Source organism: Ochrobactrum sp. C6C9 (genome assembly GCF_022627935.1).
Taxonomy (GTDB): domain Bacteria; phylum Pseudomonadota; class Alphaproteobacteria; order Rhizobiales; family Rhizobiaceae; genus Brucella; species Brucella teleogrylli.
In genome coordinates, this window is record NZ_JABXGB010000020.1 from 1 (window position 1) to 57,671 (window position 57,671).

Below are 57,671 nucleotides of genomic sequence, written 5' to 3' on the forward strand. Positions count from 1 at the left end.
CCGGGCATCTTCTCGACGAGCATCGCTTATAAAACACGCCCGGATATGCAGATGCAGGTGGGTTATTTTCTGGTCAACGCGCAATAATGCGCGTCGCGAAAAAGGCCCGGGAGCATATCCCGGGCCTTTTGCTTAAAACCTTATTCAACCGTTTCCTGAACGGCATTTGCAGTGCCTTTTACATCGCGTCCGACGCCGCGAACCGTATTGGCGCAAGAAGCCAGTGTGAAGGCACAGAGAACAATAGCAACCGGGACAAGGCGGGTCAGTTTCATAGCGGTCTCTCCGAATAAGGATGTCGTTACAGCCCAAACCAATGGGCACACATGCTTGTATCGTGCCAGCATTCCATCGGCCCACCCCGGACCCCGCCTCTGTCAGCTGGCGATGAAGCCGTTTCATCCGGCTGTCATAGAGGAAATCTAGCGCAACATTTCGGCCTGACAAGAGACGGGATTACTTAGACCCACAAGTTCTTGTGAGATGTATCAGCAAGAACGAAAAGTCTCGAAGCGGCCCGTCCGACGATAAGCTTCGAACACATTGCGCAAGTTCTCCGCCACTGCATGGATATGTGGTCCGGCTTCCGGCTTTATGATCATGCCAAGCTGATAGCGCCCCAGTTCCGGCAGGCCATGTTCCGAACCCAGCGCGACAATGCCTTCGCCAAGCAAGGTCTTCGCGAAAGGCGCGATGGCGAGATCGGCCATGATGGCGGCGCGCTGCCCGGTAGAATGCGAACTCATATAAGCGATGCGATAGGGACGCCCCGAGCTTTCAAGCGCTTCCAGAGCATTGCCGCGCCAGGCGCAGCCCTCTTCCCAGATGGAAAGCGGCAGCGGATCGCGACGATAAGCCGTTCCACATTTCGCCCCGGCCCAGACGAGTTCCTCATCGAGCAGAACTTCCGTGTCCCCCTTGCCGGGCACCGTATGCGACATGTTCACCAGCGTTACATCGAGACGCCGTTCATCCAGGCGCTTGCGCAGATTGCTGCTCTGATCGATCACCACATCGACGGTCACACCGGGATGGGTTTCGGCAAAACGCTTCAAGACGAGCGGCAAAACACATTCGCCGATATCGTCGGGCGAGCCCAGCCGCACCACGCCGGTGACAGTCGGCGCGACAAATTTCGAAACCGCTTCACGGTTGAGCGCCAGAAGGCGACGCGCAAAACCGAGCAGAACTTCGCCATCGCTGGTGAGTGTCACCGAACGGGCATCGCGGTCAAACACGGCGACGCCGATCTGCTCTTCAAGTTTCTTGATCTGCATCGATACGGCCGATGGCGTGCGAAACACCGCATTGGCTGCGGATGAAAAACTGCCGGTGTCCGCAATCGCCACAAAGGTGCGAAGGACATCGATATCGAGCATTGGCAAAGGATGCTGGACGGGCGCTGTCATGACGGAACTCCGGTGATGATAAATCAAATTTTCTGATCTTAAGCCTTTTTATATTTCGTTTGATTGAACGTCAAGCACACCGCACATTAAGCACATCGAAAACACCCATCCCGCTGCAGCAGGCATTCAAACCAATCCATTCTCGCCCCGAGGAGACCGAAAATGACCGCACAATGCCAAACTATGGGCCAAGCCCTAAGCCAGACAGCAGCCCGCGACCGTCGTTCAGCGACGTCGGAATCGCCTTCGATCTTTACATGGCTGCGTCAGGCCCACTCTGAAATAAGAAGCCAGATCGAACAGTGGATGCTCGACCGCAAAATTGCACGCACGCGCCTCTCGATCCAGAATTTGCCGGAACATATTCGGCAGGACATCGGCTGGCCCGCAATCGATGACCGCCTTCCGATGACCCGACCGAGCCAACCCACGCGTGCCAACACGCTCCACAACGGTTGATTTGCGACAAACATCTCTTTTCCAATGAGGGCGAGCCTGTCTCGCCCTCATTTTCACGACATGAAAATACCTTCTCGCGGCAGGCATTTAGCCGCACTTTGCAACCTAACCGTTCTGTGTCTCAATAAAGCACTGTCCCGTTTGCGTCATTGCTCTCCCCTAGTGTTTGCGGGCAATGATGCCGGGATCGCCGGTCTGATAGCGACCGGCAAAAAGCGGGGCAAAAACAGGCCCCGCAGTCGTGACGGAGACGGAAGCATCGCCGCGTCGGGAACCGCAGCGCGTGCTTCATAAAGTGGGAACGGTCCGGTTATGAACCAGGCTTCATCGGTTAAGCGGTCTATTGTCTTTTTTCTGGTGCCGAACTTCTCGATGATCGCGTTTGCGACCGCCATCGAGCCGTTACGCATCGCCAATCGCATGCTCGGTTACGAAGCCTATCGCTGGCGTCTGACGTCGGCGGATGGCCAGCCAGTAACGGCATCGAACGGCGTGGTTTGCGCCGCCAATGCCTCGCTGGAAGACGAACGACGCTATCTGCAACGCGAGCAGCGCCCGTCCATGGTGTTCGTCTGTTCCGGCGTCTATGTCGAGGAATTCCGCAACAAGTCGGTCTTCGCCTGGCTGCGCGAAGAATATAACCGCGGCGTCGCGGTCGGCGGCCTGTGCACCGGCGCGCATATCCTTGCGGCAGCCGGCCTCCTTTCCGGCAAGCGTTGCGCCATTCATTGGGAAAACCTGCCGGGCTTTGCCGAGGCGTTTCCGAAGGCGGAAGTCTATGCCGACCTGTTCGAGTTCGACAGCAATATCTACACCTGCGCAGGCGGAACAGCCTCGCTCGACATGATGCTGAAGCTCATCGGCGATGATTTCGACGCCAATCTGGTCAACAAAATCTGCGAGCAGGCGCTGACCGACCGCGTCCGCAGCCCGCAAGACCGGCAGCGTCTGCCGCTGCGCGCGCGCCTTGGCATCCAGAACTCGAAAGTTCTAACGATCATCGAGATGATGGAGGCCAACCTCTCCGAGCCGCAGGCGCTGATCAATGTCGCCCATACCATCGGCCTGTCGCGCCGTCAGGTCGAGCGTCTGTTCCGGCAGGAAATGGGGCGCTCTCCCGCCCGCTATTATCTGGAAATCCGCCTCGACCGAGCACGGCACCTGCTTTTGCAATCGTCCATGCCGGTGGTGGAAGTGGCGGTGGCCTGTGGCTTCGTTTCCGCGTCGCATTTTTCCAAATGCTATCGCGAACTCTATGGACGCTCGCCGCAGCAGGAACGCGCAGATCGCAAAATGCTCATCGCAGCATAGGCTGGATCATTGCGACAGATCGAATGCCCGCTGGATGAAGCAGTCCGATCCTCGTGTAAAAGACTAAGAAAATCAGTATCGTAAAGCGTCTTTCGGAATCAGTTTCGCAAGATCGGGTGACGCTCGTACCGGCATGTCGCTTGCAGAACAGGCTTGTTGCGAATAACCCCGGCTTTGCCCGGTGGCAGACGCAGTCGTGTCAGGCAGCGAATATGTCGTATAAAGGCAAATATCCTGCCCCGTCAGCGATTATGGTTCTGTCAAATACCAACCAGGGTCACATAAAATGGCAGAGTTTCCTAAGAAGGCGAAGGTCGTAATCGTCGGGCTCGGCGGCATCGTCGGGGCATCCGTCGTGCACCACCTGATCGAACGGGGCTGGGACGACATCGTCGGCATCGACAAGTCGGGCATTCCGACCGATATCGGCTCGACAGCCCACGCGTCGGATTTCTGCTATGCAACCAGCCACGATTTCCTCTCCTGCTGGACCACGCTTTATTCCATCGATTTCTACGAGAAGATGGGGCACTACGCCCGCGTCGGCGGAATTGAAGTTGCGCGTGTGGGCGACGATGGCCGCATGGATGAAATCAAGCGCAAGGTCGCATCGGGCAAGGCGTTTGGCACCCGCGCCCGCCTGATGGAACCGGCAGAGATCAAGGAAAAATTTCCGCTGATCGAAGAAAGCATGGTTCAGGGCGGCCTGTGGGACCCGGATGCCGGTCTGGTCATCCCACGTTCGCAGACGGTTGCTGGCAAACTGATCGATCAGGCGGAAGCCGCTGGCAAGTTGAAGAGCTTTGCCAATACACCCGCCCAGTCGCTGCTGGTCGAAAACGGTCGCATCAAGGGTGTTGTCACCCATCGCGGCACGATTGAAGCCGATTATGTGGTGATCTGCGCTGGCCTCTGGGGACGTTTGATTGCCGAAATGGTCGGTGAAGATCTGCCTGTCATGCCGATTGACCATCCGCTGACATTCTTTGGTCCTTATAATGAATTCGAAGGCACCGGCAAGGAAATCGGCTGGCCGTTGATGCGCGATCAGGGCAATTCGGCCTATATGCGCGACACCGGCGATCCGAAGACCGCCGAAGGTGGCCAGATCGAATGGGGCTATTACGAAGAGACCAATCCGCGCCTCTGCCACCCGCGTGATCTTCTGGAAAAGCACGAAGCGCGCCTTTCGCCATCGCAGCGCGACCTCGATATGGAACAGGTTCTGGAACCGCTCGAACGCGCCATCGAGTTGACCCCGATCCTCGGCGAGCTTGGCTATAATGAAAGCCATTCCTTCAACGGTTTCCTGCAAGTCACCACCGATGGCGGCCCATCCATGGGTGAAAGCCAGAAGGTGCGCGGCCTCTGGTATGCGGTGGCCATCTGGGTCAAGGACGGCCCCGGCATGGGCAAGCTTATTGCCGACTGGATGACCGATGGCCGCACATCCATCGACCATCACGCCATCGACTATTCCCGTTTCTATCCGCACCAGATGACCGAACAGTTCATCTGGGATCGCTGCACCGAAACGGCAATGAAGGTTTATAACCCGGCGGTGCATCCCCGTGAGCCTTTCTCCAAGGGCCGCAATATCCGCCGTTCACCCTTCTATGAACGCGAAGTGGAGCTTGGCGGCTATTTCATGGAACTCGGCGGCTGGGAGCGTGCGCATGGCTATGCCGCCAATGAACACCTGCTGGAAAAATACGGCGACCGCGTACCCGTGCGTGAAAATGAATGGGACAACCGCCATTTCTGGCGCGTTTCCAATGCCGAGCATCTCGAACTGACCGAAAATTGCGGCATCATCAATCTTTCACATTTCGCGATTGTTGACATTGAAGGCCCGGACCATGTCGAGCTGATGGAATGGCTTTGTGCGGCCAAGATCGGCGGCGACGCCAATATCGGCAAGGGCATCTATACGCATTTCCTCGACGATGAAGGCATGGTGCGCGCCGATTTCACGGCAATACGCATGGCGGACCGCATCCGCATGATCAACGGTGCCGATGCTGGCCCCCGCGATTTCCATTACATGCGCCGCGTGGCCGAGGATAAGGGCTTTGACGTCACCATCACCGATGTGACGGAGAAATATGTCACCATCGGCATCTGGGGCCCGAATGCCCGCGAAAATCTCAAGAAAGTCGTTGAGAATCCTGACGGTCTCAATGCCGAAAACTTCCCGTTTGCGGCGATCAAGCCGATCAGGATTGCGGGCAAGGACGTGACCGCCTTCCGCATTTCCTATGTTGGTGAACAGGGCTGGGAATTGCATATGCGCTATGAAGATGGCCTCGCCGTCTGGGATGCGCTGCGCTCCACCGGCACGATTGCCGTGGGTGTCGAAACCTATGCCAATACCCGCCGCATGGAGAAAAGCCTGCGCCTTCAGAACGCCGACCTGCTGACCGAGTATAATCTCCTTGAAGCAGATCTGGCGCGCCCGAAGGTCAAGGAGGCCGATTTCCGGGGCAAGGCCAAACATGTCGAATATCGCGCCCGGGAACATCAGCCCGCTATGCTCTGCACGCTGGTCATGACCGACAATATCGATTCGAAGGGCGTCGCCCGTTTCCCGGTCGGCATCATGCCGGTCATGGAGCCGGAAACCGGCGAAACGCTGGTCGATGAACTGGGCCGCCGCTCGTTCACCTCGTCGGTCGCTTTCGGCCCGACCATCGGCAAGAATATCGCGCTTGCTTATCTGCCATGGAGCCATTGTCAGGAAGGCCGCAAGCTGACCGTCGAATATTTCGGCGAAACCTATCCGGTCGAGGTAGCGTCTGTTGGCTATAAGCCGCTTTACGACCCGGAAAACCTCAAGCCGCGCAGTTGAGCCAGCGGTGAGGCCAACAAAAAGCCGGGCACAACGCCCGGCTTTTTCAATTCAATAATGCGGCAGACTTATTTCAGCGTCGCCTTGCCGCCGGTGATGGTGATCGTCTCATCACCGGTCAGCGCTTCGCGGTCGCCGTTCGGAAAAGTGACGAAGCAGCCTGCGGCGCAGAAATCGACAGTGTCGCCCGGCGCCACAACCATCTCGCGCTTTGAAGCACCTTCGGTGACCACGATTGTCTGCGCGGCGCTGTCCTTGTTGGAAATCTTGGCGGCGTAAGAACCGCCCATGGAAGCGGCAAGCATGACGACTGCGCCAAGACCGATCGTAGCAAACTTGTTGATCTGAATTACGTTCATATCGTTTCGGTGTTTCCACCGCTCCCGCTTCTACAACCCTGATGGAAGCAAGCCTTGCTTCCATCCTCGATGAACGACCCGCCGTTCGTAGCTCTTTTATAAAAGGACAAAACTGAACTGCAACTGAACGAGGCGTGATCACGCTTTATCGTCGTTGTCGTCCGTTGCCTTTGCCTTCTCTTCGCGCACCTTCTTCTTTGGCGACGCTGTCGGCGCCTTTTGCATGATCTCGGAAAGTTTTTCGATTTCCGGCAGCCCCAGCACGAGATCGGTCGAAGACGACGACAGATGCAGCCCCTCTTCGTGGAAGCGCTCCACGATCTGGAACCGCAACTCGTTCTTGATGCCGCCGGTCGCAGTGATGTCTGCGACATGCGCATAGATGTCGAACACCATCAGTGAATCGGTCATGCTCTGGAAAGCGACGAACGGTTCTGGATTCTTGAGAATGGACGGATGGCCGCGCACGATATCCAGCAACAGCGTGTGCACACGGCGCGGGTCTTCCGTATAGGAAGCCTGAACATTGATATCGATGCGGCCAAGCTTGTTGCGATGCGTCCAGTTGCCGACATTGCCGTTGATGAGCGTCGAATTCGGCACAATGATCGATTGCTTTTGGAAGGTTTCCACTTCCGTTGCGCGCACACTGATCTTCTTGACGATGCCGCTGACCGTGCCTGCTTCCACCCAGTCACCGACCTTGAACGGGCGTTCCGCCAGAAGAATGAGACCGGAAACGAAATTCTGGACGATGTTCTGGAGACCAAAACCGATACCAAGTGAAAGACCACCGGCGATCAGCGCCAGATTGGACATATTGAACCCGGCCGCCGAGACGCCCATCAGGGCGGCGAGACAGAGACCGACATAACCGATCACCGTGCGGATGGAATTGCGCACGCCGGAATCGACGCGGCCCCTCGCCATGACGCTGTTGTCGAGCCAGTTCTGGAACCAGCGCGTCAGCAGATAGCCGATGACGAACAGCAAAATGCCGGTGAGCAGCCCCATCAGCGAAACCGACATATTGCCGATTTCAAAGCCGGTCATCAGTTTGAAGAATGCATTTTTCAGCTCGGCCCACTGGAAGCCGAGCTGCATCAGCACCAGCGGAATGCCGATCAGTGCTACGACTAGATTGATGAGAATGCCTGCGACAAGCCCCAGCTGGTCGAGCGTCGCATCGTCAAAGTGGAAACGCTCGCGCAAGCTCGCGCCGACCTTGCTTGACGCAAATGCCTGTTCTTCGGAAATGGCGCGCCCCGTCAGGAAGCCCAGATACATCGTCACCAGAAAAGCGCCGGTCACGACGATCTGCTGTGACAGAAAGCGCGCCATGCCGATATAGCCGAAGAGGGCGGCCAGAATGGGCAGCAATCCCAATATGATCAGAAATATCTTGAAGAGACGCGGCCATGACCGCACGCGCTCGTCATCCCGCCGCACTACGGGTTTCAGGAAGGCGATTGCCAGAATGAGAATGCCCACCATGACAGTCGCCAGCAGGCTTTGGGCCATGGTGAGCGACAAGGGCGACGACAGTAGCTTGTTGACGGTACCGATAAAAGAATCGACGCCCGTCGTCAGCGCTGTCGCGGTTATCAGCAAGCCCAGAATCCGCCCCGGACGCGGCGCGACCGGTACGAGGCGCCATTGCGGCATGTCGGGACTGATACAGGCAGCGGCCAGACGATGAATGAAGAAGACGAGACCGAGGACGATGAACAGCGATTCCAATATCGACGCAACGTCCGTTCTTAGAACATTGAAATAGTTCAGGAAAAAATAGGTCGTCGCCAGAAAGACGCCGAGTGCTGCAGACGGAATGACCGTGGACCAGAAGGCGACCAGAAGGCGGCTAAGGTAGGACGGCGACTCGATGGTCGGGTCTCGTTGATATAGCGTACCAAGCAAACGCCGCGCACCGAGCTGGATCACCAGCGCACCGACGAATGCGAAAAATGCTGCTGCCAGGAACGAGTTTAGCTTGAAGGTGACGACGAAGCGCCACCAGGACTGGATGATGCGCCACAGCGATATGACCTGATTATTCGCCGCTGAAGCGACCTCCGTGCCGAGCGCGGTATCGAGATTGACGCGTTGCGACAGCGTCTTCGCAAAAAGGTCGCGACGCAGATCGCCGATCTTCGCCGACATCTGGTTGACGCTGAGCGAGGTATCTTCCGTGTCGCCGATCATCGCGTTAATCAGCGCCTTTTCGGCGGTGAGGCGCTTGCGCTCATCCGTCACGATACCCGGCTCTGTCGCATCGCCCGATGGCGCGGGGCCAAGCTGCTCCAGACGCGTATTGATCTCGGTCAGTCGTGGACGAAAGGCGACACCCGCATCAAGAAGCTTTTTGGACAGTGCGTCGAACTGAAGCTTCAGGTTTGCCAGCGCTTCGTCGCTGTTTTCAGCTTTCTGCAGCTGTTCTTTGAGCTTGTCGGCCTGCTGCTTCAGATCGTCAATGATCGGCTTTTGCTGCTGCACGATGGCCGATACCGGCGGCTGAGATTGGTCGCCATCTTCCGGCGCTGCCTGAGCACCATCGTTCGACTGGCTGGCAGGCGCTTGACTGGCAGGAGCCTGCTGCGCTTGCGGCTTGTTATCCTGTGCGCTGGCGGGCGCTATGCTGCCCAACGAAAGCGCGCCGATCAAAAGAGAAAATGCAACGAACCGAAACGTCGATAAATGGGCCAATTTCAAATCTGCCGTTATGAAGATCACTGTTTCAACATAAAGCGCCGTAGAACGGAAGCAAGGCAGGTTGCAAGAGAGAATCCCACGTGCTCCCCAATGGCATGAACGGTGCTTTTCGCCCGCCACTTGTTGCGAGGCGACAATGAAACCACGGCAAAACGCCAGTATTTCCTTGTTCGCACCGGCACAAATGGCTAATGAGGATTCGTGAACAGTGCAGAAACTGGCTCGAATCCTGAGCGAGACTCTAACGAAAGTCTGGGCAGTTTTATGATAGGCATGAACAGCACAGGGCAGCATAGACAGCATGGTTTCATGCTGTTGATGGCATGCGTGCTGTCTTTTGCAGCACTATTGTTCGCCGTGGACTTCTCTGCACTGAACGACAAGACTGGCGACGATACATCTCGCAGCCTTCATAAAATGCTTGCCGCCAGACAGGCTGAAAGCACGCCGACAGCTCCTGTCCGGCAGCAATCGGCACCCGCACCGCAGCCCATGCGCGCCATTCTCGTCGAAGCCATGGCCGCGAAAATCAAAGCAGCTTTTCCGCTGGGTGGTGACACGGCACTCGCCGTTGCCCGAGCCGGTCATCCCTTTGCCAATGCGAAATCTGCAGAGGCCGGGCGCGATTTTCAGCATTTTACGGCTGCCCAGCAATATTTTGGTTTTGCCCGCGCACCTCCTGTAAGCGCATAATAGGCACCATCGGAAGACTGGCTTTCTCCAGTCCCCAACACTTTTACGTAAAACAGCGTCATCCGCCCCCACACAGATTGTGGCTTTCCATTCCGGTCAGCCTGTCGGGATTTTGAGATGACGCGCAGACTCGGAACCACAATCCATGCGTACTTCGAAATGGGTCGTAGCGCTGTACAGCCTGATCGTCGTGATCGGGCTTATCATCGCCTTGCCCAACTTCTTCACACAAAAACAGCTGGATGCGATGCCATCCTGGTTCCCGAAGCGTCAGGTGACGCTCGGTCTCGACCTGCGCGGCGGCTCCTATCTCGTGCTGGAAGTGGACGCAGCCGGCCTTAAAAAGGACCGCCTGCGTGCGCTGCTGGACGATGCCCGCAGCAAGCTGCGCGCTGAGCGCATCCAGCCGCAGTCGATCCGCGCCGTGGGCGATGCCGTCATCGTGGCAATTCCCGATGCCGACCAGCGCGCCAAGGCGGAAACGGCGCTTCGCACGCTCATCTCGCAGGTCAACACCAGCGGTTTCGGCACGGCGATCAATGATATCGACGTCAACTCGACCGATAATCAGGTCCGCCTGACGCTGACCGAAGCGGGCTTCAATTACCGCCTCGACGCAGCACTGCAGCAGAGCCTCGAAATCATCCGCCAGCGCGTTGACCAGGTCGGCGTTGCCGAACCGTCGATCCAGCGCGTCGGTTCCGACCGTATCGTGGTTCAGCTTCCGGGCCTCCAGGACCCGGCTCAGCTTCGCCAGCTTCTCGGAAGCACGGCGAAGATGAGCTTCCACATGGTCGCCGATGTCAATCCGAACGATACGCCGCCTCCGGGCGTGACGATCATGCCGGATTCCAAGGATGCGAATATCAAATATCCGATCGAAGACCAGATCGCGCTCTCGGGTGAACGCCTGACCGATGCCCGCGCCGGTTTCGACCAGCGCACCAATGAGCCGATCGTTTCCTTCCGTTTCGACAGCCTTGGCGCACGTCAGTTCGCCGATATCACCACGAAGAACGTGAACCGTCCTTTCGCCATCGTTCTCGACGGCAAGGTCTTGAGCGCACCGGTTATTCGTGAGCCGATCACCGGCGGTTCGGGCCAGATCAGCGGCAGCTTCACCGTTCAGGACACTGTCGTTCTGTCCGCCCTGCTGCGCGCAGGCGCCCTGCCCGCGCCGCTGACTGTCATTGAAGAACGCACCGTCGGTCCCGACCTTGGCGGCGACGCCATCAAGATGGGCCTTGTCACCGGCATCATCGGCTTCGCGCTGGTGGCCGTGTTCATCGTTCTGCTTTACGGCCTCTGGGGCATGATCGCCAATGTGGCGCTTCTTCTGCACACATTGCTGACCTTCTCCGCGTTGAGCCTCATCGGGGCCACGCTGACCCTGCCCGGTATCGCCGGTATTATTCTAGGTATCGGTATCGCGGTCGATGCGAATATTCTCATCAACGAACGTATCCGCGAAGAAACGCGTAAAGGCCTCGGCGCGATGGCGGCGCTCGACAAGGGCTTCCACAGCGCCTTTGCAACCATCGTCGACTCTAACGTCACCTCGCTGATCTCGACGCTGCTTCTGTTCATGTTCGGCACAGGCCCGGTTCGCGGCTTCGCCATCACCATGATGCTCGGCATCGCGATTTCGATGTTCACCGACGTGACGCTCGTGCGCATGGCGATGGGCTGGTTCGTGCGTCGTCGCAAGCTGAAGGTTCTGCATATCGAGCCGATCCTGAAGTTTGCGCCGGAAGGCACCAACTACCGCTTCATGAACGCGCGCTTCGCCGGTATCGGCGTGTCCATCGTGCTGTCGATTGCCTCGATTGTGCTGTTCTTCAAGCCGGGCCTCAATTACGGCATCGACTTCAAGGGCGGTATCCAGGCCGAAATCACCACGTCGCAGCCCGCCGACCTTGCGCAGCTTCGCGCCAAGCTCGGTTCGCTGGAACTGGGTGAAGTGGCGCTCCAGAGCGCAGGCAGCCCGAATGAAGTGCTCATCCGCATCCAGCGTCAGGATGGTGGCGAGGAAGCGCAGACGGTTGCTGTCAACAAGATGCGCGAAGCCGTTACCGAGCTTGATCCGGGCGTGAAGATCGAACGAACAGAAGTCGTGGGACCGAAAGTCTCCGGCGAACTGGCGCGTTCCGGCTTCATAGCGGTCGTGCTCTCCGCACTCGGCATGCTGGTCTATCTCTGGTGGCGGTTCGAGTGGTTCTTCGCGCTCGGCGCGATCATAACCCTTGTGCTGGATACGACCAAGATCGTCGGCTTCTTCGCGCTGATGCAGCTCGATTTCAACCTGACGGCAATCGCTGCTCTCCTGACGATCATCGGCTATTCGGTGAACGACAAGGTGGTTGTCTATGACCGCATGCGTGAAAACATGCGCCTCTACAAGTCGAAGCCGCTGCGCGAGATCATCGACATGAGTATCAATCAGGTGCTCGTGCGCTGTATCTACACATCGCTGGTGACATTCCTCTGTATGTTCCCGATGGCGATCTGGGGCGGCAGCGCCGTCCATAATTTCGCCGTGCCGATGCTGTTCGGTATCGTCATTGCGACGTCGTCGTCGATCTTCATCGCAGCGCCGATCCTGCTTCTGCTGGGCGACTGGTGGCAGCACCACAAGGAGGCTCACAAGCCTGCTGAAGAAAAGGCCATCGCGCAGAAGTAATCCAATCGCCGGGCAGGATTTCCGTCTTGCCCGGCTCCCACAATGAATTGACAGAAGCATGTTCCCCGAAAGTGGAAACCGATTTTGGGACAAGGACATGCTAAAACAGAGGGAAACGGCACCCTATGCCCCATGACACGCCTTTGATAGCGACAATCGTCATCGGGTTATGCCTTGCCTTCATCTTCGGTGCTGTAGCCACCCGCCTCAAAATCTCTCCACTGGTTGGCTATCTTCTGGCTGGCGTTATTGCCGGTCCGCACACACCCGGTTTCGTTGCCGATCAGGACCTCATTTTGCAGCTCGCCGAAATCGGCGTCATCCTGCTGATGTTCGGCGTCGGTCTGCATTTTTCCCTGAAAGACCTGCTATCCGTTAAAGCCATCGCCGTTCCGGGCGCGTTGGCGCAAATCGCCACCGCGGCCGCCCTTGGCACCGGCCTTGGCCTTGCGCTCGGTTGGGACGTTGAAGCAGGCATGGTCTTCGGCCTTGCGCTATCCACCGCCAGTACCGTCGTTCTGTTGCGTGCCATGCAGGAGCGCCGCCTGATCGACACCGAACGCGGCCGCATTGCCGTCGGCTGGCTGATCGTTGAAGATCTCGCCATGGTGATGGCGCTTGTCCTGCTGCCCGCCGTCGCCAGTGTCACGGGACGCGCGACCAGTGCCGCAGCAAGCGACCCGCTTGCGGCCTGGCTTGGCCTCGGCATTGGCGGCATCATTCTCCTGACCATCGCCAAGGTGGTTCTGTTCGTCGCCCTGATGCTGGTGGTCGGGCGCAAGGTCATTCCCTGGCTTCTCAACGTCGTCGCACAGACCGGCTCGCGCGAATTGTTTCGTCTTGGCGTTCTGGCCATTGCGCTCGGTGTGGCTTTCGGCGCGGCGCATCTCTTCGGCGTGTCCTTCGCACTCGGCGCATTCTTCGCCGGTATGGTGATGAGCGAATCCGAGCTTAGTCACCGCGCAGCTGAAGAATCCCTGCCCTTGCGCGACGCCTTCGCAGTGCTGTTCTTCATTTCGGTCGGCATGTTGTTCGACCCGATGAGCCTTTTGAAAGACCCCTTGCCCCTTCTGGCCACGCTTGCGATCATCCTGATCGGCAAATCCGTAGCGGCCTTCTTTATCGTCCGGGCCTTCCGCCGCCCGGTCAGCACGGCGCTAACGATTTCGGCAAGTCTGGCGCAGATCGGCGAATTCTCGTTCATTCTCGCCGGGCTTGGCGTCAGCCTCAATCTATTGCCACCCGCCGGACGCGATCTGATTCTCGCTGGCGCAATCCTTTCCATCTTCCTCAATCCGGTGATGTTCATCGTCGCGGAACGGATGCGGCCCTGGATCGAAAAGCGCAGCGCAAGCGAAGCAGCAAACGAACCAACGGGCAGCGCAGCCATCGATGTTTCCGAACCGGAACCATTGCCTCACACGCTTCTGACCGGCCACACGATCATTGCTGGCTACGGACATATCGGCAGCAGGCTGGCCACCAGTTTGCAGGAACATGCGATGCCGTTCCTCGTCATCGATGACTCGCCGAAAATCTGCACCGCTTTGCGGGAAAAAGGCATCGAAGCTATTGCGGGCAATGCCTCCGATACCGAAATATTGAATGCGGCGAATCCGGGGCTTGCCAAAAATCTGGTCATTGCGATTCCGAATGCCTTCGAGGCAGGACGCGCAACCGCTCTGGCCCATGCGGCCAACTCGGATATTCACATCGTCGCGCAGGCCAGTTCGCAGGCCGAAGCACAATATCTGACCGATCTTGGTGCAACCGCCGTCATTCTTGGCGAAGAGGAAATTGCAAAGGCAATGGCCAAGGCAATCGGCGCAGACGTTTCGAATACGGGCGGCAATGCTTCTGCCCGGCAGCCACAGCGGCATATTCAGGCACAGGACGACAGTTCTGTGACTGCCGCTGATGGCGAAGCACAGGCTATATAAGGGGGAACACAGATGAAAATTGAAGGGGCGGTAATCGGTTAATGAAAGCAAAGGATTATATCTGGCCAGTCATCGGTGTCTGTGCTGTGGGCGTTTCAGTCTGGCTTCTCTATCGGGAACTTCGCAGCATATCGCTCGACGATGTTCTGGACAGCCTCTACGCCATTCGCGCACATCACTGGGTACTGGCAGCGGCGGCAGCCCTTCTCGCCTATAGCTCGCTTGCCGGTTACGACCGTATCGCGCTTCTCCATTTGCGACGCAAGATTTCCTGGCTTTTCATCGCGCTCTGCTCCTTCACCACCTATGCCCTGTCGCACAATATCGGCGCATCGGTCGTCTCCGGCGCTGTTGTTCGCTACCGCGCCTATTCCTCGCAAGGCATGCCCGGCAGCGAGATTGCTGTTCTCATCGCGTTTTGCTCATTCACATTCATTCTCGGTGTCATCATCACATCAAGTGTCGTGCTGCTGCTTGAGCCGCATGTCCTCATGCGCTTCAACGAAGATCTGACACCCACCGTGGCCATGGTCATTGCCGTGATCATGCTGGCCTTCGTGCTGCTCTATGTCTTCGGCAGCTGGATGCAGCTGCGTCCGCTACAGATCGGCAAGTTCCGACTGGAATATCCGCGCATGTCGGTTGTCGTGCAGCAATTGATCGTGGCCCCGCTGGAGCTGATCGGCGCTGCGGGCATCATCTATTTCGCGCTGCCGGAAGCGGGCAATCCGGGCTTCCTGATCGTGCTCGGCATTTTCCTCGTCTCCTTCTCGGCAGCGCTTATCTCGCACGCGCCGGGCGGCCTTGGCGTGCTTGAACTGGTTTTCCTGACCGGCCTGCCAGATATGCATCAGGCGGATGTGCTGGCAGCACTGATTGTGTTCCGCCTGCTCTATCTCCTGATCCCCTTCGCCATGTCGCTGGTGGTGGTGCTGGTTTTCGAGAAATCGCAGTTCCTGCTGCGCTGGAACGAAAAGCATAATAAGTGAGACCCCATTCAGGCGGAGAATAATTTTCACTTATCCGCCTGAATTTGAATTCCTTTTCCTTAAAGTTGCGGGTTTCAGGGCCTATTTTGGAAACTGCTTCGCAAGTCGCCTCGATATCGGGACGAAAAGCGAAACAGAAAAGCCCTCCCAAGGCTCTGATCTCTATCGCAATTGCGAACGCAAAACCGCTTTGCACTTTTGCTGCAATTGCTTGAAAAGGAAACAACGCATGCCTGCGACACTTATCATCCCCGGCTACAAGGGATCGGAAGCAGGCCACTGGCAGCGCCAATGGTTGCATGACGATCCGTCAGCATTACTGGTTGAACAGGACGACTGGCATTATCCAGTGCTATCCGACTGGATGCATGCGCTCGAAGCAAAACTGGCCGAAAATCCCGGCGCGGTTCTGGTTGCCCATAGCCTCGGCTGTGTGCTGGTTGCCCATCTGGCAAGCCGTCCGGCTGCTGCCCACGTAGCAGGCGCACTTCTGGTCGCCCCGGCTGATGCGGAAACCATGGCCTCCAGGGACAACCGCTTCCAGAGCTTCGCGCCGTTGCCGCGCCATGAGCTGGGTTTCCCGTCCATCGTCGTCGCCAGCCGCAATGACGATTATATGCGCTTTGCCAAGGCAGAGGCATTGGCGAATGTCTGGGGTTCGGGCTTCGTCGACCTTGGCCATGCCGGTCACATCAATGTCGCGAGCGGGTTCAGCCGCTGGCCGGAAGGCGTCATTCTCGCCTCTTCCCTGCAAAGGGAGCCACAAACAGCAGCATCCTCCCAAGCTGCCCAACTGGCCGCCTGACCGCTCGCGCGCCGTGCGTCCTTTCGGACGCACGGCATCAAGCGTGTTGCTTGCGCTCCAGCAGGAATTTCAAAACCAGCGTCAGAACGGCAATCAATGCGAGTGTGGAAGCCGCAGCAAAGGCGCCGGCGACATTATAGTCATTGAACAGTAGCTCCACCTGCAACGGCAAAGTGTTCGTCTTGCCGCGAATAGCGCCGGAAACCACCGAGGTCGCGCCAAATTCGCCCATCACACGCGCATTGCACAACACCGCACCATAGAGCAGCGCCCATTTGATATTGGGAAGCGTGACATAGAAGAATGTCTGCCAGCCATTGGCGCCGAGCGTCATCGCCGCTTCTTCCTCGTCGCTGCCTTGCACTTCCATCAGCGGTATCAATTCCCGCGCCACGAAGGGCGAGGTCACGAACAGACTAACCAGAAAGATCGCCGGGACCGTGAACATGATCTTCAGATCATAGCTTTCAAGCAAAGGTCCGAGCAGGCCCTGCGAGCCATAGAGGAAGAGATAGGTCACGCCCGCCACAATCGGCGAGACGGAGAAGGGAATCTCGACAAAGGTAATCAGCAGCCTGCGTCCCGGAAAACGAAACTTCGTCACCAGCCAGGCGACACAGACGCCGAACGCCATATTGATCGGCACGACCACGATGGCGACCAGCACAGTCAGCCAGATCGCATGCAGCGTATCGGGCTTCAGGATTTCGCCAAAGAACGCGCCCGCGCCCTTGCTGAACGCATAAGCGAAAATGACCGCCAGCGGCGCGCCGATGCACAGGATGGACAGAATGCTGGCCAGCCAGATCAACAGGCTGCGAACGGCCCCCGGCGCGTTGCGCGCCACACTAGCGCTCTGCATAACGAAGCTGCCTTGCCTGAATGAGATTGGTGATGAGCAGCATCAGGAATGCTGTAACCAGCATGACGAAGGCCAGCGCTGCCGCTGCTGGATAATCATATTCGTCGAGCCGGATGAAGATCAGAAGCGATGTCACTTCCGTTTCGAATGGCAGATTGCCGGAAATGAAAACAATGGAACCGAACTCGCCGAGGCTGCGCGCAAACGACAGCGATGCGCCCGCTAGAAAGGCCGGGAAGATCGTCGGCCAGATGATATGGGCGAAAATCTGCCATGGCTTTGCGCCGAGGCTGCGCGCGGCTTCCTCGACATCGGCGCTCATATCTTCCAGCACCGGCTGCACCGTGCGGATGACAAAGGGAATGCTGGTGAACGCCATGGCGATGGAAATACCGAGCGGCGCATAGGCGACCTTGATGCCGAGCGGTTCCAGAAACTGGCCGAACCAGCCGTTCTGTGCAAAGACCGTCACCAGTGCCAGACCCGCAATTGCCGTGGGCAGCGCAAAAGGCAGATCGACGGCCGCATCCATCAGACGCTTGCCGGGAAACTCATATCGCGTCAGAACCCATGCCAGCAGCAGCCCGAACAGACCATTGAACACGGTTGCCAGTGCCGCAGTGCCGAGCGTGATGCGATAGGTGGCCAGCGCGCGGTCGGAGGTGACGATGGACCAGAAATCGCTCCAGCCGAGGCTCGCAGTCTTCATGATCATGGCAAGCAATGGCAGAGCCACGATAACCGTCAGATAAAACAAAGTGCAGCCGAGGGTCAGACCGAACCCCGGCAACACCGAATTGCGTTTCATGCTGAGAAGCGACACTGAATCATTCCATATGACGGCAGGAGCGCACGTCGCCGCACGCTCCTGCATATGAGCTAAATAACCGCTTACTTCTTGGTGAAGAGCTGATCAAGCACGCCGCCTTCGGCAAAATGCTCTTTCTGCAACTTGTCCCAGCCGCCGAAGACATCCTCGACCGTCACGAGACGCACATCGGGATAGATATCCTTATGCTTTTCGATGACCGCCTTGTCATGCACGCGGTTGAAGTTCTGCGCGAGAATCTCCTGACCTTCCGGCGCATAGAGATAGTTCAGATAGGCTTGCGCGATCTTGCGCGAGCCGCGCTTGTCCACCACCTTGTCTACGACCGTGACCGGGAATTCGGCCAAAAGGCTGACTTGCGGAACGACAACGTCGTATTTATCCGCACCGAGCTGCTTTTGCGTGCCACGGGTTTCCGCTTCAAATGTAACAAGCACATCGCCGATACCGCGCTCGGCAAAGGTCGTCGTCGCGCCACGACCGCCCGTGTCGAAAACCGGTACATTCTTGAAGATCTTGCCGACGAATTCACGCACCTTGGCGTCATCGTTGTTGAAGGCTTCCTTCGCATAGGCGGTCGCCGCCAGATAGGTATAGCGCGCATTGCCCGAGGTCTTCGGATTCGGGAAAACCACCTTCACATCGTCGCGGGCCAGATCATCCCAGTTCTTGATGTTTTTCGGGTTGCCCGCACGCACCAGAAACGCCGGAAACGAGTAATAAGGCGACGAATTGTTCGGCAGGCGCTTCTGCCAGTCCGCCGGAATCAGATCGCCCTTGTCGTGCAGAACCTGCACATCGGTCACCTGATTGAAAGTCACCACATCGGCTTCAAGGCCTTCCAGAATGGAGCGGGCCTGCTTGGACGAACCGGCATGCGACTGGTTGACGGTCAGCTCATCACCGGTCTTCGTCTTCCAGTCGGCGATGAACGCCTTGTTGACCTGCTCATAAAGCTCGCGGGCGATATCGTAGGAAACGTTCAGGATTTCCTTCGGCTCTTCAGCCTTGACCGGCGCTGCGCCCAGACCGAGCGCGACAGCCGCATAGAGAAAAATTTTTCGCATTAGACCCATCCCCACCGCCCTGCACCTGCAAAGCGTTCATACAGACGATTGAACTTGGAAAGAAAATCTACCGAAAGGTGATTCAAAATCAACCTAAATCATTGATTTAAATCAATAAACTACTTTCTGCGGAGTCCTTGGAACATGCGCCCAAGCGGCCTAAGCGCGTTAGAAAATTATTCCTTCAAGCGTCAAAAATCAGAAACAGCACAACAAAAAAGCCGGAGACTTTCGCCCCCGGCCCATATTTTATTCTGCGTAAAATCTTACCAGAAACCGCGATGCTGCCAGCACCACAGAAAATTATGCTCACTGCGCTCCAACCGGCTGCGCCGACGCGCTGCGATTTCTTCAGCGCTCAATTTCATTTCCCGCCATGGCTGCGCCAAAAACGCAGGAATGCCCAAGAAGGCGTTTTTCACTCCGGTGGTCAGCACCTGCAAGTTCTGCATTAAACCAGGCCTCCTATCCGCGTTGTCGCGTCCCCATCTCAAAGCTTCCGACCTTAAAGCACGTCTTCAATCCAGACACGCTTTCGCCGTAACAATGAACGATGGGTTAATTTTGAAGGCTTCCGCGCAGATGTCAATAACCGACTTATTTTATCGGAGTTAACAGAGTGAAATATTTTGCGAGCGACAAGCCGCCGCCCGCAAAATCATACCAGCTTACACCTCGTAGTCATTGACGGGCTTGATATGGACCTTGTCCACATTGCGCCCCTTCATGGCGTCGATCCTGAATTCGAAGCCATCCGCGACGAAGCTTTCACCGCCCAGCGGCAGGTGGCCAAGGTGCCAGAGCACGTAGCCAGCCAGCGTCGTATAGCGGTCGCTGTCATCCACCAGATCGCGCTCCAGAAGACCACTCAGGCGGCGAATATCAACAAAGCCGTCGACGATATAACCGCCCTGCCCGTCCGATTCGGCAACAGATGCTTCCTCGTCTTCATCGGGAAATTCCCCGGCAATCGCTTCCAGCACGTCGGTCGGCGTAACGACGCCTTCGAATGAGCCATGCTCATCGACCACGACGGCAAGCTGCACCGGTGAGACACGCAGCTGCTCCATCACACGCAACACATTGGCGCTTTCGTGTACGACAAGCGGCTGCTTGACGACCTGATCCCAATCGATGGACTTTTTGTCCGTCATGTCGAGCAGCAGATCGCGAACCGAAGCGACGCCGACAAATTCATCGACCTGACGGCGGGCAACAACAACGCGCGAGTGCGAAAGCTTGCGAATCGCTTCATGCAAATCCTCTTCGCTTTCATCGATGTCGAGCCATTCGATTTCATTGCGCGGTGACATGATCGAACGCACCGGGCGATCCGCCAGATCCAGAACGCCACGGATCATTTCCTTTTCTTCCGGAAGGAAGACGTCATTGGCAGCTGTCTGCTGGGCGATCACGTCAACAGTATCGGAAAGCGGATTCTCGCCGCGCCCGCCGCCGAGCAGGCGCAGAACCGCGCCCGCCGTCCGCTCACGCAGATCGTTGGTCGTCACCAGCTTTTCACGATTGCGGCGCGAGACCTGATTGGCCGCTTCGATCAACACCGAGAAGCCGATGGCCGCATAGAGATAGCCCTTCGGAATGTGAAAACCAAAGCCTTCCACCACGAGGCTGAAACCGATCATCATCAGGAAGCCAAGGCAGAGGATAACCACCGTCGGATGCTTGTTGACGAAGTCCATCAGCGGCTTGGAAGCCAGCATCATGACGCCGATTGCGATAATGACGGCGATCATCATCACCGGCAGATGCTGCACCATGCCGACAGCCGTAATCACGCTATCCAGCGAGAACACCGCATCGAGGACGACAATCTGGACAATGACCTGCCAGAACACGGCATGGACGACACGGGAGGTTTTCGCACCATGCGCGCCTTCCAGGCGTTCGTGCAGTTCCATCGTGCCCTTGGCCAGCAGGAACAGACCACCGATCAACATGATGATGTCACGTCCGGAGAACGACATATCCATCACTTCGATCAGCGGTTCGCGCAGCGTCACAATCCACGAAATCGATGCAAGCAGGACAAGGCGCATGAGAAGCGCCAGAGCGAGACCGATGACGCGGGCGCGATTGCGCTGATGCGGGGGCAATTTATCGGCCAGAATGGCGATAAAGACGAGATTGTCGATGCCGAGAACGATCTCAAGCACCACCAATGTCACCAAACCTATCCAGGCATTGGGGTCGGCAATCCAGTCCATGGACCAGTCCATGATATGTCGGCTCCTTTAGAACACAACCCGAAGACTATTTTCGGGCAATATGTGAGTACAAACAAATGTTTAGATCGCTGACCTGAATCAAAAAGACAGCGTCCAAACGGGTCAGAAAAAGCGGAATTCAGAGATACCGGCGCAAACGCTTTCGGGCCGGAACGCAAAATCGCGATCCAGCCGAAAAAATCCACAAGCGGCGGAGAGAGGCTTCAGGCCTATGAAGTGAAAGGTTCCCGCGAGGGAACCGGTACTTCGGTAAGACGAATCGTCAGAACTGTCGTCGGGCATTAAGCGCGATGAACCTTTTATAGGGCGCTGTATCGGCTTTCTCGCCGACCTCGGGCACCAATTGGCATACGAAACATACGGTTGTTGTTCGCAATATATTCAAAAGGCTGGCAGGCAAAAGCTTCGATCCGCTGCCAGCTTCACTCTTATTATGCAGACGATCGCCGGTCAGGCAAGTGCGTCTGCCTCATTCCTATTCGGCGGGCGACACTTGCACCCGACGCGATTTGCGCTCGCGGCGCGGACGCGCCTTGAAGAAACGCACACCGATGACCGTGACGATCAGAGTCAGCACGGTGATTCCGATGGCGAACCAGAACATATGGTCGCCATCCATCTTGGCGAAGATGCCCGCGCCACGTCCAGCCAGCCAGCCGGGCAGGAACATCAGCGGCGCCCAAACCAGTGCCGACAGCACGTTTGCAGTCTGGAAGCGCGTCTGGTCCATCGACATCATGCCCGCGACCATTGGCACCGTGCAGCGAACCGGCCCGAAAAAACGACCGAGGAAGACGGCAGAAAAGCCATAGCGGCGGAACAGCAGGCGCGCACGCGCCACACCGCTGCGATGTTTATTGAGAGGCCATTTGTGAATGATGTTACGGCCCAGCCACCAGCCGAGGAAATAGGAGATGATATCGCCGATTACCGCGCCGATGATGGCGCCGATAATAACCGGCAGCGGCTCGATGATTCCAGCGCCGACAAGGCCGCCAATGGCAATCATTATCGGGGTGGCGGGAATGAACATTCCAATGATCGCGAGAGATTCGCCGAAGGCAATGATACCAACAATAGGTCCGGCCCATGCCCGATGATCGGAAATGAACTGCCCGAGATCGCTGATAATGCTTTCCATGCTTTCCTCAAATGCCGCGAACCGGATCTTGAAGCGGTTTACCCGCCTCGGTTTTCTCCGCAAAGGCTATCCGGTGCATGACGCGCCTTGCTCGAGCTTGTTTTGCTGATCGATCAGCGAAGATTTTTGATCGAGGACTTAATATCCGCTGATCAAGACATTTATATGCTCTAACTTCTCAGACAAGCATCAAAAAATGATGACATGGCTGCGACATTTGAAGCGTTTGCATACGCCCCGATGCCGTAACCTGTTTCGCCTCCCGCGCGGACACATCCGCAAGCACGAATCCAGTATTTCGCGAATATGGAGTCGGCCAGGCGCGCTTACAACGCTGGAAGAGCAAAAAAATGAATCAAAACAAGATTCTTTTTGCATTCGATTCTTCGGGATTCGCTCAAGCAATCGCAACTTTGGCGGATGAATGATCGATATTCCCGGAAAAGGTGCAAAGCCGGATTTTCCAAAACACCGCATTTCCGGGCTTTTGCACAAAGACGCAAGTTTTTTTCGAAATTTTTCTATTGGAGGGTAGACAGCTGGAAAATCGACCGGTATACACCCGCTCACTTCACCGGGGCCGCTGCCTCGGCAAAGCGAGTGGGTGATTAGCTCAGTTGGTAGAGCAGCTGACTCTTAATCAGCGGGTCGTAGGTTCGATCCCTACATCACCCACCATTTTCTCTTTTGAAAACAAACGCTTCCGCTGATTGACACCGTAACGAACGGCGACGAAGTGATCCTGCGATCGCATCAAAATTTCAATTATCTTCCCCTCATAAACCTCATCGTTCATCTGGATATGTCCGCATTCGCTGCAACCTCGTACACCGTGTCGCGAGTACATTACAGTTTCATTAAATATAATTAATTGGCCCATTCATATGCGGTTCATCTAAAAAGACACACATTACTCACACGCCAATTGACGGCGCCCTGTAAAGAGTAATGGAGTCAAGCAACCATGAAATATAGAACCGCACTTCTCGCTGTAATCGCATCGACTATGCTTGCTGGTCCTGTACTGGCACAAGAAAGCAGCAACGCGAATACACCAAAGCCAGCAACGGAAGCGGCTGCTACACAGGATAAGGACGTCAAGACCAAGCGCGGGCCAATCGATCTGGAAAAGTTTTCCCGCATGGAAGAGCTCAAGGCCGCCGACACCAATGGCGACGGCACCCTGTCTCGCGATGAAATTGAAGCGCTGGCGCTCAAGCGTTTCGTGAAGCGCGAAGCCGACCGCCTGGAACGTCGTCTCGACGTCAAGGGCGACGGTAACATCACCCTGACGGCCATCGAAAACCAGCGCAAGAAGGAATTCGCCGCGCTGGATCGTAACGAAGACGGCAAGCTCGACCGCAGCGAAATGCGCGCTGCCCATATGGACCGCCGTGGCAAAGGTCCACATGGAGGCCGTCACGGCATGGGACAGCACCATAAGGGCGGCGAAAAAGGCTCCCACGGTCCAATGAAGGGCCAGAATGAAAAGCCGCAGGAATAATTCCTGAAACAAAAGCCCGGGCGCAACGGCCCGGGCTTTTTATTGGTTCGTCTTCGACGATCAGGAGCGGATAACGCCCTTCTTGAAAATGATATTGCCGTAAAGCCGGCGCTCGCCGGTGCGGATCACAGCGAAAGCTTCGGTGGCGCGGGCGTAGAACGCAAAGCGTTCCACCGGATCGACGGCGATCTTGCGCCCCTCGGCCACAGCGATGACCTCTTCAAACTCGCCATAGATGGCTGGCGTCTCGTTCGGCGCCTGCATGACAGCCGCTGGCATGTCGACAAAATCATCGAGCGGCAGAACCGACAACACGGCTTCGGCCATGGCCGTGGCGCTGATGCCCGGAAAATCCAGCACGGGCACGCCGGAAGCCTGCGCCGGGTAGTTTGCGTCCACGATGACGAGATCGTCTCCATGCCCCATATCTGCGAGAATGGAGAGGAGCGAGCCGGTCAGCAACGGATTGATATTTTTCAGCATAGTGTCTGATTCCAGATTGGAGGCGTTTTCGATGCGAAAATCTATTCAAACGGCGGTCCATATGCAAACGCCGGCTGCGATGCAGCCGGCGTTTTTCTCGATGGTTCCGGAGAGATGGCTTACTCGGCCTTGGCTTCGATATTCACCTTGTCGAGCAGCGACAGCGGGTCCTGCGACGCCGCGATCATATCCAGCGCGCCAATGCCCTTCTCCGCCTTCGACGTGACCGTCAGCTCGAAAATATTCGGCTTGGCGAGGAAGTTTGAGAATGCGGTAACCGCGTCCTGTAGCTTCGGCTGATCAGTCGCCAGTTCCTGCAGGAAGGCGGCGGCGATCAGGGAGAAGTTGCTGCGTACTTCGTCCTCCGTCATGCCGTTTTCTTCCCCATAAAGCTTGAGCGCCTTGGCGAGCAGGCCCTTTTCCTCAACCTTCACCTTCACTTCACGCGCCTTGAGGCCAAGAGCGGCAACCTGCGTCATCACCTTGTCGCCCGAGAAGAACTCCTTGGTGAAGCCGCCCATCAGGCCATTGACCGAAACGCGGCCCATGTCCTTGCCGCTGACGGAAATATCCGAAATGACGAGATTCTGGTTCGCTTCATCCCAGTTCATCGCCATGTTGGAGGAGATCGTCACCGTGTCATAGCCAAGCTTGCGCAGGTGATCGTAAATCTGGTCACTGCCATGCGGAACCGGAAGCGTCATATCCTCATAGCTTACGCGAATATCGGACGGGATACCGTTCTGCGGCTTGGTGAGCGCGACTTCGTAATTCTTCATGGAGAATTTTATGCGCTCTGGAACTGCTGGAACCGTTGCTTCTTCAGCAGCTTCCGGCTGCGCCTCTTCGCCTTCGGTCGCAGGCTCTTCCGTGGAATCCTGTGCCGGACCCGCGATATCGACACCCTGATCGTCCGTCGCGGCGGCTGCATCATCGCCCGCCGCATCGACGGTTTCCTGATCGGTCGCATCGTCTGTGGTTTCGTCAGCGCCGGTCACATCATCAACCGCTTCCGGTTCATAAGGCAGATCAGCATCGACACCGGAAACGCGCGTGGTGCCGAATTCAGGCAAAAGCGTTGTAAAGGGGAAGTTTTCGGCCTCTTCATCGCTAAGCGCGGCGAACTTCTTCAAGGCTTCCATAGTCGGTGCCCAGGAAAAGCCCTGCATGGAAACTTCATCGACTTTCATATAGTCGGTGCCGTTGCCGATATTGACGCCCTTCACGGTGGCGTCCACCTTGCTGGTGTCGAACGCAATCGAAATCTGAGCAATGTCGCCCTTGCCCTTGGTGCCGTCGGCGGGCTCGATCTTGAGGCCGAGCATCTCCATGTCGCCCTTGCCAATCATATCGACGATCGACAGCACGCGCAGGAAGAATTCGCGCTGTTCTGCGGGCGTCAGGTCGTCGGGGTTCTTCACCGCCTCGAGTTTCTGAACCGTTTCCAGAAGCGGTTCGGCAGGCATGCGCATGCTGAAACCATTGCTGCGAATTTCGTCGTAGCCGAAGCTCGCTTCGCTGCTTTTCATGACGATATTCTTGGCAGAGAACGGGCCATAAACCGGCTTGGCGTCCTTGTCGTCCGGTCCGGCCTTTTCCGTATAAAGGCGCGTCAGATAAACACCGTCAATGTCCTTGCCTTCCGTCTGGCCGATTGAGCCCTGCATCTGGTCGCGGACTGTTTCGCCGTCCTCTTTGGGCGCGTCGAACGCAAACTCAAAGGTCGTATTTGCGGCGGAAAAACTGGCGACGTGGCCTTGCTGGATGTCATTGAGCTTCACGTCCTTGTAGACGATTTTCTGCTCGTTGCCCGCAATGGTCTGAACCAGATTGATTTCCGGTGCGACGACGCTCTTGGCCGAGAAGCGACCGACGCGCTCCGGCAAGGTCAGCTGGCTGTTGCCAAAGGTTTCGCGCAATGTGGAAATATCAAAGCTCGCATCGTCGATCTTCACATGGGGAATGGAGATCTTGTAATTGGCGACCTGCGTGTTGATGTCGGATGCATCTAGCATACCGGTCAGAAACAGGAATTTCGGACGGCCTTCGATCGAGCCTATGCGCACATCAGAACCGTTCTTGAGCGGCAGCGTCACGTCGCGCAGATGAATGCGCCCAAGGAAATCGGCTTCGACGGAAGCAGCCTTGCCGCCACGCTTTTCCAGTTGTGACGTGATGGTGTTCTGAAGCGTGATCTTGTATCCGGTCAGACCAGCGGCAGCTATCGCGATGACCGCAACGGCGGCCCAAAGCGCCTTGCGTCCACCCTTGCCGGTCCCGTTCTTTGCCTGCTCCACGATATTCGTCCTTTCAGCGCAATTGAAACGGTTGTCGGTGCCCGCCGTCGCAGCCTAAGGATCATGCAACCAAACGGAAAATCATGGTCTACAGAAACACGGCTAAAACAACAGCTTAGAGCACCCTGCCTGAATCAAACAGGCAATAAGGTGCTCTAACTACCTGTAATTGTGCGCGCAAGCAGGAATGGCGATTGCTGCCTGATTTTTCGGCATACTCCCAATAAAACAGGTGGTTTTTCAGTAGATCGCGTTAGAAACGCCACAGTAATGCAACTCAGAGCGGTGCTTGTGGGTGCGGAGAACCATCGTAGGCGCCCCAGATCGACTGATCGAAATTGACGATTGCTCCGGTCATCAGCCCCGATTCTTCCGAAGCCAGGAACGCAATTGCGCGCGCAACTTCCGCAGGATCGATCAAGCGCCCAAAGGGTTGCGCTCTGGCGGCGTCATCGAGCCAGTTGGCAGGCGCACCATGAAATTCGCGCTGGATGCGATCTTCACCGTCCGTCGCCATCCAGCCGATATTCAGGCAGTTGACGCGGATACGGTTGCGCAGCACCGAATAGGCAACATTGCGGGTCAACGTGTCGAGCGCGCCCTTGGAGGCGCAATAAGCGGCGATGAATGGTTGCCCCCCCATCGACGACATAGAGGAAATGTTGACAATCGCGCCCTCCACGCCATCGCGCCGGAAAAGCTTGATGGCCTCCTGAATAAGAAAGAAAGGCGCTCTGGTATTGACAGCAAACAGCCGATCGAAAAGCTCCGGCGAGGTATCCAGTATAGTTCCGCGGTCGGTTAGTCCCGCCGCATTGACCAGAATATCGAGACGTCCGAAAGCCCGGTCAGCCTCGGCTAAAATCTTTCTGCAATCCTCGACATTTTCCAGATCGGCCTGAACGAAGACCGCGCGCGCGTCGATCTTCTCCAGCAGATCGACCTGCGCCCGTCCCTTTTCCACGGACCGTCCGCAGATAACCAGACCGGCGGCGCCACGTTCTGCAAACAGCTTTGCCGTGGCCGCACCCAGCCCTTGTGTACTGCCGGTAATGACAGCAACCTTGCCTTTCAATTGCTCGCTCATCGCAAACTCCGAGACCCGATCAAACCCTGCCGCCCAATTCGGCTGACAGGTCGGACAATTCCTGACCGCCAGCCATCAGGCTCTGCAATTCATCCATATCGACTTCGCTCTTGGTGCGGGTGCCAAGCGTCACACCGCGATTAAGCACGGTGAATTTGTCGCCCACCGCATGGGCATGGCGAACATTGTGCGTGATGAAGATCACACCCAGACCCCGCGCGCGCACCTGATTGATATATTTGAGAACCATCGCGGTCTGGCGAACACCGAGCGCGGAGGTCGGCTCATCGAGGATCAATATCTTCGCCCCGAAATAAACAGCGCGGGCAATGGCCACACATTGTCGTTCGCCACCGGACAGCGTGCCCACGGCCTGCTGTGGATCGCGCACATCGATGCCGATCCGGCGCATTTCCTCACGGGTCACGTCTTCAGCAAACTGCGTGTCGAACCAGCGCAGCGGGCCAACCCCCTTGGTCGGCTCGCGACCCAGAAAGAAGTTCCGCATCACCGACATGAGCGGGATCATCGCCAGATCCTGATAGACGGTCGCGATCCCGTGGTCGAGTGCATCGCGCGGGCTATTGAACGCAACCTGTTTGCCTTCAACAAGGAAGTCACCGCTCGTCGGCTTGTGCACGCCGGACAGCGTCTTGATCAGCGTTGATTTGCCCGCGCCATTGTCGCCCAGCAGGCAATGAACCTGCCCCGGCTCGACGCTCAACGAAACGCCATTCAGTGCAATAACCGGCCCGAAATGTTTGACAAGATTACGGATTTCAATCGTCGGCATCGTCGTTGTCATTGTCATGGCAACCTCCCGGCTCAGCGCTCGCCCGTGGCGCGCTTGCGAATGAAATTATTGAAGAGAACGGCGATCAGCAGCATTCCGCCGAGGAAGACGAGATACCAGTCCTGATCGATCTGCGTGTAGGTCAGGCCGATCAGCACCATGCCGAAAATGATTGCGCCAAAGAAAGCACCAATGGCCGAACCATAACCGCCTGTCAGCAGGCACCCGCCGATGACAGCCGCGATGATCGCTTCAAACTCCTTCTGGAAACCGCGCCGCGCATCGGTCGATCCGGCATCGAGCACGGTGAGAATGGCGACCAGCGCTGCGGCCATGGCCGTGCATATGAAGAGTGTGGTCTTGACGCGGCGCACGGGAACGCCGGAATTTCGCGCCGCCAGCGCATCGCCGCCCGCTGCGAAAATCCAGTTGCCGAAGCGGGTGCGCACCAGAACATAGGTGGCGATCAGCGCCACACCGACAAACCATAGCACCTCGACGGGAACGCCTTTTACGGTCGGTTCGCCATTCGGGAACTTGGCAATCAGGTCGCGCTCGGCCATCCAGGCGAACAGCCCCTGAAACGCATCGCCTGAAAACAAGCCCGCAAGCGCGCTGTTGCCGACTGCTTCCTTGACGCCGCGAAGCTGCGTCGCGCCGCCGGTTGCCCATTTGAGGCCGACAAGCGACAGGCCACGCAGGATAAACAGAAAAGCCAGCGTCACGATGAAGGACGGCAAGCCGCTCCTGATCACGATCTGCGCATTGACCGTTCCGACGAGCGCCGCAAAGACAAGCGTGATAATGATCGCCACTCCAAGCGGCAATTGCCAGACGACAAGCGCCGCAGCAAAAATCAGACCGGCAAACGCCACCATCGAGCCGATGGAAAGGTCGAATTCACCGCCGATCATCAGCAACGCGGCGGCGACCGCGAGAATACCAAGTTGCGATGCAGGCGCCATGAAATTCATGATGCCCGCCGCCGTGAACATTGCCGGGTTGGCCGTAGTCAGGAAGAAAGCCGTGATGAGAATGAGCCCGGAAACCGCACCAAGTTCGGGGCGACTGAGCAGCCGCTGGATCGGACTTGCCGTTTTCAGCCGTTCGTCTCGCTGCTCCGCAATCGTCGCGGGCTTCGGTTCGGACATGGGTTCGCTCATGATTTTCTCCTGAGGCCTCATCGCAGCTGCTTCATGCCCAGCTGTCGAGCTTCGGGTGCAACCACCCGTTCCCGCCCATCGCTATGGGCGGGTCATGGAAAGTGTTTTTAGAACCGGAGGAAATTTTGGCTCTGACGAGCCGAAAATGGTGCGGTTTGAGAACCGGAGCGCAGTGTACTTTTGGGTACATGAGCACCGGAAGCGCAAAACAGTGCCATTTGCAGGCCGCCAGAGCCGAAATATTGCCGGTTCTAACGGATGCCCTTGGCGGAAAGCTCGACTACTTGGGCAGCCTTGTCCTTGGTGATCAGGTTCGGGCCGGAAGGCACATTGCCGCCGGGCATCAGGCCATATTTCGCATTGAGCGCCAGGAACGAAACCGGCAGATAACCTTGCAGGAACTGCTGCTGGTCGATGGCGAAGTCTGCCTGCCCCTTCTCGACGGCTTCAAGGAAGCCTGCCGACATATCGAAGGTTGCAACATGAATGCCGCTGCGGCCACTTTCTGCTGCCGCCTTCACGGCAGGCTCACCGGCAAGCGTCGCGTTAAGGGTCAGGATCGTATCGACCGCTGTGTCGGAGGCGAGCGCCGCGCGCACCTTGGCTTCATTTTCCGCCGGATCAGTGGAGGTCGGCAGAACGGTCACGTCACCGAAGCCTTCCTTGAAACCGGCGCAACGCTGGTCAAGCGAGACATTGCCCACTTCCTGATTGACACAGATACCTTTCTTGCCGCCGGCCTCTTTCAAGGCTTCGCCGGCGACCTTGCCCGCATCGAATTCATCCTGACCGACATGCAGCAGCGCGCCGAGTTTCTTGGAAGCATCGGAACCGGAGTTCATCGATATGACCGGAATACCAGCGGCGACGGCGCGCTGGATCGACGGCCCGAGCGCATCGGCATCCGGGATCGATACGACGATACCTTGCGGCTTCTGGTTGATGGCCGCATCGATAAGCTGGCCCATTTGCACCATGTCGAAGGTTTCCGGCGCGCGATAGTCAACCTTGGCACCCGTATCCTTGGCAGCTTCCGCCACACCATTCTTCACCACGGACCAGAACGGGTCCGATGCCTGACCATGGCTGACGACAACGATATTGATGTCAGCCGCATGTGCAGCGAATGACGCAGCCATGAGGGCCGCGCCAGCGACTGCCGATTTCAAAAGAGATTTCATGTTCACTCCTCCCATTGTCCGACGCTCCCCGCCGGTTTTCTCGATTTTCAGCCTTGTCGGTATCATCACGGTGACTTCCTCCAAGTCATGACCCGCAAATAAAGCGACTTCGGCTATTCAATAGAATGAAACAATCATTAGAAAATTCTCGTGGAATTATAATTCCATTTCTGCTAGCCCATGTCAATCGGATAAGCTCTCCCCGAAACGCATATTTTCCGACTGGATGATGCGTATTGCGGGCAGAACTTTGCCAGCATGTATGGTGTCAGCGCTTGGGAGGAAGGCATGGCAGTCGTTACAGGTCTGATCGGGTCCGGCTTTATGGGCAAGACCCATGCGCTGGCGCTTGCCAACGTCAATCGCATCTTCGACCTGCCTTTGCAGGTCGAGTTGCACACGCTGGCCGATATCGATGAAACAACCGCTGAGAAAGCCGCAAGACAACTGGGCTTTGCCCATGCGACCGGCAACTGGTGCGACCTGATTGCCGATCCGACAATCAACCTTATCGATATCACCACGCCCAACCGATTTCACAAGGAAATGGCGCTGGCGGCGATTGAAGCAGGCAAGCATGTTTATTGCGAAAAGCCACTTGCCCCCAGCGCAGCCGATTGTCTGGAAATGACGCTCGCGGCGGAGAAGAAAGGTGTCCAGACAGCCGTTGGTTTCAACTATCTCAAGAACCCGATGATCCGGCTGGCGAAAGACATTATAGACAGCGGTGAAATTGGAGAGGTCCGGAACTTTCGCGGCATCCATGCGGAAGATTTCATGGCCGATGCGCGCATTCCATGGACATGGCGACTGGACCCGGCTGGCGGCGGCGGTGCCCTTGCCGATATAGGTAGCCACATCATCGCTGCCGCGCGCTATCTGGTCGGCCCGATTGCCGAAGTCATGGGCAAGACCGTCACCGCCATTCGCGAGCGCCCGGACAGCGCCGATCCTTCACAAAGCAAGCCGGTTGAAGTGGACGATGTCTGCCATGCCATGATCAGTTTTTCCAATGGGGCGACCGGGACGCTGGAAGCAAGCTGGATCGCCAGCGGGCGCAAAATGCAGCATGACTTCGAAATCTCCGGCTCGAAAGGCGCGATCTTTTTCACGCAGGAGCGGTTCAACGAGTTGGACCTGTTTCTTCATGCCGACAAAAAAGGCCAGCAGGGTTTTCGCAAGATTTTTGCCGGTCCCGACCACGAACCCTATGGTTCGTTCTGCGTGGCGGCGGGACACCAGATCGGTTTCAACGACCTCAAGACCATCGAAGTGCGCGACTTCCTGCTGGCTATTGCTGGCCATAAAACCGGACATGCCGATTTCCGTGAAGGTTATGAAGTGCAAAAGACGCTGGAAACGATCTACGGTTCGGCGCGGGAACGCCAGTGGCGCAGAGTTTAAGCGCGGGACTTCGGCTGCACGATGAACTGCCCGTCGATATGCAGGATATGCGCCTCGATCCCGTAAACCTGCCGCAGCCGCTCCGGCGTCAGCACGTCCTGCGGCGGGCCATCCGCCGCAAGACGCCCGTTCTCGAGAATGATCAGCCGCGTGCAATATTGTGCCGCAAGGCCAAGCTCATGCAGCGAGGCGATCACCGTTCGGCCTTCCTGCGCAATTGCGGCAAAGTTTTCCATCAAGGCCAGTTGATGCGACGGATCAAGCCCGGCGACCGGCTCGTCGGCGAGGATCACAGGCGTATCCTGCGCCAGAACGCGGGCGATCAGCACCCGCGCCAGTTCACCGCCGGAAAGCGCGTTGGCTGGCCGCTCGGCAAAGGCTTCCACATCCATGCGCTGCATCGCCGAACGGATCAGCGCTTCATCGCCAGCGTCCAGCGAAGCAAAGCTTGGCTTCAGCGCCGACCGTCCCAATGACACCAGCATATGCGCGGAAACCGGCCAGGCGACATCGCGCTCCTGCGGCAGATAGGCAACCGCACCAGCTTTGTCGCGGGCGTTGAAATTGGCTATTCCTCGTCCATCGAGTGAAACCGCGCCATCTGCCCGAACAAGGCCGAGCATTGCTTTCAAAAGCGTGGTTTTGCCTGCGCCATTGGGTCCGATCAGGCCGATGAACTCGCCGGGGCCTGCATCGAAGCTGACGCGATCCAGCACGGTTTTCCCGCCCAGCGACACGCTGATATTTTGAACCGAGAGCACCGTCATACGAGTTGCCTGCGATATTTGAACACCAGCCACAGGAAGAATGGCGCGCCGATCAGGGCCGTGACGACGCCGAGCTTCAGTTCCCGTCCCGGCATGGCGACCCGCACCACTATATCGGCAGCAAGCAGCAAAGCCGCACCGCCCAAGCTACTCGCGACAAGCAGCCGCGATGGTCGCGCCCCGACCAGCGGTCGCAGCAGATGCGGCACCACAAGACCGACAAATCCGATAGCGCCCGCCACTGCCGTCGAAGCACCGACACAAAGCGCTGTGCCCAACACGGCCAGAAGCTGCGCGCGGGCCAGACTGACACCCATGCTGGCCGCTGCATCGGCACCGAGCGTCAGGCTGTCGAGCGCCCGCCCCAGCGACAGAAGCATGATCCAGCCAATGATGATGAACGGAACCACCAGCATCACATGGGTCATCGAGCGGTCTGCCAGCGAGCCGAGCATCCAGAACACGATTTCCATCGCTGCGAAGGGGTTGGGCGAAAGGTTGAGCGCCAGAGCAGTCAGCGCTCCGGCTAGGCTGGTCACCGCGACACCGGCCAGAATGACCGCCAATGTTCCGGCATTGCGCCCGGCCAGAAGCTTGACGAGAAAGACCGATGCGAATGCACCGGCCAGCGCCAGCAAAGGCAGGGCCAAGGGAAACAGCAGCGACAGCCCGGTATAAATGGCGATGACTGCGCCAAGCGAAGCCGAAGCGCTGACGCCGAGCAATCCGGGTTCTGCCAGCGGGTTTCGCAGATAGCCTTGCAGGGCCGCCCCAGAAAGCCCCAGCGACGCGCCGATCAGCAAAGCCAGCAAGGCGCGCGGCAGGCGGATCTCACGCATCACCAGCACGATGGCATCGCCCTCGCCGCTGAACAGCGCCCGGAGACTGTCGCTCACCGCAATATTGGCTGGCCCGGTCAGCAGCGACCACGCGAAAAGGACCGCCACAAGCACGGTAAGGCTGACGAGCAAAAGCACGAAACGAGTGTTTTCAGTCACGCGCCGCCTCGCCAAGTTTTTCCACCGCCTCAACACTGAACGGCCCGCCGCAAACGGTCAGATTATCGGGAAGCGTCATTGCTTTCGCCTCGCGCTCCAGCGCCTGCAAAGCCGGATGCCGGAAATTCTGGAAAGCCAGCCCCGGTGCGCGCTCGCTTGCACTGAGGACCAGCATATCTGGCTTTTCCATCACCAGCATTTCGAGAGGTAGCGCCGCAGGTCCGTTCACGCCAGCGCGGTCGGCGATATTGTCCAGCCCTGCCCGCTTGACCGCCTCGTCAATCAATGTGCCGCGCCCGGATGTGTAACTATTGGCGAAATAAAGCGCGACGGTCTTGCGTTGCTGCGGCTTTTCTATTGCCGCAAGTCTAGATCGCATGGAGGCGACCAGCGCTTCCGCCTGTTCTTCGCGTCCAAGCAACGCGCCCATCCGCCTTAGATGCGCTTCGATATCGTCAAACGAGCGCGCAGGCGTGAACTGTTCCACATGCAGGCCAAGCCTGCGCAGAAGATCGACCGTCACCTGCGATGAAAATGTGCCCGCCAGCACCAGATCGGGCTTCATGAGGAAAATCTCCTCTGCTTCAGCCCGATTAACCGGTATTGTCGCCGCCTGCACAGCCAGCACGGAAAGCTGCGGATCGCGCGACAGACGGGAAACCGACCGCAACTGTCCCGGCGCGGCCAGAAGCATGGCCAGTTGATCGGTGCAGACATTGATCGACACCACGCGCTGTGGCGGTGCAGCCTTGGCAGAAGAAAGAGCGACCGAAACCATGGCTGCCAGCGCCATAAGCCAGTTTGCGCCAAGGATCGTCGCTCTCGTCATCCGTCGATAAACCCTCAGAAATTCCGCGTCAGACCGATGTTGAAGGTACGGCCCGGCGCAATATAACCGGAGGTCGTCTGGTAGTCCTTGTCAAAGATGTTCTCGACCGAGAACTTCAGCTTTGACTGCTTGTCGACGGCATAAAGCGCCACGAAATCGGCGGTCACATAGCTGCCGAGCTTCCGCGTATTTGCGGCATCGGCATAGCGCGAACCGCCATAGAAGACGCGGCCCGTCAGGTCGAGACCTTCGAACGGCGTATAGTTCACTTCGGCGGTCGCCTTGAAACGTTCGCGATAGGCAAGATCGGTGTCGTTTTCTTCATCGATGGGTCGCTTGAAGTCCAGCACCCCCTTCACGCCCCATTGGTCATCGAAGCGATGCGCCAGCGTCGCCTCGAAACCTGTCACCTGAGCGCGCGCCACATTATAGGGCAGATAAGAAGGCGCGGTACTCATGATCGCATCGCGCAATTCATTGCGATAAAGCGCAAGATCAAGGCTGGTCGCCGCCGAAATCTGCCAGTTCAGCCCCACTTCATAGGAGCGTGACTTTTCCGGCTGCAGATCGGGATTGGCGAAACCGGGATAATAAAGCTCGTTGAATGTCGGCGCACGAAATCCGGTCGCATAGGACGACCGCACAACGAGGTCGGGTACAATCTCATAGCTCGCACCAATATTGTATGTCGTCACGTCGCCGAATTGCTGGTTGTGGTCGTAACGCACACCGCCATCGACGCGCAGCGCTTCATATTCCAGCGAATACTGCCCGAACACCGCCGCCAGATTGCGCCCCGTCTCGTCATAGGCGACGGTGGAATCGATCGTCTCGCGATAGGCTTCGACACCGCCGGTCACGACATGCTTTGCCTTGCCCGTTTCGAAACTTTTCTCGGTGGACGCGAAAACGCCGTAGCGCTTGGTTTCATAACGGTCGGAGCCGGAGACGCCCTTGCGGAAATCACGGCTGCTATCGATGCCCGAGCTGAACTCGACTGTCGAAGACCAGTCATCCGCGTGATCGATCCGCGTGCCGATCTTGCCAGAAAAGGCTGTGCTGTAGCCCTGATCGGCGGACGGATATTCGGAATCATACTGATTGCGGCCCCGGCTCAAAAGCCCGTCCGCATAGATCCTGCCCCAGTCAAAATCTTTTCCGAGCGAGAAGTTGAGCGAGCCTTGCAGGAAACCATCCCGGTCCGGTTCGTGTCCCCACGCATCGGGGCTGGTGAAATCATAGCCCTCGGTGCCGGTGATCGCCGCACCAAAGGCATAATCGACACCCGCAGCGCTCTGCCCTTGCACCGAACCGGAAGCATAGCCGCCCCAGGGATGGGTGACGCCCGTGGACAGGCTGCCGCACCATGAGCGCTCGCCACAAGCCCCGCCCTGCTTGGTGATGATGTTGATGACGCCGCCCATCGCATCCGCACCATATTGGGCCGAATGGCCGCCCTTGGCGATCTCGATGCGCTCGATGGACGTCAGCGGTATATTGGCCAGCGCCGTGGTTCCGTCCGTAGCCGATGCCGTGCGGACGCCATTGACTAGTACGACCGTCTGCTTGGACGACATGCCGCGCATATAGATGTCCGACTTCGACCCCTGCCCGCCATTCGCCTTGATCGAAACCCCGCTATAGGATTTCAGCAGTGATTGCAGATCGGGGGCCGCCGAACGCTCGATTTCAGCCGTGTCGATGACCGTTACCGACGAGGTGGATGGCTGCAACGACGTTGCGCGACGAAGCGGCGTGACAACAATCGTATCGAGAACCACGCTTGCATTGGCATCGCCCGCGCCGCTGGCGGTTTGGGCCGATGCGGCAAGCGGATTTGCAGCCGCAAAAGCAGCCGTCAGCAAAATGGATAATTTTGGAATATGCACCTGTATCGTCTCCTGCAAGGCGATATCGCCTGACCGCAGGTCGAAGAAATGGGGGATACCCTTTTCCCGTTCCGGCGGCAACATTTGTCCAATGTCACCGCTACGGAAAGCCGCGCCCCGACACGCCCCGCGTCGAAACTAGGTGACCGGATGCGGCAGGTCTCCTGACTTCCGGGTCGCCGCTGTTCTTCCGCCTTCCCGAGTGCAAAAACTGCTCTCAGTGGCTTGATCGCCTGAGCGATTGTGGAAGATAGCTCTCCGGTTACAGTTGCGGGGGCAGTCGCAGAATTGGCCAGATGGCCTCACCGCGTTCCCTTTTCATCCGCCTTTTACAGCGAAACCGTTTCCTGAAACGAGCCCTAGCAAGGCCGAGGCGGATTCGCAATGCGCCAAAAAGCGCGCTCCCCTGAATCGCATTCTCAACGAAGCGATTCAGGGCATTGTTTTCAAACATCTTTGGTTAGAGCATTTCCAGCCAAAGTGCGCAGCGCCTACGCGGGGAAATCGGTTCAATGGACTGATTTCTGATCCCGCTCCGATGCGCAGGATAATGCGTCAAAACGAATGGATAGAGCGGTTCCCACCGCTCTATCGCAGGAATGCCCGGAAGCGTTGCAGCGCGAAGTAAAACAGCACCGAACCGATGACGATCAGGGCCAGAAATTGCGGCCATACCACGCCGATCCCTGCCCCTCGGAACAGGATCGCCTGCGCCAATATGACGAAATGCGTGTTTGGAGCTACCAGCATGATGTTCTGGATGATGTCCGGCATGCTTTCCCGTGGCGTCATGCCGCCGGAAAGCACCTGCAACGGCATTAGCACCAGCATCAGCAACATGCCGAACTGCGGCATGGAGCCTGCAACCGTTGCCAGAAAAATGCCGAGGCTGGTGGTTGCGAAAAGCTGCAACGCGGCGCCAGCCAGAAACAGCAGAACCGATCCATAAATCGGCACAGCTAGCAGACCTTGCACTACAAAGATCAGCGCAAAGGCCGAAGCGACCAGCACGACCAGCCCCATGGACCAGACCTTGCTAACCATGATTTCAACCGGCGTCACCGGCATGACGAGCAAATGCTCGATGGTGCCATGCTCGCGCTCGCGGATCAGCGCAGCACCCGTCAGGATGATCGACAGCATGGTGACCGACGAAATGACATTGTTGATCGCGCCGAACCAGCTCTTGTTCAGATCCTGATTGAAGCGGGATCGCAAATTGAGATCGACCTTCGTATCCGCCGTGCCGCGATAACGGTTCAGGAACTCGTTCACCTCACTGGAAACGATGGACTGAACATAGCCGCCGCCCGTAAAGGCCTGGCTCATGCGGGTTGCATCCACATTGAGCTGGATGGTCGGCGAGCGCCCGGCCAGCAGATCGCGCTGAAAATTCGGCGGAATGTTCAGCGCGAAAGTGTCGAGCCCTCCATCCATGCGGCTGTCCATCTCGTAGGAAGAAATGAGTTTGGGCGGCACGAAATAAGGCGGGTAGAAAGCCGAGGTGATACGGTTTGAGACCGGCGATTGGTCTTCATCGACAATCGCGATAGCCGCATTGCTGAGATTTTCGGGCTGGGCCCGGGCAGAGGTATAGACCGCAAGCGTAAACGCATAGACGATCAGCAGCAGAAGCATCGGATCGCGGGCGAGACCGCGCAGTTCCTTGATGCCGAGCTGGAATATGTTGGCTATCCGCATCTCAGCCCGCCTGTTTCTTGAGAAGGAGAATGGCCAGCACCATCAGCACCGGAATGGCGATCAGCAAAGGGATGAACGACCCGGCAAGATCGCCAAAATCAAGCGCCTTGGAGAAAACCCCGCGCGAGATGGTCACGAAATAGGTCGTCGGGTAAATCTTGCCGATGAATGCGCCCGCACCCTGCAATGACGAAACCGGATCGATGATGCCGGAATATTGCACCGCCGGAATGAGTGTCAGCAAGGCCGTGCCGAAGATGGCGGCAATCTGGCTGCTCATGAAGGTGGAAAGCACCAGACCCATGCCGGTCGCGATGATGACATAGAGCAGCGCCGCCGCTGCATAGGTGAGGAAACTGCCCGTAAACGGCACCCGGAAGATGAAGACAGCAAAGGCTGTCAGCATCAGGAAGTTGAGGAAGGCGAGTGCGATATAGGGCAATTGCTTGCCGAACAGGAACTCGAACTTGGTCACCGGCGTCACATAGAAATTGATGATAGAGCCCAGCTCCTTTTCGCGCACCACGCTCAAAACCGCGAGCATGGCCGGGATCATCAAAAGCAGCATTGGAATGACTGCTGGAACCATCGCCACCAGACTCTGGACATCGGGATTGTAGCGATAGCGAATTTCCAGATTGAAATTGCCGACCGTCGCCGCATTGCCATAAAGCTCGCGCGCCTTTTGCGTCAGCCAGTTGGCATGCATGCCTTGCACATAGCCGCGCACCGTTTCAGCGCGGGTGGGCATGGCACCGTCGATCCAGGCCGCCACTTCGACGGGCCGCCCATGCGCGATATTTGCGCCGAAACGTGGCGGTATCTCGATGGCAAGGCTGATCTCGCCGTTGCGCATCCGCCGGTCGAGATCGTCATAATCGGTGATCGGCGGCATTTCAGTGAAATAGCGTGACCCGGCAATCTGCTGCGTATAATCGCGGCTGACCGTCGTATCGTCGCGGTCCAGAACCGCAAATGTCAGGTTTTCGACATTGAGATTGATGCCGTAACCGATCACGAACATCAAAATCACCGTGCCAAGAATGGCGAGTGTCGCGCGGATTGGATCGCGCTTCAATTCCAGCGCCTCGCGCCGTGTATAAGCCAGCATGCGGCGCGGATTGGGAAGCCAACTCGGCTGAGGCTTGGGAGGACTGACGGCAGCCTGAACCGGCGCTTGTGCCTCTTCCGTAACGGGTGCCGCCGGTTGCCCCGTCTCGCCGATGGCTTCGGTCAGATAGGCGATAAAGGCTTCTTCCAAGGTCGCCGCATTGCGGCTTGCCGTGATCGCTTTCGGCGTGTCACTGATCAGCACCTTGCCCGCATGCATCAATGAAATGCGGTCGCACAACTCCGCTTCATTCATGAAGTGGGTCGAGACGAAAATCGTCACATTATCCTTGCGCGACAGGTCGGCCAGAATTTCCCAGAAAGCATCACGCGCCACCGGGTCCACACCGGAAGTCGGCTCATCGAGAATGAGAATATCCGGCGAATGGATCAGCGCCACCGCCAGAGACAGGCGCTGGCGAATACCAAGCGGCATGGAATCCGGCAATTCGTCCATCACTCCGGACAGATCGAAACGCTCGGAAAGTTCCTTGATGCGCCGCGCGGTCAGTTCCGGCTCCATGCCGAAAAGCTTGGCATGCAGTTCCAGATTCTGGAGAACCGTCAGCTCGGAATAAAGCGAAAAGGCCTGCGACATGTAGCCGACGCGCCGCCTGATATCGATATCCTTCGGATCGACCTCGCGCCCGAACAACCGTGCAATGCCATCGCTGGCGGGCAGAAGGCCGGTCAGCACCTTCATGGTGGTGGATTTGCCGCAGCCATTGGAGCCGAGGAATCCGAAAATTTCGCCGCGTGGAATGCGGAAGCTCACATTATCGACCGCCGTGAAATTGCCGAACCGAACCGTGACATGTTCGGCTTCAATGGCGATCTCGGCATCGGCACCCGGCGCGCGCGGCGGAATGACGATTTCCTTGTGCCCCTGCCGCAATTCCTCCGGCAGCAAAGCGATGAAGGCCGCATCGAGATTGGGCGTTTTGGTGCGTTCGAGAAGCTCCCGCGGCGTGCCCGTTGCCAATATCTGCCCGTCATTCATCGCGACAAGCCAGTCAAAACGCTCCGCTTCCTCCATATAGGCGGTCGCGACGATGACACTCATCCCCGGACGGTCCTTGCGGATATCGTCGATCAGTTCCCAGAACTGCCGGCGCGACAGGGGATCGACGCCAGTGGTCGGTTCATCGAGGATCAGCAGATCAGGATCGTGGATCAGCGAACAGCAGAGGCTCGTCTTCTGTTTCATGCCGCCCGAGAGCTTGCCTGCCGGGCGATCCGCAAAGGGTGACATGCCAGTGCGCGCCAGAAGATCGGCAATGCGTCGCTCCCGCTCCTGCCTGTCATGGCCGAACAACCGTCCGAAAAAATCAATATTCTCGAAAACCGAGAGCGTCGGATAAAGGTTCTTGCCAAGACCTTGCGGCATATAGGCGATGCGCGGATAGGCAGATTCGCGATGCTTCCGATCGGCAATATCGCCGCCCAGCACCTCAATGTGGCCTTCCTCCATGCTGCGCGCGCCTGAAACCAGCGACAGCAGGCTCGATTTGCCGACGCCGTCGGGACCGATCAGGCCGATCATGCGCCCTGCGGGGATATCGAGATCAACATCGCGCAGCGCCTGCGCAGCGCCATAGGACAATTTTACGCCCCTTGCGCGAACGACAAAACTGTCGCCTCCCGCCTCAGACTGGACCGAAGCGTCACTCATTTTACGGTTTCCGCGAGGTTCTTCGGCCATTCAGCAGCGGGGTCAAGCTTCACATAGGCCATGCCCGGTAGCCCGGTCTTCACCTGCTGGATATATTTCTGAAGCAGTTCCGGCGAAATCTTTGCCTTGACGCGGAACATCAGCTTCTGGCGTTCCTCCTCGGTTTCAACCGTCTTCGGCGTGAACTGCGCCACATCGGCCACGAAGGAAATCGTGGCTGGAATGACATATTGCGGCGCAGCATCCAGCACGATGCGGGCTTCGGCGCCGATTGCGACACGACCGGCCTGCGCGGTCGGCAGGAAAAACGTCATATAGACATCGCCAAGGTCAACGAGGTTGAGAACGCGACCGCCAGCCGAAAGGACTTCGCCGGGCTGGGCAACACGATATTGCACCCGCCCCGCCGTTGGCGCGACCAGCGTTGCGTCGTTGATATCCGCCATGATGCTGGCAATCGCCGCCTTGGCGGCTTCCACCGATGCCTCGGCATCGACAACCTGCGCCTTGGCGGCATTGATGGCCGCGTCGCTTGCCGCAAGCTGCGCCTTGGCAGCCTCGACCGCTGCCTGCGCGCCTTGCGCACTGGCGCGGTCATCATCGAGAACCTGTTCGGAGACGGTTCGCGATTGGGTCAGCGCCTGCGAACGTGCCAGACGCCGCTGCGCCGCATCGAGTTGTGCATTGCGCTGGGCGACCGTCGCCTGATTGGCGGCAAATTCCGCCTGTCGCTGTATGACAAGGCTCTGCGCCGTCTCGATGCCGATCTGCGCCCGGCGCAATTGCGCTTCCGCCTGTGCGCGCTGGCTTTCAAGCTGATCGGTATCCATGCGAGCGAGAATATCGCCCTGTTTGACGAATGAACCCTCATTGGCAAGTATTTCGCGGATACGACCGGGGCTCTTGGTCGAAATATCGATCTCGGTTGCTTCGATACGGCCATTGCCCGAGGCAATCCCATCGGGCAATCCGCTGCCGTTCAGCGCCTTCCAGGCATAGTAACCACCAGCAGCCAGCGCCACCACCACTGCAGCCACAATCCATTGCTTGCGGTTGGAACTCATGCGAAACACCCTTTTTGCAATATCTACGACAATGCCGGCATTATTCCCGAGTTAGTTCAAGGCATTGGCAGGCGATCCCCATTGTCGGGCTGTTCTCAATCCCACCGCCCCGCTCGATAGTCATCGGAGAACCATATGGTTGAGGATATGGAACAACTGCACAGGTTGACAACCAGCGAATGCTAATAAACGCGGTATAAAGTAAATGCCGTTGCGGCCCTGCATAGTGGCCCCGAATTTCAATCGCTTTGACCTTGATCAATAGACGCTAAAATACTGGCAATTTCTTCAAAATACTCGACCGACGAGAAGCGCGGGTGCCGATTTGGTGAAATAGAGGGGCAACGCCGACAGCACCCGCTGGCTGTCGAAAACGGCGCTACGGAAGATCGCGCTGGTATGCGCTCGACAGATTTGATGAAGGCCGGGATGCCATTTAGGGCCGGACATCCCGGGTCGCCGATTCTGGTGGAAACAAGCAACGGCATAAGGATTAGCAACTCTGCGGGAAGCGCACTTTGATCAGGATCAAAGATGCGCGGTGAAACGCGCTATTTCTGGCCGCACTTGCCCCACGTCTTCTTCAAATAATCCGATACGTTCTTCAGTTTTGGGTCGGACAGAAATCCCTGTCGAAACAGGATGCTGCCCTTCACTTCCGGCAGCGACTGGTTCAGTTCCAGCTGGCGCTTGATCTCGCTTAAGCCGCCACCTGCCTGCCAGCCCGGCTCCGACGCGGTTGCGGTTCCGGCGCGATAAAGCGCCATGCCGATGTAAAGATCAGTCTTGGTGCCGCGCACCGTATCCGCCCACCATTTGACGATCGTGTCGTACGGCACGGCCTTGCGTCCGAACGACCAGTAAACCTGCGGCGCGATATAATCGATCAGGCCGTCCTTGACCCAGCGTCTCGTATCGGCGAAATCGCCGTCATAATTCGTCTTGCCCGCGCGCGTGGCAGACCCTAGCGGATCGTCGGCCCTGTTGCGCCAGACCCCGCCGGGGCTGATGCCAAAGCGCACATTCGGCTTGATCGACTTGATCTTGTCGGAAATTTCCTGAACCAAAGTATAGGTATTGTAACGTCGCCAGTCATATTTGCTGGCAAAGCGCGTACCGAAACGCGCATAGGTCTTGTCGTCATCGAGAGGCGAGGACGCGGTTTCATAATAGAAATAATCGTCGAACTGGATTCCATCGACATTGTATTTCTGCACGACCTCGGCGGTGATGTTCGTCACCCATTGGCGAACGGCGGGAATGCCGGGATCGAGAACATAGCGATCCGCCGACACGCCGACCCAGCTTGGATGCGTCTTGTAGACACTCGGCGGCGAATCCCTGGACGAGTTCTTCAATTCCTTGCGCGTGGATGCCTTGACGTCCATCGAAACCCGATAGGGATTGAGCCATGCATGCAGTTCGATGCCGCGCTTATGTGCCTGCTCAATGGCAAACTGCAACGGATCAAAGCCGGGGTTCTTGCCGAGCGTCCCGGTCAGATAAGACGACCACGGCAGATAGGATGACGCATAGAATGCATCCGCTGCTGGCGACACCTGAAACACCACCGCATTGATTCCGTGTTCCGACGCCTCGTCGAAGAGGTTCACCAGCTCCTGTTTTTGCCGCCGGATGCGTTCATCGTCATTTTCGATTTTCGTTGACGCCCGCGATGGCCAGTCGAGATTGAGAACCGTGGCGATCCAGCTTGCCTGAAACGCATCGCAATGGGGTGATATGGGCGGCGATATGTCGAGAGGCATGGGCATTCCGCTTTTGATTTTGCATTTCCAGCCGCAAACATTACGGCCAAGGCTTGGATATGGTTCTTATAGGCGTTAGCTTAAAGCAGAATCTTGAGAAGCGAGGAAACATGTACAAGAATATTGTCGCCACGACCGATGGATCGGAATTCGCCGAGCGTGGTCTCGTGCATGCATTCCAGCTGGCCAAGGCCGTTGGAGCCAAGGTTACGGTTGTGACGGTCACCGCACCTTATTCCGTGTCCGGCCTGCCCGGCGGTTGGACCGACAGTCCGGCTTTCATCGAACGTTTCGAACAGGAATGGAAGGATTTCGCCGATACGACACTGATACGCGCGCGCGAACTGGCAGTCGAGGCTGGCTGCGAAGTCCACACGCTGCATGTGGTCGAGCAGCACCCGGCAACAGCCATCATCGAATCCGCGACCGAACTGGGCAGCGATTTGATCGTCATGGCATCCAACGGACGGCGCGGTTTCAAGGGCCTGCTGCTCGGCAGCCAGACCTATGAAGTCGTTACCCGCAGCACGATTCCGGTGCTTGTCGTTCGATAAGTGAAGGATGATCGAAGTCGCGGCGATCAGCTTGTTTGATGACCGCTGGCGCTCTCAATATCCACCCGGAAGAAAACCGGCTCCAGCTTGCGGGTGTCGCCTTCTTTGGTGATGGTCTTGGTATAGGCCGGTTCCCACCAAGTCGGCTCAGCAGACATGATACTGACGATGGCCGCCTTCTCGTCTTCCCGCGCGATCTCACGATAGCGACCGTGCAGCACCACGGTTTTCCATTCGGTGCGGGATAGAATGTGGTCGAAGAGGATGCAGACAGCATCGTTCTTGCGCATCGCTTCGGTCTTCTGCCCATCGGTCGTGAAGGAATAAAGCGACCCGCCATTGAAGCGGAAACTCATCGGCACGATAACCGGGCGGTCATCCAGAATATAAGCCAGCCGCCCCACATGCGAATTCTGAATCATGTCCCGAAGATCGTAGTCCGACATTTCCTTGATCAACATGGCGTATCGTCTCCTGAAAAAGCTTCCCCATACTCCTAATACATAGGGCGGTGAGCTTGCCTTGACAGAGATCAAGGAGACGAAAGGATTTGCGTCAGATGAAAAGTCGCCCCTCGGCGATCTTGACCGCCGTGCCACCAATGCGCGCGCCGGTCAGCTTCTGCCCGTTGACGTCGAGTTCAAGACGGATGAGCGACGGACGCCCCATTTCCATGCCTTGTTCGATCCACCATTGCGAACTGCCGTCCATCGGCTTGTCGTTCTGCTGGATCATTCCGGCAAAGGCTGCAGCCGCCGAACCCGTCGCCGGGTCTTCATAGACATTCGCCCCGGTCACGAACATACGGGCATGATAATTGCTGTTGAACAGGATCGTCTCGCGGCAATAGACATAGATCGGCAGCGGACGCCCATCGACATGTGGCAGGTTCTCCGTGACATAAACGGGATCGATCGACACCTTGGCCGCAGCGATGAGATTGTGAACCGGCACGAGAAGATAAGGCGTTCCCGCGCTCCAGATGCCGGGCACATGATTCTCGAAGCCTATCTCATGCGTTCCAAGCCCGATGGCGGCGGCTGCTTCTTCTTTCTCGATGCGTATGTCGATCTTTTCCGGCAAGCGCGGAAGATCGAATTCGGCAAAGGCGCTGTTGTCACCCAGAATGACGCCACAGCGCACAATGCCCACCTTTTCTTCCAGCGCGACAAGCCGGTCGGCCTCATCGCCGGTGTTGCGACGGCGCGCCAGCGAAACGGCGGCGCCCACCGTCGGATGACCGGCAAAAGGCAATTCGTAATCGGGCGTGAAAATCCGAACCGCAGCCTCATGGGCGGGATTGGAAGGCGGAAAAATGAAAACCGTCTCGGAAAGATTGAACTCGCGGGCGATGGCCTGCATGCGGGCATCGTTCAGCCCTTCGCAGTCATGGACGACGGCCAAAGGATTTCCGGCCAGAGCTTTCTCGGCAAAAACGTCGAAAACCTCATAGAAACGGCCGGAAACAGCGGCTTCGCTCATCCCTCAATCTCCCCTCGACACTTTTCTGGAAACTATGATCAGTGTCTTTATATTCAACCATCATCTTAATAGAATTCTGTGCGAGCATAGCCAATTTATCGGCCCTGTCACTGCCAGTCTGGCTTATTTGTTCACTGTCTGAAATGCCAGTCGGCAAAAGCACGAACATAAGACGGTGTGGCATCGCCCATCATGCCCGCTGCCTTGATCGGGATAATCTCGGCCAGTTCCGGCTCAGCCTGCGCAGATACGAAATTTTCGATGCCGGAAACCAGCTCCCGCGACGGCGCATCGAAGCGATAGCGGCGGAACAGCGCGATGCTGCGATTGCCAGTCACCAGATTGAGCTGCACCTCGCCCTCAGCGTCGGCCAGATTGAGACCGGTTTCTTCACGCACCTCGCGCTGCATATTGGCGACGTAGTCCACCCGCCCGTCTACAATGTCGTTATCGTCGATTGAGCCTGCCGGAAAATAGATGCGCCCCCCACCGGCATTCTGCATGCCCATACGGGCCGCAATCAGATGTCCCTCGCATGAAACAATGACGCCCACGCCGAAGATATGCCATGGACGAACTGGCTCCGGGTCGTTGCGCCAATGCATCAGCGTCGCAAAGCTGCTGCGCTTGAAACCCGCCTTCAAGACACCATCGGCCAGCCGCGCTTCCGGCGCCAAAAAGATTTCGCCATCGAACAAAGCTGGCTTTGCGGCCTGCTCACGCTTCCAGTTCAGCGCAATTATCTGCTGATGCTGCTGCGTATATTCAAGCGGCCCTGGAACGACACGGACATCGGCATCATCGATGACATGAACCGTATTTTCCCGCACATGATCCATCGTGGTTCTATCCTGCCTCTCAGACAATATTCAGCGTCACGGCGACCGGGCAATGATCACTGGCCTTGGGCCGATCCCAGCCCGTGCGCGGATAGCGCTCCACCTGCTGATCCCGTGGAAACACCGTGCGCCATGGCTGGCCGCGCCGGACAATCTGCGGCACCGCGCTTTCGTTTTTCAAAGCAAATGATGGTGACGCCAGGATGTAATCAAGCTGACAAAGATGTCGCTCCTGTGGTCCGCGCGTATGATACAACGTCCAGCGATCCATGATCGGGCGGCGCTCCACGAGATTGACGGCAAAACCATCGCCAAGCAGCACATCGAGCGCGCTGTCCTCTTCCTGAACGGGCGTGAAGTCATAGCCGTTCCATTCATCGCCACCAATGACGATGCGCTCGCGATAATCGTTGAAATCGCCACAGATCAGCCAGCGCCGATTGGCAGCCTTGGCCGGTCCGAACTTGTCTTCGATGATGCGGCGGATCGCCTTCGCCTCGGCTTTGCGAACCGGGGATGAAGCGGTGCGCCCGTCAAAGCCGTTGCGCGCGCCGGTCATGGATTTGAGATGCGTCACGAAAAGCGAGAGCGGCTTGCCCGCAATACGCAAATCCACATTCAAACAATCCCGCTTGAAAATGCGGTCATGCGGCTCAATGCCAAGTTCTGCCAGAACAGGCTCGTACAGGCCGAAATCATTATAGGTCAGATGCGCGTGGCTCGTGACCTCGTCCACCTCTATAGGCTGGCCGTCGCGGGTCGTGTCCCGGATCATGACGGCCACGTCGATGCCCCGGCTGTCATTGCCGTCGATCAGATGTTTGTGCCGGTAGCCATGGCCGATCATCTTGAAAAGATAGCCATATTCGAAGGCGTTGAGCGCGGCCAGATTATCGACTTCCTGCAGGCACAGTATGTCGGCGCGCGTTTCGGCGATTGCGAGCGCCGTCATCTGCCTTGTGTCGTCGGCATGGGCGACAGCACGCGCCTGCTCCAGCAGACGGTATTGCGCCTCGTCACCGATTTCGAACAATTGCAGGCTGCGGTCCTGATGCAATTCATTGCGGAAGCCCGAAAAATCGAACCGGCGCATCAGATTCTCGACATTGAATGTGGCTATCGTAAACATGTGCGAGCAATCTCGCCAGTTGCATCGCGATTGGCAAGGACTTCTTGGCCGCGCCGGGAATTTTCCCCGAACGGATGATTTTGGAAGATGAAACACCCATATTAAGTGTATGACGACAGCGAATGCCCGCCTCCCATACATGAAAGGCAATAGTCGTAATGCTCAAGAAAACCCTGTGCGCAGCGATGATTTCCAGTCTGTTTGCCGTTGGCTTCGCTGCGCCCGCCGTGGCGGTCGAACTGCGCAAAACGCCCTATCTGCCATCGTTGCAGCCGACCAGACCGCCAGTCGTCAATCCCAATTCGAATACCAATCGACCCGGCCCGAATTCGCCGGGATGCTACGGCTCCGTCACCTGCCGCAACAGCGAAAACTATATCTCCGGTCAGGGTGTGTTGCGTTACAAGAACGGCGAGCCGTTGGACGTGCGCCCATCCACCCGCCCGCAGGTTAAGCGCTTCGGGCCGAGCGTCAATCACATGCAGTGGTGCTCAAACCGCTATCGCAGCTATCGCAGCTCCGATGATACCTATCAGCCCCTCGCCGGGCCGCGCACCAGCTGCAACTCGCCATTTCAATAAAGAAAGGCCGGGAAATTTCCCGGCCTTTGCTTTTTGTTCCCAGTTCTTATGCAGCAGCAGACTTGCTGTGCGTGCGGATCAGGCGGCCAAGCCGCATGATGCCTTCATCGATCATTTCGTCATTGGCGCAAGAATAGCTAAGGCGCAGCGTGTTCGCGCCGGTGGCATCGGCAAAGAACGCCTTGCCGGGAACGAAAGCGACCTTTTCAGTCTCAATGGACGATGCAAGCAGCTGCGCGCCATCCATGCCTTCCGGCACCGTGACCCAGATGAACATGCCGCCTTCAGGCTTGGTCCAGCTGGTGCCTTCCGGCATATATTTGGCAAGGGCTTCCAGCATGCGGTCACGGCGATGCTTGTAGACCTTGGCGACCTTGGCGACCTGTGCATCGAAGCCATGCGTCGCGACATGATAGATCGCGATCTGGTTGATGGTCGAGGAATGAAGGTCCGCCGCCTGCTTCATGAGAACGAGCTTGCGGATAACATCCTTCGAGGCAACCACGTAGCCGACGCGCAGCCCCGGTGCGAGGGTCTTCGAGAACGAGCCGCAATAGATGGTGCGGGTCTTTTCGATGTCGCCGCCATTGCGGGCGATGTCGAGCGAAAGGATCGGCGGGATGGCTTCGCCATTGTAGCGCAGATACTGATAGGCTGCGTCTTCAATGATCGGGATATTCAGCTCATCGGCTTCTGCCAGAAGCTTTTGACGGCCAGCCAGATCGACGGTCTCGCCGGTCGGATTGGCGAAATCGGCAGAAAGATAGCTGAACTTCACCTTGCCGCCAGCCTTTTCAGCGGCCTGCACATAGGATTCAGGCGTGCGGTTGCCCTTGATCGCCAGCGTGTCATAGGTCGGCTCATAGGCATTGAATGCCTGCAAGGCGCCGAGATAGGTCGGCGCAGTCACCAGCGCGGTATCATTGGGCGAAATGAACAGCTTGCCGAGATAATCGAGCGCCTGCTGCGAACCGGAGGTGATGAAAACATTGTCCTCGGTGCAGGGAATGCCGATCTTGGCCAGTTCGCCGACAAGCCAGGTGCGCAGCGGCTTATAGCCTTCCGATACCGAATATTGCAGCGCGGCATTGGCTTCCGCACCCGTCAGGGTTTCCTTGTAGGCAGCCTGAAAGGCGTCATGCGGAAACAGCGCCGGATCGGGAATGCCACCGGCAAATGAAATGATGTCCGGACGTTCCAGAAGCTTCAAAAGTTCGCGGATTTCCGATGCGCGCATGCGTTTGGAGCGCGTTGCAAAAACATTTTCCCAGTCCAACACGGGAAATCTCCTCAATTAGACTTAACCATCCATCTGATGGAATTCGTATTAGCCAGATCTCCTCAAACCCCAGCTAATAGGGCGAAGCTCTAGCGCAATTTTAGACCAACGAGAACAGCTTTTCCCATGCTTCTATGGAATAAAGCTATTCGAAATTCTTTTGGCCGTCGAAGTGCATGAAACGGAAAGCTGACGCAGAGTTTTGGTTCTTTTCGTTCGCGGCTTAATCGCGATCAATCCCACCATCCAGCGCCAAGTAATGAAGGGGGCGTATGAAACGCCCCCTTTTTTGCTCGTCGTGGAAGCTCCCAAAATCAGATGAGATTTTGGTTCTGGTCCGTCGAAACTGGTGCTTTCTGAGAACCGGAGCGGAATGTACTTAAAGGTACATGAGCACCGGAAGCGGAAGGAAGTGCCATTTGCAGACAGCCAGAACCTAAATATCGCTGATTTTTAGTTGCGAGCCTTATCCACCAGCTTGTTGGCGGCAATCCATGGCATCATGGCGCGGAGCTTTTCGCCAACTTCTTCGATCTGGTGCGCATCGTTGTTGCGGCGGATGCCCTTGAAGCGAGCAGCGCCTGCACGATATTCTTGCATCCAATCGGAAGTGAACTTGCCGGTCTGAATGTCTTTCAGAACGCGCTTCATTTCTTCCTTGGTTTCGGCAGTGATGATGCGCGGACCGGTGACGTATTCGCCCCATTCAGCGGTGTTCGAGATCGAGTAGTTCATGTTGGCGATGCCGCCTTCGTAGATCAGATCCACGATGAGCTTCATTTCGTGCAGGCATTCGAAATAGGCCATTTCCGGCGCATAACCGGCTTCAACCAGAACTTCGAAACCGGTGCGGATCAGCTCAACCACGCCGCCGCAGAGAACAGCCTGCTCACCGAACAGATCGGTTTCGCACTCTTCCTTGAAGGTGGTTTCGATGACGCCCGAACGGCCGCCGCCAACGCCCGAAGCGTAGGACAGAGCGAGGTCATGGGCATTGCCCGATGCATCCTGATGGATGGCGATCAGGCAAGGCACGCCGCCGCCCTTCTGGTATTCGCCGCGAACCGTGTGGCCTGGGCCCTTCGGTGCGATCATGACGACGTCGACCGACTTCTTCGGCTCGATGAGGCCGAAATGAACATTGAGGCCGTGTGCGAAAGCAATCGCAGCGCCGTCGCGCAGGTTGCTGTGGATGTGGTCGCGGTAGATGTCGGCCTGGAGTTCATCCGGAGTCGCCATCATCATGAGGTCGGCCCACTTGGCGGCATCAGCAACGTTCATCACCTGAAAGCCGTCTGCTTCCGCCTTCTTGACGGTTGCGGAACCTTCTCGAAGGGCGACGCGCACATTGGCAGCACCGGAATCCTTCAGGTTCAGCGCATGGGCTCGGCCCTGGCTGCCGTAGCCGACGATAACCACATTCTTCGACTTGATCAGGTTAACGTCTGCATCCCGGTCGTAATAAACGCGCATTTCCTATTCCCTTCGTTTCAGTTTATTCTCTGGCCTTCTTGCGTCAGCCGATGTGACTAAGCCCCGTACAGAGCGAAAAACTGCTTTGTGGCGCGCCGGGCGTCCCGGATGACCACGTCGTCAGTCAGTTCCAGCCGGTCGCCCAACAGCAACCGGATTTGCATGTCCCGGACGACGAGCCCGAAGAACGTGCGAAATGCTTCATCGATATCGTCGAAAGCCAGCAGCTTGGCTTCCATCCCCATTTCAAGGATCGGCTTCAGGCGCTTGGCCATGGCCACCGGCCCGTTGGAGAGAACGATATCGCCCAGCGCCGACTTGCCCGATGCCGCATGGCTGACAGCCAGACGGTTAAGCGCGATCGACGTGCGGCCCGAAAGCACCAGCAGCCAGTCGCGGGCAAAGTGTTCCAGGCTTGAAAACAGCGATTCCGCGTCAAGTTTCTCGCGCGCCAGCGGCACAACGCGAACCTTGGAGGCCTGCCAGCGAACCATCGCCGTCAGAAGACCGTCACGGTCGCCAAACCATTTATAGAGGCTTTCCTTGGAGCAATTGGCGGCACGCGCAATGCTCGCCGTCGTCAAAGCGCGGTCTCCGCCTTCGACAAGAAGGCGCAACGCCTGCTCCAGAACATCGTTCTGACGCGGCGAAAGAGCCTGCTGCTTTTGAGCCTGCAATTCGTCGCTACCATCAGTCACGGGGCACTTCCTCCTCTTGTACCGTACGGTACGGTTCCCATTCTATTAGCCCTTGCCGCATAGGCGGTCAAGCGAGATTTTTGAAAAATTCGGATGGTAAGGCGTGTACTAAAGATGCCTTTGCCGATAGCGCGATTGAACTATGTACTTGCGCAAAAATAGTAGGAAAAACAAGCAATTAGGGCGCCATCCGGAATCAAATTCTCAGATAACGCCCTGATAAAACACGGTCTGTTAAAGCGAATTCCCGATCAGATATTCACCTGCGTACCGATTTCTACCACGCGTCCGGTTGGGATCTGGAAATATTCGGTCGCGTCCGACGCCGTGCGCGCCAACAGGATAAACAGCTTGTCCTGCCACAGAGGCATGCCGGAATGCACCGAAGCCTTGAGCGAACGGCGCGACAGGAAGAACGAGGTCGTCATGATGTCGAACTTCCAGCCAAGCTTGCGGCAAAGGCCAAGCGCGCGCGGAATATTCGGCTGCTGCATATAGCCGAACTTCAGCGTCACCTGCATAAAGCGCTCGTTATATTGCGAGACACGCGCGCGGTCTGCGCTGGAGACCCACGGCTTCGAAGCGGTCACGACGGTCAGGATGACATTGTTCTGATGGAGCACCTTATAATGCTTCAGACTGTGCATCAGCGCGGTTGGCGCACTTTTCGGGTCGCCCGTCAGGAAGACAGCCGTTCCCGGCACAATCGTTGGCGGGCGCTTGGCCATCTGCTCGACGATGAGATCGAGCGGCACTTCGCCCTTGCGTGTCTTGAGGAACAGGTGCCGGGTGCCGCGCACCCATGTCCACATGATGAGCACAAGCACTGCGGCAATGCCGATAGAAGCCCAACCGCCTTCATGCACCTTGATGATGTTGGCGCTGAAGAACATGATGTCGATCAGCAGGAAACCGAGCATCAAAGGCAGCGCACGACTGACCTGCCAATTCCAGATCCGCGTCATGACAATATAGAGCAGCACGGTCGTCACCAGCATGTTGCCGGTCACTGCGATACCATAGGCTGCGGCCAGATTGGTCGACTTCTCAAAGCCCAGCACCAGAATGACCACGGTCAGGCCGAGCAGCAGATTGACACGCGGGATATAGATCTGCCCGTGCAGCTTCTCCGACGTGTGCTGAATTTCAAGGCGTGGCAGAATGTTGAGCTGCACCGCCTGCCGCGCCACGGAAAAGGCACCGGTGATAACGGCCTGACTGGCGATCACTGTTGCTGCCGTCGCCAGCAGCACCATCGGCAGCAGCGCGAAATTCGGCAGCATCTGGAAGAACGGCAATGCCGCTGCTTCGCCATGCGACAGGATGAAGGCGGCCTGTCCAAAATAATTCAGCACCAGACATGGAAACACGATCCACAGCCAGGCGCGCACGATGGGCTTGCGCCCGAAATGGCCAAGATCGGCATAGAGCGCTTCGGCACCCGTCATGGCGAGGAAAACCGCGCCAACGGTGATGAAGGCAATACCGGGGCTAATGGCCAGAAAGCGCACTGCATAATAGGGATTGAGCGCATAAATGACGGTTGGATCGTCGAATATGTGCCAGAGGCCCGACGCGCCCAGCGCCAGAAACCAGATCGCCATGATCGGCCCGAATACGATGGCAACCTTGCCGGTGCCGAGCTTTTGTACCGAAAACAGCGTCACAAGGATGACGACCGTAATGGGCACCACGAAAGGCGTGAGGCTGGGCGCGACGATTTCCAGGCCTTCCATCGCGGAAAGCACGGAAATGGCAGGCGTAATCACGGCATCGCCAAAGAACAGCGCTGCGCCGCATATACCGACGGCCAGAATGAGATTGGGACGTCCTTTCAGAGCGCCGCGCACCAGCGCCATCAGCGATAGGATGCCGCCTTCGCCGTTATTATCGGCCCGCAGCACGAACAGAACATATTTGATCGTGACAACCAGCGTCAGCGCCCAGAATATCAGCGAGACGACGCCAAGAATGTCCGGGCGCGACAGGACGCCGTCAGAGGCCGCCGTGTGCAGCGCCTCACGAAAAGCGTAGATCGGGCTGGTGCCGATATCGCCATAGACCACACCGAGCGCGCCCAAGACCAGCGTCTTCATGCTGTCGCTATGATGATCGTTTTCTTCGCCGATATATCCGGTTTCAGCGCCAACACTGCCAACAAGCGGCGTGACCGCCGCATCCGGCGCGGAGGATTGCGATTGCGCGTTCTGGCCGTTCAGCTCGTCGCTCATTTGCCGACACCTCGCAACATCCTGAAATCATTCTGGCTGGAAATCATATTGTGTGGAGTCCACTCACAGGTACACCCGCAAAAGATTGCGGATTGCAACAACCGTGCCGCATCTTTGCCCCAATCCGGTTCAAACATCATCACCGAACCGAGCGGTGCATACGCGCTGCTCCGATGATGCCCCGAAGGCAAAGCACGCCGGGGCACTTCGATGTGGAATGCGGATTTCGGAAAACCGTATCAATGCTTCCCTCATACGTCCCTGCGCGCTCCTGACGCGGATGAACCAGCCGCGGACGCCTATAGCTTGTTGAGCTTTGGCACAAATGCGCTTTTCGCAAAGCTCAGGTCAAAGCTATGCATTTTGCGCATTGAACGTGCCAATTACCCAGCCAAAGCAGCGTTAAAACGTCCCACTGTCGCCGCCATACCATACGTCAAAGCGTCCGCCGTCAATCCATGTCCGATGGAAACTTCTTTCAATTGTGGAATGCGTTTGACCAGTGCCGGGAGATTTTCGACCGTCAGATCGTGACCGGCATTGATTTCAAGACCGAGCGCCGTTGCGGCATCCGAGGCCTTGCCAACACGGTCCAGCTCGCGCGCTGCCGCTGCCGGATCGTCATAGGTCGCGCCATAAGGACCGGTATAGAATTCCAACCGGTCAGCGCCGATGGCCTTGGCCTTTTCATAACCCAGCGGATCGGGATCGGCGAACAGCGAAACGCGCATGCCGCCCTTCTTCAACCGCGCCACGATGGGCGCCAGATAATCGGCCTTGGACAGGAAATCCCAGCCGTGGTCGGAAGTGGCCTGTGTCGGATCATCCGGCACCAGCGTCACCTGTTCCGGCTGGTGCTTTTCTACCAGATCGAGGAAGGCCTCGCTTGGAAAGCCTTCAATATTGAATTCGGCCTGCGGAAATTCATCATCGATCAATGCACGAATATCGCCAAGATCGGAAAAGCGGATGTGGCGCTGGTCCGGGCGCGGATGCACCGTCAATCCTGCCGCCCCCGCCGCGAGTGCAATTCGCCCGAGACCGGTGACGCTCGGCCAGGGCAGATCGCGACGGTTACGTAGCATGGCGATGGCATTGAGATTGACAGATAATTTCGCAGGCATGGAGGCATTTCTCCCATGATCGGTTTTCGCTTTAGAGCCTGTTCCAAAAGCCGTCCTGTGTGGCCGCAAATGCCGATTTTCTCCATTTTCGCACACACATGCCGCTTTTTGAGTCAGGCTCTTATATCGCCCGCCGCAGGAAAGTGTGAGTGTTTTCCCGTCGCACCTGATGACCCATCCCCAAATGTTGCCGTTTCCCGTCTTTGGAGCATAGGCCAAGCTATTCCTTGCCGAATTTGGAACAACAATCCGCAACCTTTCGCCCGGTTTGGACGTTTGAATCCTGTCCTGACAGGGGCACGAATTGACGATTGGTCATAGAAGACGCTTGGAGACCGATGATGCGCAATGAGGACATCCCCGTCGTCCGCCGCATTCCCACGGACCGGAATGATGTATTCGCCTTTGCCATTGAAGGGCATTTGGACGATTCATCGCTGGAGAACCTTTATGGGCTGCTCGACGCAGCCTATGAGCAATATGACGAGATTGATCTGCTGATCCGCCTGACCGGCTATGAGGGCGCGGACTGGACCGCGGCTTTTTCCGAAAGCATGCTTTCAATGCGCTCAAAATCGCTCAAGCATCTGCGCCGCTATGCGATTGTAGGCGGTCCATTATGGATACAGGCCAGCATCACCCTGATGCAGCCCCTCCTCTCGATAGAAATGCGCTCCTTCGAAGCCGACGAAGAACAGGACGCATGGGAGTGGCTGAGCGCCAAACCAATTGAAAGCTGATTATTTTACAATCGTCAGGCGTTCTGCTGCACGGGTAATGGCCGTATAGAGCCAGCGCTCGCGCGTATCGCGAAAAGCATAGCTTTCATCGAACAATACCACATCATCCCACTGCGAACCTTGAGCCTTGTGCACCGTCAGGGCATAGCCATAGTCGAAGTCGTCGTAACGCTTCTTGGTCTGCCACGGAATTTCGCTATCCGGGTCCTCGAACTGCGCCTTCAAAAGCTTGATCTTGGCAACGCCGCGATCATCGTCTTCCGGCGCAACCAGCAGATTGATCCCGGGCTTCACGGTTTCCTTGGAGGAGGTCATGACCTTCCAAAGCGACCCGTTGAGCAGGCCCTTGGCCGGATCGTTGCGCAGGCAGACCAGCTTGTCACCCGCCTGCGGATAATCCGCCGTAAAGCCCTTCAGCTCGCGCAGGCGCTGGTTATAACGCCGCCGCGTGCGATTGGTGCCGACAAGCACCTGATCGGCCTTCAGAACCATGTCCTGATTGACTTCGTTCTTGCTGATGACCTTTGCCGCACCGTGATCACCATAGGGCAGCTCGCGCCCTTCGCGCACGTCAAGCGCCATGCGGATAATCGGATTGTCCTGCGCCTGACGGTGAATTTCGGTGAGCAGATAGTTCGGCTCATGCTCGGTAAAGAACCCACCGCCGGAAATCGGCGGCAACTGGCCCGGATCGCCCAACACGAGGATTGGCGTTCCGAAGCTCATGAGATCGCGCCCAAGCGCCTCGTCCACCATCGAACACTCATCCACCACGATCATCGCCGCCTTGGCGACCGGGCTTTGCCGATTGAGCGAGAATGTCGGCGCGATGGACGTCTTGCCTGTCGTCTCGTCCTCAACGGCTTCCTCGCCACGCGGACGATAGATCAGCGAATGCAGCGTGCGCGCATTGCTGGCGCCCTTGGACCGCAAAACCTGCGCGGCCTTGCCGGTAAAGGCGGCAAACTGCACATCGCCATCGACATGTTCCGCGAAATAGCGCGCCAGTGTCGTCTTGCCCGTTCCGGCATAACCGAACAGCCTGAAAATGGGACTACGCCCCTCTTTCAGCCATTGTCCGACGGCCTTGAGCGCCTGATCCTGTTCCGGTGAAAACTGCATGGCTCTTTCAGACAGGATTCGCGACCTGAAAACAAGATCAAACCGTGATCAAACAGCCGTATTAAGCAGAGCCGTATAGCGGGAGAGGTCGACATTGCCGCCGCTGACGATGACACCGACGCGCTTTCCGCGCAGTTGATCCGCCATCTGGCGGGCACCGGCGAAAGCCAGACAACCCGTCGGCTCGACCACCAATTTCATCTGACGAGCAAAGAACTTCATGCCGTCGACAAGGGCCTGATCGCTAACGGCCAGAACATCCGTGACCTTCTCGCGGATGATGGCAAAGGTCAGGTCGCCCGGCGCCTGCGTCTGCGCGCCATCGGCCAGCGTCTGCGGCGTGTCGATGCGCACAATTTTGCCC

47 protein-coding genes, 1 tRNA gene, 1 pseudogene and 1 riboswitch (1 of these 50 running past the window's edge) are annotated in these 57,671 nt (G+C 57.4%); of the genes and pseudogenes, 14 read left to right on the top strand and 35 right to left on the bottom strand.

Features of this window, described 5'->3' with window-relative positions:
* Positions 1 to 140 precede the first annotated feature (140 nt).
* Complete coding sequence (locus HWD97_RS16095) at positions 141 to 275, bottom strand: entericidin A/B family lipoprotein (RefSeq protein WP_010659830.1); 135 nt, start codon at positions 273 to 275, stop codon at positions 141 to 143.
* 213 nt (positions 276 to 488) lie between these two features.
* Positions 489 to 1,409, bottom strand: coding sequence for a LysR family transcriptional regulator (locus tag HWD97_RS16100; protein ID WP_109369299.1), 921 nt, complete (start codon positions 1,407 to 1,409; stop codon positions 489 to 491).
* 162 nt (positions 1,410 to 1,571) lie between these two features.
* On the opposite strand from HWD97_RS16100, the gene HWD97_RS16105 reads away from it, so the two are divergent.
* The 3 genes from HWD97_RS16105 to HWD97_RS16115 all read left to right on the top strand — a co-directional run bounded on the left by HWD97_RS16105 (position 1,572) and on the right by HWD97_RS16115 (position 6,027).
* A complete protein-coding gene (locus HWD97_RS16105; RefSeq protein ID WP_124916210.1) occupies positions 1,572 to 1,868 on the top strand; it encodes a DUF1127 domain-containing protein in 297 nt (98 codons plus the stop codon).
* 312 nt (positions 1,869 to 2,180) lie between these two features.
* Entirely contained in the window at positions 2,181 to 3,179 is a 999-nt protein-coding gene (locus tag HWD97_RS16110) for a GlxA family transcriptional regulator (protein WP_109369301.1), read from the top strand.
* A 286-nt stretch (positions 3,180 to 3,465) separates the two neighbouring features.
* Positions 3,466 to 6,027, top strand: coding sequence for an FAD-dependent oxidoreductase (locus tag HWD97_RS16115; protein ID WP_109369302.1), 2,562 nt, complete (start codon positions 3,466 to 3,468; stop codon positions 6,025 to 6,027).
* Between the two features lie 68 nt (positions 6,028 to 6,095).
* Here HWD97_RS16115 and HWD97_RS16120 read toward each other — a convergent pair whose 3' ends face one another.
* Both HWD97_RS16120 and HWD97_RS16125 read right to left on the bottom strand, forming a co-directional pair.
* Complete coding sequence (locus HWD97_RS16120; protein WP_109369303.1) at positions 6,096 to 6,386, bottom strand: hypothetical protein; 291 nt, start codon at positions 6,384 to 6,386, stop codon at positions 6,096 to 6,098.
* 215 nt (positions 6,387 to 6,601) lie between these two features.
* A pseudogene (locus HWD97_RS16125) lies at positions 6,602 to 9,089 on the bottom strand (mechanosensitive ion channel domain-containing protein); the annotation flags it as partial.
* A gap of 270 nt (positions 9,090 to 9,359) precedes the next feature.
* On the opposite strand from HWD97_RS16125, the gene HWD97_RS16130 reads away from it, so the two are divergent.
* The 5 genes from HWD97_RS16130 (at position 9,360) to HWD97_RS16150 (ending at position 16,202) form a co-directional block, all read left to right on the top strand.
* A complete protein-coding gene (locus HWD97_RS16130; protein ID WP_109369304.1) occupies positions 9,360 to 9,788 on the top strand; it encodes a hypothetical protein in 429 nt (142 codons plus the stop codon).
* A gap of 145 nt (positions 9,789 to 9,933) precedes the next feature.
* A complete protein-coding gene (secD, locus tag HWD97_RS16135) occupies positions 9,934 to 12,468 on the top strand; it encodes a protein translocase subunit SecD (protein ID WP_109369305.1) in 2,535 nt (844 codons plus the stop codon).
* A 125-nt stretch (positions 12,469 to 12,593) separates the two neighbouring features.
* Positions 12,594 to 14,408, top strand: coding sequence for a YbaL family putative K(+) efflux transporter (gene ybaL, locus HWD97_RS16140; RefSeq protein ID WP_109369306.1), 1,815 nt, complete (start codon positions 12,594 to 12,596; stop codon positions 14,406 to 14,408).
* A gap of 41 nt (positions 14,409 to 14,449) precedes the next feature.
* The gene (locus HWD97_RS16145) at positions 14,450 to 15,397 is read left to right on the top strand and encodes a lysylphosphatidylglycerol synthase domain-containing protein (protein ID WP_109369307.1); all 948 of its coding nucleotides are present in this window, start codon (positions 14,450 to 14,452) and stop codon (positions 15,395 to 15,397) included.
* 229 nt (positions 15,398 to 15,626) lie between these two features.
* On the top strand, positions 15,627 to 16,202 hold the full coding sequence (locus tag HWD97_RS16150; RefSeq protein ID WP_109369308.1) for an alpha/beta hydrolase: 576 nt from the start codon (positions 15,627 to 15,629) through the stop codon (positions 16,200 to 16,202).
* Between the two features lie 37 nt (positions 16,203 to 16,239).
* On the opposite strand, the gene cysW is transcribed toward HWD97_RS16150, so the two are convergent.
* The 6 genes from cysW to HWD97_RS16180 all read right to left on the bottom strand — a co-directional run bounded on the left by cysW (position 16,240) and on the right by HWD97_RS16180 (position 22,347).
* Positions 16,240 to 17,064, bottom strand: a complete 825-nt coding sequence (gene cysW / locus HWD97_RS16155; RefSeq protein ID WP_109369309.1) for a sulfate ABC transporter permease subunit CysW — start codon at positions 17,062 to 17,064, stop codon at positions 16,240 to 16,242.
* The gene (gene cysT / locus HWD97_RS16160; protein ID WP_109370257.1) at positions 17,051 to 17,872 is read right to left on the bottom strand and encodes a sulfate ABC transporter permease subunit CysT; all 822 of its coding nucleotides are present in this window, start codon (positions 17,870 to 17,872) and stop codon (positions 17,051 to 17,053) included. The genes cysW and cysT overlap by 14 nt, the downstream gene beginning before the upstream one ends.
* An 83-nt stretch (positions 17,873 to 17,955) precedes the next feature.
* Positions 17,956 to 18,960, bottom strand: a complete 1,005-nt coding sequence (locus HWD97_RS16165) for a sulfate ABC transporter substrate-binding protein (protein WP_109369310.1) — start codon at positions 18,958 to 18,960, stop codon at positions 17,956 to 17,958.
* A gap of 266 nt (positions 18,961 to 19,226) precedes the next feature.
* Positions 19,227 to 19,412 carry a hypothetical protein gene (locus HWD97_RS16170; RefSeq protein ID WP_109369311.1) on the bottom strand — a complete coding sequence of 62 codons (186 nt, stop codon included), beginning with the start codon at positions 19,410 to 19,412 and terminating at the stop codon, positions 19,227 to 19,229.
* Positions 19,413 to 19,628: 216 nt separating this feature from the next.
* On the bottom strand, positions 19,629 to 21,197 hold the full coding sequence (locus tag HWD97_RS16175) for a TerC family protein (protein WP_109369312.1): 1,569 nt from the start codon (positions 21,195 to 21,197) through the stop codon (positions 19,629 to 19,631).
* A 484-nt stretch (positions 21,198 to 21,681) separates the two neighbouring features.
* The gene (locus tag HWD97_RS16180; RefSeq protein WP_109369313.1) at positions 21,682 to 22,347 is read right to left on the bottom strand and encodes a DedA family protein; all 666 of its coding nucleotides are present in this window, start codon (positions 22,345 to 22,347) and stop codon (positions 21,682 to 21,684) included.
* Between the two features lie 602 nt (positions 22,348 to 22,949).
* On the opposite strand from HWD97_RS16180, the gene HWD97_RS16185 reads away from it, so the two are divergent.
* Both HWD97_RS16185 and HWD97_RS16190 read left to right on the top strand, forming a co-directional pair.
* Positions 22,950 to 23,025: transfer RNA gene (locus HWD97_RS16185), tRNA-Lys, on the top strand.
* Between the two features lie 286 nt (positions 23,026 to 23,311).
* Positions 23,312 to 23,851: an EF-hand domain-containing protein gene (locus tag HWD97_RS16190; protein ID WP_109369345.1), complete on the top strand. Its 540-nt coding sequence runs from the start codon at positions 23,312 to 23,314 to the stop codon at positions 23,849 to 23,851.
* Positions 23,852 to 23,911: 60 nt separating this feature from the next.
* Here the strand turns inward: HWD97_RS16190 and HWD97_RS16195 are convergent, their stop codons facing one another.
* The 6 genes from HWD97_RS16195 to HWD97_RS16220 all read right to left on the bottom strand — a co-directional run bounded on the left by HWD97_RS16195 (position 23,912) and on the right by HWD97_RS16220 (position 30,855).
* Positions 23,912 to 24,334, bottom strand: a complete 423-nt coding sequence (locus tag HWD97_RS16195) for an RbsD/FucU family protein (protein WP_109369346.1) — start codon at positions 24,332 to 24,334, stop codon at positions 23,912 to 23,914.
* A 119-nt stretch (positions 24,335 to 24,453) separates the two neighbouring features.
* Positions 24,454 to 26,631 carry a hypothetical protein gene (locus HWD97_RS16200; RefSeq protein ID WP_109369347.1) on the bottom strand — a complete coding sequence of 726 codons (2,178 nt, stop codon included), beginning with the start codon at positions 26,629 to 26,631 and terminating at the stop codon, positions 24,454 to 24,456.
* A 277-nt stretch (positions 26,632 to 26,908) separates the two neighbouring features.
* Positions 26,909 to 27,718 (bottom strand): SDR family oxidoreductase, encoded by an 810-nt coding sequence (locus tag HWD97_RS16205; RefSeq protein ID WP_109369348.1) that lies wholly within the window; start codon positions 27,716 to 27,718, stop codon positions 26,909 to 26,911.
* A gap of 19 nt (positions 27,719 to 27,737) precedes the next feature.
* Positions 27,738 to 28,523: an ATP-binding cassette domain-containing protein gene (locus HWD97_RS16210; protein WP_371830792.1), complete on the bottom strand. Its 786-nt coding sequence runs from the start codon at positions 28,521 to 28,523 to the stop codon at positions 27,738 to 27,740.
* A 20-nt stretch (positions 28,524 to 28,543) separates the two neighbouring features.
* Positions 28,544 to 29,674, bottom strand: coding sequence for an ABC transporter permease (locus tag HWD97_RS16215; RefSeq protein WP_109369350.1), 1,131 nt, complete (start codon positions 29,672 to 29,674; stop codon positions 28,544 to 28,546).
* A 251-nt stretch (positions 29,675 to 29,925) separates the two neighbouring features.
* A complete protein-coding gene (locus tag HWD97_RS16220; RefSeq protein ID WP_109369351.1) occupies positions 29,926 to 30,855 on the bottom strand; it encodes a sugar ABC transporter substrate-binding protein in 930 nt (309 codons plus the stop codon).
* Between the two features lie 288 nt (positions 30,856 to 31,143).
* On the opposite strand from HWD97_RS16220, the gene HWD97_RS16225 reads away from it, so the two are divergent.
* Complete coding sequence (locus HWD97_RS16225) at positions 31,144 to 32,259, top strand: Gfo/Idh/MocA family protein (protein ID WP_109370258.1); 1,116 nt, start codon at positions 31,144 to 31,146, stop codon at positions 32,257 to 32,259.
* On the opposite strand, the gene HWD97_RS16230 is transcribed toward HWD97_RS16225, so the two are convergent.
* From HWD97_RS16230 to HWD97_RS16265, 8 genes are all read right to left on the bottom strand, one after another.
* Entirely contained in the window at positions 32,256 to 33,026 is a 771-nt protein-coding gene (locus HWD97_RS16230; protein WP_121536352.1) for an ABC transporter ATP-binding protein, read from the bottom strand. The genes HWD97_RS16225 and HWD97_RS16230 overlap by 4 nt on opposite strands.
* Complete coding sequence (locus tag HWD97_RS16235) at positions 33,023 to 34,024, bottom strand: iron ABC transporter permease (protein ID WP_109369353.1); 1,002 nt, start codon at positions 34,022 to 34,024, stop codon at positions 33,023 to 33,025. The genes HWD97_RS16230 and HWD97_RS16235 overlap by 4 nt, the downstream gene beginning before the upstream one ends.
* Positions 34,017 to 34,853 carry an ABC transporter substrate-binding protein gene (locus HWD97_RS16240; protein ID WP_109369354.1) on the bottom strand — a complete coding sequence of 279 codons (837 nt, stop codon included), beginning with the start codon at positions 34,851 to 34,853 and terminating at the stop codon, positions 34,017 to 34,019. Before HWD97_RS16240 ends, HWD97_RS16235 begins: the two co-directional genes overlap by 8 nt.
* Before the next feature lie 14 nt (positions 34,854 to 34,867).
* Positions 34,868 to 36,742 (bottom strand): TonB-dependent receptor domain-containing protein, encoded by a 1,875-nt coding sequence (locus tag HWD97_RS16245; protein ID WP_371835266.1) that lies wholly within the window; start codon positions 36,740 to 36,742, stop codon positions 34,868 to 34,870.
* A 136-nt stretch (positions 36,743 to 36,878) separates the two neighbouring features.
* Positions 36,879 to 37,102: riboswitch (cobalamin riboswitch) on the bottom strand.
* 228 nt (positions 37,103 to 37,330) lie between these two features.
* Entirely contained in the window at positions 37,331 to 38,443 is a 1,113-nt protein-coding gene (locus tag HWD97_RS16250; RefSeq protein WP_371835259.1) for an ABC transporter permease, read from the bottom strand.
* 1 nt (position 38,444) lies between these two features.
* On the bottom strand, positions 38,445 to 41,255 hold the full coding sequence (rbbA, locus tag HWD97_RS16255) for a ribosome-associated ATPase/putative transporter RbbA (protein ID WP_371835260.1): 2,811 nt from the start codon (positions 41,253 to 41,255) through the stop codon (positions 38,445 to 38,447).
* Positions 41,222 to 42,289: an HlyD family secretion protein gene (locus HWD97_RS16260; protein WP_109369357.1), complete on the bottom strand. Its 1,068-nt coding sequence runs from the start codon at positions 42,287 to 42,289 to the stop codon at positions 41,222 to 41,224. The genes rbbA and HWD97_RS16260 overlap by 34 nt, the downstream gene beginning before the upstream one ends.
* 551 nt (positions 42,290 to 42,840) lie before the next feature.
* The gene (locus HWD97_RS16265; protein WP_371835261.1) at positions 42,841 to 44,055 is read right to left on the bottom strand and encodes a glycoside hydrolase family 10 protein; all 1,215 of its coding nucleotides are present in this window, start codon (positions 44,053 to 44,055) and stop codon (positions 42,841 to 42,843) included.
* A gap of 110 nt (positions 44,056 to 44,165) precedes the next feature.
* On the opposite strand from HWD97_RS16265, the gene HWD97_RS16270 reads away from it, so the two are divergent.
* Positions 44,166 to 44,609 carry a universal stress protein gene (locus tag HWD97_RS16270; protein ID WP_140024149.1) on the top strand — a complete coding sequence of 148 codons (444 nt, stop codon included), beginning with the start codon at positions 44,166 to 44,168 and terminating at the stop codon, positions 44,607 to 44,609.
* Between the two features lie 26 nt (positions 44,610 to 44,635).
* Here the strand turns inward: HWD97_RS16270 and HWD97_RS16275 are convergent, their stop codons facing one another.
* The 4 genes from HWD97_RS16275 to HWD97_RS16290 form a co-directional block, all read right to left on the bottom strand.
* Positions 44,636 to 45,070, bottom strand: a complete 435-nt coding sequence (locus HWD97_RS16275) for a pyridoxamine 5'-phosphate oxidase family protein (RefSeq protein ID WP_171318265.1) — start codon at positions 45,068 to 45,070, stop codon at positions 44,636 to 44,638.
* Between the two features lie 94 nt (positions 45,071 to 45,164).
* The gene (locus HWD97_RS16280) at positions 45,165 to 46,091 is read right to left on the bottom strand and encodes a PhzF family phenazine biosynthesis protein (RefSeq protein WP_109369361.1); all 927 of its coding nucleotides are present in this window, start codon (positions 46,089 to 46,091) and stop codon (positions 45,165 to 45,167) included.
* Positions 46,092 to 46,222: 131 nt separating this feature from the next.
* Positions 46,223 to 46,930, bottom strand: a complete 708-nt coding sequence (locus tag HWD97_RS16285; protein ID WP_109369362.1) for an NUDIX hydrolase — start codon at positions 46,928 to 46,930, stop codon at positions 46,223 to 46,225.
* A 19-nt stretch (positions 46,931 to 46,949) separates the two neighbouring features.
* The gene (locus tag HWD97_RS16290; RefSeq protein ID WP_109369363.1) at positions 46,950 to 48,059 is read right to left on the bottom strand and encodes an endonuclease/exonuclease/phosphatase family protein; all 1,110 of its coding nucleotides are present in this window, start codon (positions 48,057 to 48,059) and stop codon (positions 46,950 to 46,952) included.
* 158 nt (positions 48,060 to 48,217) lie between these two features.
* Here HWD97_RS16290 and HWD97_RS16295 point away from each other — a divergent pair, with 158 nt between their 5' ends.
* The gene (locus HWD97_RS16295; RefSeq protein WP_109369364.1) at positions 48,218 to 48,640 is read left to right on the top strand and encodes a BA14K family protein; all 423 of its coding nucleotides are present in this window, start codon (positions 48,218 to 48,220) and stop codon (positions 48,638 to 48,640) included.
* Between the two features lie 46 nt (positions 48,641 to 48,686).
* On the opposite strand, the gene HWD97_RS16300 is transcribed toward HWD97_RS16295, so the two are convergent.
* The 5 genes from HWD97_RS16300 to HWD97_RS16320 all read right to left on the bottom strand — a co-directional run bounded on the left by HWD97_RS16300 (position 48,687) and on the right by HWD97_RS16320 (position 55,445).
* Positions 48,687 to 49,919, bottom strand: a complete 1,233-nt coding sequence (locus tag HWD97_RS16300; RefSeq protein ID WP_109369365.1) for a PLP-dependent aminotransferase family protein — start codon at positions 49,917 to 49,919, stop codon at positions 48,687 to 48,689.
* Between the two features lie 453 nt (positions 49,920 to 50,372).
* On the bottom strand, positions 50,373 to 51,392 hold the full coding sequence (ilvC, locus tag HWD97_RS16305; RefSeq protein WP_109369366.1) for a ketol-acid reductoisomerase: 1,020 nt from the start codon (positions 51,390 to 51,392) through the stop codon (positions 50,373 to 50,375).
* 56 nt (positions 51,393 to 51,448) lie between these two features.
* Positions 51,449 to 52,090 (bottom strand): TetR/AcrR family transcriptional regulator, encoded by a 642-nt coding sequence (locus HWD97_RS16310; protein ID WP_078339363.1) that lies wholly within the window; start codon positions 52,088 to 52,090, stop codon positions 51,449 to 51,451.
* Between the two features lie 251 nt (positions 52,091 to 52,341).
* Complete coding sequence (locus HWD97_RS16315; RefSeq protein WP_109369367.1) at positions 52,342 to 54,321, bottom strand: potassium transporter Kup; 1,980 nt, start codon at positions 54,319 to 54,321, stop codon at positions 52,342 to 52,344.
* A 383-nt stretch (positions 54,322 to 54,704) separates the two neighbouring features.
* Positions 54,705 to 55,445 carry a pyridoxine 5'-phosphate synthase gene (locus tag HWD97_RS16320; protein ID WP_109369368.1) on the bottom strand — a complete coding sequence of 247 codons (741 nt, stop codon included), beginning with the start codon at positions 55,443 to 55,445 and terminating at the stop codon, positions 54,705 to 54,707.
* A gap of 341 nt (positions 55,446 to 55,786) precedes the next feature.
* Here HWD97_RS16320 and HWD97_RS16325 point away from each other — a divergent pair, with 341 nt between their 5' ends.
* The gene (locus HWD97_RS16325) at positions 55,787 to 56,185 is read left to right on the top strand and encodes an STAS/SEC14 domain-containing protein (RefSeq protein ID WP_209445961.1); all 399 of its coding nucleotides are present in this window, start codon (positions 55,787 to 55,789) and stop codon (positions 56,183 to 56,185) included.
* On the opposite strand, the gene HWD97_RS16330 is transcribed toward HWD97_RS16325, so the two are convergent.
* Entirely contained in the window at positions 56,186 to 57,307 is a 1,122-nt protein-coding gene (locus tag HWD97_RS16330) for an ATP-dependent RecD-like DNA helicase (protein WP_109369370.1), read from the bottom strand.
* Between the two features lie 48 nt (positions 57,308 to 57,355).
* Positions 57,356 to 57,671, bottom strand: the 3' portion of a protein-coding gene (locus tag HWD97_RS16335) for a threo-3-hydroxy-L-aspartate ammonia-lyase (protein ID WP_109369371.1). It continues 653 nt past the right edge of the window; the window shows 316 of its 969 coding nt (coding positions 654-969); its start codon lies beyond the right edge, outside the window; the stop codon is at positions 57,356 to 57,358.

Bases quoted from the DNA above. Each gene is read 5' to 3' on its own strand.
- HWD97_RS16095 (WP_010659830.1), bottom strand. From the start codon at position 275: ATGAAACTGACCCGCCTTGTCCCGGTTGCTATTGTTCTCTGTGCCTTC.
- HWD97_RS16100 (WP_109369299.1), bottom strand. From the start codon at position 1,409: ATGACAGCGCCCGTCCAGCATCCTTTGCCAATGCTCGATATCGATGTC.
- HWD97_RS16105 (WP_124916210.1), top strand. From the start codon at position 1,572: ATGACCGCACAATGCCAAACTATGGGCCAAGCCCTAAGCCAGACAGCA.
- HWD97_RS16110 (WP_109369301.1), top strand. From the start codon at position 2,181: ATGAACCAGGCTTCATCGGTTAAGCGGTCTATTGTCTTTTTTCTGGTG.
- HWD97_RS16115 (WP_109369302.1), top strand. From the start codon at position 3,466: ATGGCAGAGTTTCCTAAGAAGGCGAAGGTCGTAATCGTCGGGCTCGGC.
- HWD97_RS16120 (WP_109369303.1), bottom strand. From the start codon at position 6,386: ATGAACGTAATTCAGATCAACAAGTTTGCTACGATCGGTCTTGGCGCA.
- HWD97_RS16130 (WP_109369304.1), top strand. From the start codon at position 9,360: ATGATAGGCATGAACAGCACAGGGCAGCATAGACAGCATGGTTTCATG.
- secD (WP_109369305.1), top strand. From the start codon at position 9,934: ATGCGTACTTCGAAATGGGTCGTAGCGCTGTACAGCCTGATCGTCGTG.
- ybaL (WP_109369306.1), top strand. From the start codon at position 12,594: ATGCCCCATGACACGCCTTTGATAGCGACAATCGTCATCGGGTTATGC.
- HWD97_RS16145 (WP_109369307.1), top strand. From the start codon at position 14,450: ATGAAAGCAAAGGATTATATCTGGCCAGTCATCGGTGTCTGTGCTGTG.
- HWD97_RS16150 (WP_109369308.1), top strand. From the start codon at position 15,627: ATGCCTGCGACACTTATCATCCCCGGCTACAAGGGATCGGAAGCAGGC.
- cysW (WP_109369309.1), bottom strand. From the start codon at position 17,064: ATGCAGAGCGCTAGTGTGGCGCGCAACGCGCCGGGGGCCGTTCGCAGC.
- cysT (WP_109370257.1), bottom strand. From the start codon at position 17,872: ATGAAACGCAATTCGGTGTTGCCGGGGTTCGGTCTGACCCTCGGCTGC.
- HWD97_RS16165 (WP_109369310.1), bottom strand. From the start codon at position 18,960: ATGCGAAAAATTTTTCTCTATGCGGCTGTCGCGCTCGGTCTGGGCGCA.
- HWD97_RS16170 (WP_109369311.1), bottom strand. From the start codon at position 19,412: ATGCAGAACTTGCAGGTGCTGACCACCGGAGTGAAAAACGCCTTCTTG.
- HWD97_RS16175 (WP_109369312.1), bottom strand. From the start codon at position 21,197: ATGGACTGGTCCATGGACTGGATTGCCGACCCCAATGCCTGGATAGGT.
- HWD97_RS16180 (WP_109369313.1), bottom strand. From the start codon at position 22,347: ATGGAAAGCATTATCAGCGATCTCGGGCAGTTCATTTCCGATCATCGG.
- HWD97_RS16190 (WP_109369345.1), top strand. From the start codon at position 23,312: ATGAAATATAGAACCGCACTTCTCGCTGTAATCGCATCGACTATGCTT.
- HWD97_RS16195 (WP_109369346.1), bottom strand. From the start codon at position 24,334: ATGCTGAAAAATATCAATCCGTTGCTGACCGGCTCGCTCCTCTCCATT.
- HWD97_RS16205 (WP_109369348.1), bottom strand. From the start codon at position 27,718: ATGAGCGAGCAATTGAAAGGCAAGGTTGCTGTCATTACCGGCAGTACA.
- HWD97_RS16210 (WP_371830792.1), bottom strand. From the start codon at position 28,523: ATGACAACGACGATGCCGACGATTGAAATCCGTAATCTTGTCAAACAT.
- HWD97_RS16215 (WP_109369350.1), bottom strand. From the start codon at position 29,674: ATGAGCGAACCCATGTCCGAACCGAAGCCCGCGACGATTGCGGAGCAG.
- HWD97_RS16220 (WP_109369351.1), bottom strand. From the start codon at position 30,855: ATGAAATCTCTTTTGAAATCGGCAGTCGCTGGCGCGGCCCTCATGGCT.
- HWD97_RS16225 (WP_109370258.1), top strand. From the start codon at position 31,144: ATGGCAGTCGTTACAGGTCTGATCGGGTCCGGCTTTATGGGCAAGACC.
- HWD97_RS16230 (WP_121536352.1), bottom strand. From the start codon at position 33,026: ATGACGGTGCTCTCGGTTCAAAATATCAGCGTGTCGCTGGGCGGGAAA.
- HWD97_RS16240 (WP_109369354.1), bottom strand. From the start codon at position 34,853: ATGACGAGAGCGACGATCCTTGGCGCAAACTGGCTTATGGCGCTGGCA.
- HWD97_RS16250 (WP_371835259.1), bottom strand. From the start codon at position 38,443: ATGCGGATAGCCAACATATTCCAGCTCGGCATCAAGGAACTGCGCGGT.
- rbbA (WP_371835260.1), bottom strand. From the start codon at position 41,255: ATGGCCGAAGAACCTCGCGGAAACCGTAAAATGAGTGACGCTTCGGTC.
- HWD97_RS16260 (WP_109369357.1), bottom strand. From the start codon at position 42,289: ATGAGTTCCAACCGCAAGCAATGGATTGTGGCTGCAGTGGTGGTGGCG.
- HWD97_RS16265 (WP_371835261.1), bottom strand. From the start codon at position 44,055: ATGCCTCTCGACATATCGCCGCCCATATCACCCCATTGCGATGCGTTT.
- HWD97_RS16270 (WP_140024149.1), top strand. From the start codon at position 44,166: ATGTACAAGAATATTGTCGCCACGACCGATGGATCGGAATTCGCCGAG.
- HWD97_RS16275 (WP_171318265.1), bottom strand. From the start codon at position 45,070: ATGTTGATCAAGGAAATGTCGGACTACGATCTTCGGGACATGATTCAG.
- HWD97_RS16280 (WP_109369361.1), bottom strand. From the start codon at position 46,091: ATGAGCGAAGCCGCTGTTTCCGGCCGTTTCTATGAGGTTTTCGACGTT.
- HWD97_RS16285 (WP_109369362.1), bottom strand. From the start codon at position 46,930: ATGGATCATGTGCGGGAAAATACGGTTCATGTCATCGATGATGCCGAT.
- HWD97_RS16290 (WP_109369363.1), bottom strand. From the start codon at position 48,059: ATGTTTACGATAGCCACATTCAATGTCGAGAATCTGATGCGCCGGTTC.
- HWD97_RS16295 (WP_109369364.1), top strand. From the start codon at position 48,218: ATGCTCAAGAAAACCCTGTGCGCAGCGATGATTTCCAGTCTGTTTGCC.
- ilvC (WP_109369366.1), bottom strand. From the start codon at position 51,392: ATGCGCGTTTATTACGACCGGGATGCAGACGTTAACCTGATCAAGTCG.
- HWD97_RS16315 (WP_109369367.1), bottom strand. From the start codon at position 54,321: ATGAGCGACGAGCTGAACGGCCAGAACGCGCAATCGCAATCCTCCGCG.
- HWD97_RS16320 (WP_109369368.1), bottom strand. From the start codon at position 55,445: ATGCCTGCGAAATTATCTGTCAATCTCAATGCCATCGCCATGCTACGT.
- HWD97_RS16325 (WP_209445961.1), top strand. From the start codon at position 55,787: ATGCGCAATGAGGACATCCCCGTCGTCCGCCGCATTCCCACGGACCGG.
- HWD97_RS16330 (WP_109369370.1), bottom strand. From the start codon at position 57,307: ATGCAGTTTTCACCGGAACAGGATCAGGCGCTCAAGGCCGTCGGACAA.